The organism is Gordonia sp. NPDC003376, from assembly GCF_053589235.1.
The window spans coordinates 9755-67425 of record NZ_JBSFRM010000017.1 but is presented as its reverse complement, the minus strand read 5'-3'; the positions used below and the strand labels follow the sequence as shown (position 1 = coordinate 67425).

Genomic DNA, 57671 nt, shown 5'->3' with positions numbered 1-57671 from the left:
CCTCGACCTGCTGGTCGACACCATCGGCGGTCCCGGCCTCGGCGACCGAATCCGGTGGATCGCGGCAGGCGGAACACTCGCGTGCCTGGGCTACGCCGCGGGTACCCGCTTCGAGGTCGATCTCCCCGGCTGGTTCTACTCCGATGTCTCCCTCCTGCCGGTCAACCTGTTGCGCCGCACCACTCGTGCCGAGACGATCGCCCGGTCGCTGTTGCCGCGGATCGCCGACGGCGCGCTCGAGGTCGCGATCGAGGAATTCGCACTCGAGAACATCGCCGATGCCCTGCGGGCACTCGAGACCGGATCGCTCACCGGACGTGCCGTGATCCGGTTGACCTGACCGGTTCGTCCAGCGGACTGGGCAGAGGCCGGACTCCCCACACCGGCGTTTGCTGTGACCGGACGCGGCGTGGCGGCACGAATGACGTTCCGCCCCATGGATCGGGGCGAACCCGTCACCAGACAGGTGCGGCCAGAACGAGCCCGCCGCCTCCGCAGTTCCCGATCTTCGGACCACCCTCAGGAGGCAGCGTGCACGTATCCAGCCATCACGATCTTCACTACCGGTCGGTGGACGGCACCGACCTGTATGCCGATGTTCACCGACCCGAGGTCGACGGCCCGGTTCCCGCCGTGGTCTACATCCACGGCGGCGGACTGACCATGGGCGATCGAACGGACTTCCTCGACACCCGACTCCTCCCGATGGCTCGGACCGGAATCGCCGTCGTGGCCATCCAGTATCGGTTCGTCGATGTGGCCCCGTTCCCGGCCCAGCTTCTCGATGCTCGCGCCGCGGTGAGGTGGGTCGAACGGATCGGACCCGAACACGGACTGGCCACCGACCGGATCGGCGCGTGGGGGTCGTCGGCCGGCGGGTTGATCGCCGCGCTGCTGGGACTGGAGTCGGTGGTCGGCGCCGACGGCGGACTGGTCGACCGTCCACTCGCACCGTTTGCCGACGCCGTCGTCACCTGGTCCAGTCCGCTCGACCTCGCCGCCTCGTTCCATCGCTCATGGCTGGAGGCGGCCGAGATGCCCCTACACGGTTCAGAGGTGGCCCGGTATCTGGGGGCCGAGCAGTTCGATCCGGCCGACCGACGCCACCGTTCGGCCAGCCCGCTGCACTCGGTCACCGGCAAGGCATCGCCCTTCCTCCACATCTGGGGCGATCGGGACCACATGGTCGACCAGGGCCCGACGTGGCGCATGCACGACCGGATGACCGTGGACGGCGTCGAGTCGGCGGTCCTGGTGATCGGTGGTGCCGGCCATGAGGACTCGGCGTTGGAGGGGCCCCTGGGCATCGGTGCATCCTCGTCTCACCTGATCAACCACCTGCGGCGTCCGACACCGCCTCAGAGCAGCTGACCGGAGCGGGTGTCCGGGTCCTTCCGGACCCGGACGCCCGCTCTGGTCTCGGTAGTCCGCCTCGTCGGCCCCGGTGTCCGCCACACCCGCGGCACCGCCGCGGTCGTCAGTGGTCGCGCAGGGACATGGCGGCGCTGATCGACGGCGCATCGTCGAGCAGGCGTCGGGTGTAGGGGTCGCGTGGCGCCGTCAGGACTTCGACGGTCGGTCCCTGTTCCACCACGCGTCCCTTGTCCAGAACCAGGACGCGATCCGCGAACTCCCCCACCAACGCCAGATCGTGCGTGACGAACAGCAAGGCGAGATTTTCCTGCCGTTTGAGCTCACCGAGCAGATCGATGACGGTCTCCTGGATGAGGACATCGAGCGAGGCCGTGATCTCGTCGCAGATCAGCACGCTGGGGCCGGTCACCAGTGCCCGGGCGATCGCCGCGCGCTGACGTTCCCCGCCGCTGAGACGGTTGGGCAGCAACCCCAACACCTTCCGGGGGAGCCCGACCTTGTCCATCGCCTCACCGATCGCGACCTCGCGGTCCCGCCGCGAGGCCTGGTTGGTCAGCGTGTGCGCGAATCGCAGGCTGTCACCGACGGTCATTCGGGGGTTCAGGGCGGTGAACGGACTCTGGAACACGTACTGGAGGTCCTTCACCATCCGCTTGGTCCGGGCCGACGCGCTCCGCGGCAGCGATGTGCCCCACCACGACACCTCGCCGGTGTGACCGGGATGCAGTCCGATCAGTGCCCGCGACAGCGTGGTCTTGCCGGAGCCGGACTCCCCGACGATCGCCAGGCATTCCCCTTCGAACAGCTGGAAGGACACATCGTGCAGGACCTGGTGCTTCCGATATCCGGCCGCGAGCCGGGTGACATCCAGGATCGGGGCCGGCCTGCGCCGTGGCCCCCCGTCGCCCGGTGTGGCCACATCGGCCAGATCCGGGGCCGCCGCCAGCAGGCGGCGGGTGTAGTCCGAGGTCGGCTCGGTGAACACCTGCCGAAGCGGGCCGTATTCCTGTACCGATCCGTCCTTCATCACCAGGACCGTGTCGGCCAGATCCGCGACCACCGCGAGGTCGTGCGTGACATACAGGCCGGCGATGCCGTGTTTCGAGCACAGTCCACGCACCAGATCCAGCACTCGACGCTGAGTGGTGACATCGAGCCCGGTCGTCGGTTCGTCGAACACGAGAACCGGGGGTCGTGCCACCGTCGCCATCGCGATCCCGACCCGCTGGAGCTGGCCGCCGGAGAGCTGGTGGGGATACCGATCGAGGAACTCGTCGTCAGAGGGGAGCCCGACCCCCTCGAGTGATTCTCGAATCGAATCCGCCACAGTCGATTTCGTCCTTCGAGGGCCGGGGTCGAGAACCTCGGCGAGCTGCCTGCGGATCGTCAGCGCCGGATTGAGCGAGGCACGCGGATCCTGCGGGACGTAGGCGACGACCTTGCCCCGCAGGGCCCGACGTCCATCCTCGTCGAGGCTGCCGACGTCCGTGCCGCGCACCACGACCTCACCGCCGGTGATACGTGCACCATGGCGGACGTAGCCCAGCAGGGCCATGCCGACCGTCGTCTTGCCGGATCCGCTCTGTCCCACCACGGCGAGGATCTCTCCCCTCCCGATCGAGAAGCTCACATCATCGACGATGGTGCGGGATCCGACGTTCACGGTCAACGACGTCACCTCGACGACCGGCCGGTCGACCGCCATCACTTCACCTCTCCCGGAACCGACACGCTGAATGCTCTCGAGATCCCTTCGGAGAGCACGTTGAACCCGATGGCGAAGGTCGCGATCCCCGCCAAGGGCAACAGCACACCGAGCGGGGCGAACGTCAGACCCGGCTGGTTCTCGTTGATCATGAGCCCCCAGTCCGCGTACGGGGCCTTGATGCCCATACCGAGCACCCCGAGGCTCGCGATGGTGCCCACCGACCACACCACCCGGATGCCGTACTCGACCAGCACAGTGGGTAGGATGTTCGGCAGGATCTGCACGACACAGGTTCGAACCACGCCAGATCCCAATACCTTTGCCGATTCTACGAATTCACGTGTTCCGACGTCCAGTGTCACGCCGCGGACGACGCGGGTGACCTGCGGGATGTGCGCCAGGCCGATGAGCAGCACCAGCAGCCACAGACCCGAGCCCGCCATGGAGACGAACAGGAGCACGAAGACGATCATCGGGAACGCCAGCCACACATCGACCAGTCTCATCGCGACCTCGTCGAACCACCCCCGGGTGTATCCCGCGAGCATCCCCAGAAACGTCCCGGCCACGGTGCCGATGGTCGCCGAGGCGATCGACATCCAGACGACGGTCCAGCCACCACGCAGGAAACGAGACCAGATGTCCTGCCCCTTGACGTCGGTTCCGAGTGGATACCCGTCGCCCGGACTCGAGAACGGCACTCCGACATAGTCATCCGCCGCATGGGGCGCCAACATCGGTCCGAGGATCGCGATCGCCAGGATCAACAGCACCAGTCCACCACCCACGATGAACCGCGGTTCCCGCAGCAGAGCGCGCCACCGACCATGGCCCTGAAGGGATGCCTCTGCCCTGCTGGTCAATTCGGGATCGGTGGGGTCGGCGATGGTCATCGTGTCCTCACTGTGGGGGTGACGAATACGGTCAGGATGTCGGCGATGAGGTTGATCACGACGTACAGGGTTGCCAGCACCAGGACCGACGCCTGCACGATCGGGATGTCGCGATTGGTCACGGCGTTGACCAGGGTCAATCCGATACCCGGATACTGGAAGATGTACTCGATGACGACCGTTCCGCCCAAAAGGTATGCCAGGGACAGTCCGCCCGCCTGGATGGCCGGCTGGAGACCGTTCGGCAGGGCATGCCGATACAACACGGTTCGACGGGACAGTCCCTTCAGTTCGGCCATCACCACGTACTCCGAGCGCAGTGCCTCCACCACCGAGGCACGGACCTGGAGGGTCAGGTACGGGAGCATCACGATCACGAGGGTGATGACCGGGAGCACCAGGAGATCGGGGTGCGACCACGGCGACTCACCAGCGGGGATCAGTGACACCGCGGGCAGGATGGTGAAGACACTGGTCGACAACAGTGCAACGACCAGCAAGGCGACGACGAACTCCGGGACCGCCGAGATCACCACCGCCACCACCGACACGATCCCGTCGAGGATTCCGCCGGGCTTCCGAGCCGCCAGCGTGCCGATCAGACCCGCGAGGGGGAATCCGATCGCCACCGCCACGGCCACCGCCGAGAGCGTGTTCAGCAACGGAGGGAACACCTGGTCGGCCACCGATGTGCCCGAGGTCAGCGAGGTGCCGAAGTCTCCGGTCAGCACACCCCCCAACCACTCCGTGTAACGGTGGAATGCCGACTGATCGAGGCCGAGACTCGCCCGCATCGCCTCGACCGCCTCCGGTGTCGCACCTCGACCCAGCACGATCCGCGCGACATCGCCCGGCAGGATCTGTGTGGCCAGGAAGATCACCACGGTGACGACGAACAGGGTCAACAGACCGAACCCCACCCGCAGGGCGATCCAGCCGATGTCGGGTGACCACCGCAGACCCTTGCGTGAGCTGGGCATCCCACGAGAGACCGCGGGCCCCGATACTGTGCTCATTACCAGCTTCTCTTTTCCGCTAGGCGGTGAAACCGACCTTGTTGAGACCGATCTGGATGCCGAGACCCAGGTGATCGGCCGTCGGCCATCCCGAGGTGTTGCCCGCGTGCGCGGCCACGGTGTTCTTGAACACCGGGATGATGTATCCCCCCTGATCGAAGAGGATCTTCTGCATTCCCTGAATCGGCGCCTTCTGCTCCTCCTGCGTCAGCATGCCGACGGCCTCGTTCCAGTACGCGTCGTATTGCGCGTTGCTGAAGAACGTCCCGTTGTACGTGGCACCCGGGGCATCGTAGATTCCGGCGATGCTGAGAAACGGAAGTGCCGGGCAGCTGTCGGTCGCCGCATACCAGCCCGGAAAGTTCGCGTAATACGATCCGGTGTCTTTCACCTGGACGTTCGCCTTGAGCCCGATGTCATTTGCCGCCTGGGCGACGATCTCGCAGATCGACTGGAACTCACCGGCAATGGTGACGAACGTGACCTCGTCGCCCTCGGCGCCGGCCTTCTTGATCAGCGCCTTCGCGCCGGCGAGGTCACGCGTCCGGACCAGGGACTCGTCGAACGCCGGGTCGTACTTTCCGTAGACGTCGTTGGCGATGACCCCGTGCCCGCCGTACACGACCTCGAGGATCTGGTCACGGTCGACCGCCATCTTGATCGCGGTTCGCACGTTGTTGTCGGCGAACTCACCGCTGTCGGTACGCATCAGAATGAACTGGGACAACCCCGACGGTGCGTCGATCACACCGAATCTCGGGTCCTGGTGGAATCGGTTGAATGACGTCACCGGCAGATTCATACACAGGTCGATCGCGCCGGACGACAACGCATTGACCCGGGCATTCGGGTCGACGATCGGTGTCAGTTGCACCTCGTCGAGATAGGCGACGTCGCCCCAGTAGTTGTCGAACCGGACCAATGTCGTCGTGTCGCCTGAGCGTGACCTGAACTTGAAGGGGCCCGTGCCGATCGGGGCATCCCCCTTCTTCCACCCGGCGGGAGCCAATCCGGTGGTGCCGCGCTGCGACAGCGCGATCGGAAAGTACCCCGAGGGCCCGGTGAGGTCGAATCGGACCGTGTGGTCGTCGAGCTTCTTCATGGATTCGAGAATCTGGAATCCGCTCGAGCTCATGGCGCCGGTGGCCGGGTCCTTGATCACACCGTAGGTGTAGATCATGTCGTCGGCGTCGACGGTCTTCCCGTTGTGGAACTCGATTCCCTTCTTCAGCTTGACGATCCACTGCTGCCCGTTGTTGGCCGGCTCGATGGATTCGCACAGCAGGTCGGTCATCTGGAATGTCTGGTCATCAGGCGAACGGATCGGTTCGAACAGGCTGACACCGATCCACTCGGCGTCCGACGTGTTCGGGCTGTACGGGGTGAACACGCTGGTGGCTCCGCCACTGATGATCCCGACCCGCATCGTCCCGCCCTTCTGCGGTGGTGCAGACGGTCCGGTCGCGCCGCTACCGGACTCCCCCGAGGCGCACGCGGCCAGCAGGCTCGTGCCCGCCACCGCCACCCCACCGAGGCCCATGTACTTCAGCAGGTCCCGCCGATTCATTCGCGGCCCGTTCAGATTGCTCACTTGTGTTCTCCAGGGTTCAGGGAATGGGAGAGATCGACGCCGTCGGCGATTCTCTTGCTCGTCGACTCCCGCGCGACCGGGGACGAATCGACATGGTGCAGGCGCTCACGGCGATCGATCGCTCATCGGCCGGACGCGGGCGCCGCCCCCTCACGTCTGCCCACCGGGCCCGGGTGCGAGCACCGTGGACACGACGTCATGCCGGCCATCGACGGATCCTCGCACCGTCAGGATCGGTGGCAACGCGATCGGCATCGACCAGATGGCCGTCTTTCACAACGGTTTTGGGAACGAGATCGCCCCGTTTGGTGGCGTACTCCAGCTTCGTGCGATATCCGTGTCGGGGTTCGGTCTCCGACGTCGTCCGGCCATCCGGCCGAAAGTGTGGCAGAACCTGTTCGGCGAACAGCCCGGCGGACTTGTTGACCAGCCACGCGGGTATCGCACCGTTGTCGAGCGAAACCAGGAGCCGTCCCGACCCGGTACTGTCGAGCAGCTCGTCGATCCCGGCGATCACCGTGTCAGGCGAACCGGTGATGATCCACCGGTTGTCGAGGACGTCGTCGAATGTCGTCGTCCCGACATCTTCACCCCACCCGCCGCGGCGAATCCCTCGAATCGAGTTGACCGAGGTGTACCCGGGCGGGAACAGGTCGTACTCCTCCATCGCCAGGTAGTTCTGGTACGTCCAGTCGGTGTACGCCTCGATCTCCTTGCGGGCCGATGCATCGGTCTCCGAGACGAAGATGTCGATGCTGAGCTGACTCTGCCGCGGATCCGGATCGTAACCTTCGGCTCTGCACAGCTCGCGGAAACGCTCGAGGATCTTGATGGTCATGCCGCGATCGTTCAGCTGCGACTGGTATCCGAATCGCCGCCTCGCGGCAATCTCCAAGGTCTCCTGCGAACCGCCACTGGGCAGTACGAACTCGATGTCGTGAGCGGGCTTCGGCCACACGTTGACGTATTCGTGGTTGAAGAAGCGTCCCCGCCAGCTGAACGGCTCGGTCTCGTACAACGCCTTGAGGAGGAGTTCTGTGCCCTCGTTGTGGCGCAGTCGTGCCGTCGCCGGATTCAGGCCCAGCCCATGGTAGGAGCTACCCAGACCCATGGGCAGCCCGACGAGCAACCGCCCCTGGCACATGGTGTCGACCGCCGCGATCTCCTCGGCGAGCCGGATCGGTGACCGATAGGCATTGAGCAACGGCCCGAGAACCATGATCTTCACCGACGACGTGCGTGCCGCCAGCCAGGCCGCACCCAACATCGCGTTGGGGATCAGACCGGCAGGCCCGTTGTGCTGCTCGGTGATGGCGACGCCGTCGAATCCCAGCTTCTCGAGACCGACAAGCGTCTCGAGCTGATCCTCGATCTGACGCTGCCCCTGCATCCTGTCGTAATAGCTGCCGGGCATGTCGACGAAGATCGACCGATGCGGGCGGTCAGCGGAGTAGGGGACGTAGGGATATCCGCTTTCCATCAGCCCGAAGAACTCCACCGCACGGCTCATCGCGCACCCGCCCTGACATGGTCGATGATCGACGTGGCGATCACTGCGGGCTGTTCGAGCACCATCCCGTGACCGGACGGTCCTCGGTCGTCTCCCCCGACCACTCGCAACTCTGCACCCGGGATCAGATCCGCAAAACGTTGGGCGGCACCATGATACAGCCGGTCCTCCTCGGGCGCGAGAACGAGCGTCGGCGACTCGATCCGCCGGAGCCGATAGTCGAACTTGATGTCGTAGCGCGGGTTGAAGGTGAGGACGGCCGCCGTGGCGCCCTCGGCGAATCTCCGGATGCCGTCCTCGAACTCGCCCTCCTGGCCGAGTTCGGCGATCAATTCCGCTCCGCGACCGTTGAACAGGGCATCGTGACCGGTGCCGTCGACCGGACGAAACGGATCTGCCCAGTGAACGGTGGGATCCGTCCGCACGCCGTGCGGCGCGATCAGCGTGAGACTGGCGAATCGTCCCGGATAGAAGGCCGCGAGATTCGCCGCCAGCCAGGCCCCCAACGAATTGCCCACCAGGTGCACCGGCTCGGTGCCGAGTGTGCGCAGCAGGGTGTCGTAGTGAAGAATCCAGTCCTCCCACTCATCCCATTCGGCGGGGCGGGGGGTATCACCGAATCCCGGATGCTCGGGCGCGATCAGATCGACATCGTTCGACAGGAACCGGTGCACCGGCAGCCAGGCACGTGTGGCCTCCGCACCATGGAGGTACACGACCACCTCGCCGGCCCCATCGCGGCGATATGCCGTTGGCACGCCGTCGATATCGATGATCGTCGGCTGGGTCCAGTACTTCCAGTCGCGGCTCGGGAAGTCGTCTACACTCATTCCGCGACGAGTTCCCGCACGACGCCACGCACCGCGATGGCCTCGAGTTCCATCAGCATCGCCGGATGCGCGAGGGTCACATTGCCCAGCAGCGCACCCGATGCCGGCGGCGCTTCGCCGAATGCGTCGAGAACCGCCTTCGCCAGGTCGGGCGCAAACGCCATGTCGGTCACGTACGGACGCAGCAGAATAACCTCATCCAGAGTGAAACCCTCACGCTGCAAAAGTGATTCGATGTTCTTGATCGCCTGGACGGACTGTTCGTATGCGGTCTCGGGCATGGTGCCGTCGGGACTCATCCCACTCAGCCCGGACACGATGACGGTGTCATCGCCGGCCAGGGTGAGGCACGCGGGGTGCGGCGTACCCACCGGCCGGTACGCCTTCCATACCGATGTCGTCGATTCGGTCATGAGATGTGCTCCTCGCTGTAGGTATGTCGTCGCTGTAGGTGTGTCGTCCTCGTGGTCGGGAACCCGACGCCGGAATGCAGTCAGTCAATACGACCGACCGCCACCCGGTCCGTCGACGGTCCGTTCACCGAACCGTCGACGGATAATGCCTGGTCACAACCGATCTCGGACGCGGAAGACCCCTGCCGCAGCCCGGCGCACCAACGCCTCGGGAGCGCCCAGAGGCGGCCACGTGGCGTGCCGGTTCCCCCGCAGCAGGTCATAGGCGGCGTAGTCGGGATCTGTTGCCGCTGCGGCGATCCGGCCCGCGTTCCACGATGCGAGGACTCCGTTGCTCGAGGTGGCGACCGCGGTGGGAGAAATCCGCTCCAGCAGCGGCGTCTCCTCCACGGTGGAGGCGATCGCGCCTTCCCAACTGCTCTCGAAGGCCGCATCCCCCAATGCCGGGAACGTATCCCGGAGTTCGGCGCGGATCCGGTCGGCGAGGCCGGGTCCGTCGATGCTGTCGAAGAGGGTACCGATTCCGAAGAGCAGCCGGTTGCCCGGAAGCCGCCGGAAGTACCGGGAGAACACGACGATCTCCGACGTCGCGAGCCAGGACGGGAGCACACTGTCGAGAAGGCGCTCGTCGATCGGCTCGGTCACGGCGATCTGTGAGTACCCGGTCAGCAGAAGCCGACCGATCGAGGGGACCACCCGGCCGGTGCCTGTACCCGCAGCCACCACCAGCCGACGACCATGGACCTCACCGGCCTCGGTCACCACGGTGACACGATCGCGGCGTGCATGGATTCCGGTGGCGGCGCTTCCTTCGGCGATGACCACACCCTGAGCTTCCGCAGACGCGGCAAGGGCCTCGAGCAGCCGGTAGGGGTTGATCGTGATGTTGTCCGGTTCATAGAGGCCGCCGGTGTACCTGTCCGAGGCCACGAACTCCCGGAGTTCACCGGAATCGAGGAACCGGCGAGCGGCTCGCACCGAGTCCGACCCCGCGACAGACGATCTGGCCAACTGCGCGGCCTGCCGACGGGTCGTCGCCAGCCGTATGGTGCCCTGCCGGAGGTCGACGTCCGCGCCGCTCTCGGCGACGAACGCGACCAGTTCGGCAGCGGCGGCGCCCAGCGACTCGTCCACCGTCGCCGAGTCCTCGGCCTCGCCCAGATGTGTTCCCTCACTCAGGAGCAGGATTCCGCCGTTGCGGCCGGACGCACCCGCTCCGGTCCGATCCTTCTCGAGAACGATCACCGACATCCCGGATCGGGCGAACGCCGTCGCTGCCGAGATCCCGGCGTATCCGCCGCCGATGACCACCGCGTCGTAGGACGACGTCCCGCTCAGCGGCGGCCGCTCAGGGGTGCTGATTCCTTGGGTGTAATACGTCTGCTGCGCCATGGCGACAGGCTAGGTTTGGCGCTCCGGACGGCGTCACCACCGGGTCCGCTGAGCGGTCCGCCACGTGGAAACCGCAGCGACACAGAGTCAGTGTTGTCTGGCGAAGGGCCCGTCATCGAGAGAGCCGGGTCGCACCCATCCGGGCGCCATCGCCCCCGGCGAGCGACCCGGCCTTATCTGCACTGGAGGATCTGAACAGTGAAATTCGGGATCATATCCGAGGCCCAGGTGAATCGGGGCATGTCGTACGGCGTGCGCCTGCGCGAGGCCATCAAGGAACTGGTCTTCGCCGAGGAGATGGGTTTCGACTTCATCGGCACGTCCGAACAGCACTTCATGGAGGGACAGTGGTCGATCTCCGCACCGGAGATCATCATGCCGATCCTCGCCGAGCGCACCCACACCATCAAGGTGCGCCAGATGGCGATCACGTCGCTGGGGTTCAATCATCCCCTGCGTGTCGCCGAACGGGTCGCCACGATGGACATCCTCTCCGGCGGCCGATTCGAGTTCGCGACGGCGCGGTCGAACAACGAGAAGTACATGCGCGGCTTCGGCATCGATCCCACCAGGACCCGCGAAGAGTGGCGTGAGCACACCGAGATCGTGATCCGCGCACTGACCGAGGATTCGGTGACCTTCCATGGCGAGTTCTACGACATCGACGACGTCTCGGTCAATCCGCGTCTGGAGAGCCGGGAACTCCCACCGATCTACGTCACCGCGACGAGCCCGGAAAGCCACTACACCGCAGGAACATTGGGCCTGGGCCTGATGACCGCGGACAGCTACCTCGGGTGGGAGTACCAGCAACTGGTGGTCGACGAGTACCGCCGGGGCCTCGCAGAGGCCGCGCCCATCGGTGGTCTGTACCCGATCAACCCGCACGTGACGGGCTTCACCTTCCCCGCCTACTGCGCCGCGTCGAAGGACGAGGCCTTCGCCGATGCCGGGGTCACCATGAAGGCCCTGATCAAGAGTGTCGAAGATCTCGCGGCCGGGCTCGCAGGCACCCAGGCGCCCGGCTACCAGTACTGGCGACAGCTCCACGAGAACATCCAGAAGCACGGTGACGACCTCGAGTACCTCAACGATTCCTCACCGATGCTGATGGTCGGCGACCCCGACTTCTTCATCGAGCGGTGCGAACGGCTCGAGAGCATGGGGATCGACGAGGTGGTACTCAAGATCGACGGATACGGTCACTCCAAGACCCTCAAGACCATCGAGGTGATCGGCAAGTATGTGATCCCGCACTTCAAGACCCGTCGTGGGTCCATCCCCGAGAACGCATTCGTTCGCGCCGGGATCGATGGTGTTGGAAGGTTCGAGCTCTGAGTCGCGTGGGCACCAGCCGCCGTCGCCGCACCGGAGACCTCCCGGTGCGGCGACGGCGTCGTGACCGCGCCTCGTGAATTCGTATGGGAATCCTGTCAATTCGTATGGGAGCCCTGGAGAATCCCCGACGGGTCGTGGGCCGCGCGGATCTCGGTCAACCGGCGCCCGATCGCCGGTTCCCATGCTTCGGCCACCTCGCCCGGTGCGTTCGCCGGACCGATGTAGTTCGGGAGGGTGCCCACGCTCCGAAGACGCCCCACCGCGGCATGGAGCGCACGGATGTGTTCCGGGATCCCCGTGCCGATCAGATCCGGTCGTGTCCCGATCGCGTGGAGGGCGAAGGCCGCTCCACGTCCGGTCACCGCGTTCGACGAGGTGCGTGGGGAGCACAGCGCACCACCGAGCCGCTGCAGGCCGACGGAATCCAGTGGTACCGCGTCACGAGAATGCCGCGGCCCGACCAGATCGAGAATCGCGTCGAGCGCCTCGTCGTCGACCGCGTCGAGGTAGACGCCTCCGTCCGTGACCACCGTCGGCGGCAGCATGTCGTGGTGAACACGTCCGGGCTCGTGGAATATCGGCGTCGCGATCCCGAGCAGCGGCGAGGCCAGCGCCAGTCCCCTGTTCTCCTCGCCGACATGGACATTCGCGATCCCGAGAACCGTCCGTCCCCGGATCGCCGCTGGTGAATCCCGATCGTCGGGCACCCGGAGGATCTGGGCCGAGGTGTTCATCTCGTCCGGCAGATCTGCGCACCAGCGAACCCATGCCCGCAGGACGGGTTCGATATGGCGGTCATCGAAATACCAGGCATTCCCATGGATATCGGCGGTCGGGACGAGGCGGACCGTCATGGCCGTCACGATGCCCAGACCGTGGTTGCCACCACGCAGCGCCCAGAACAGATCCGGATGGTGTTCGTCGTCGACGACGAGCCGCCTGCCAGTGCCGGTGACGACCTCGAAGCACAGAACGGAATCGGCGGCGTATCCGTGGGTCCGTCCGAGCGGCCCCAGGCCACCACCCAGGACATATCCGACGGCGCCCACACCCGGATCCGAGCCGGCCAGCGGAGCCAGTCCCATCGGCCCGGTGAGCGCCGCCACCTCATGCCACGTCGTGCCGGCCCCGATCCGTACCGTCGCTGCACCAGCATCGACATCGACTGATCGTAAACCACTGGTACGCAGAACGATTCCGTCACTGATGCCGCGATGGAAGCCGTGTCCCCCACCCAGCGCGGTGACCGGGACACCCGCACGCACGGCCGACTCGACGACGACTCGGACGTCGGCGACGTCGGCCGGCTCCACCACGACCGGGGGTGTGTGCTCGAACGCGAGGTGGAACCCGGCGACCAAACGCGGGTACTCCGGGTCACCGGGCTCGGCGACCACTCCGCGCATCCGAGATCGCAGGTCCGTCACGACGTCGGCGGACACGGTTCCCGTGGTCACCGCCCACCTCCCGCCGGTTCATCGAACGCGTCGGCGGGATACGCCGTCCGGGTCGGCATGTGTCCTCTCACGATCACTCCTCACGATGGGTGTCTGTTGTCGGCTCCACGGAGGATCACAAGCCCGTCCGGAGCCCCTCAACGCAGCGGTTCGCTGAGCGAACCCTCCCCGGTTGTCCAGATGGACAACTTTTCCGGCCCGTAACAATCCGGGTGCCGATCCGCAACACACGCGACCGACGATGCTGTTGTCCACCTGGAAAACAGGATCATCCGCAACGCGCGTTGGATCAAGACGTGAGGTACGCACCATGGCCGGAACCATCCGACAGACCGACACCGCACCCGCCGATCGCATCGACGACCCCGCCGCTCATGCGGCATCGGTCCTGGGCAAGGCCACTGCGATCTTCGCCGCCTTCACCGACGGCCCGACCACGATGGGCCTCACCGAACTGAGCCGTCGGTCCGGCGTCCCGAAGGCCAGTGCGCATCGCCTCGCCGTCGAATTGTCGACCCTCGGCATGCTCACCCGGACCCCGGACGGCTATCAGCTGGGCTGGCGCATGTTCGAACTCGGCCAGCTGGTCCCGGGGCCGGCGGGACTACGCGCGCTGGCCCGGCCCACACTCACCGATCTCCGTTCCGCCACCCACGGCGTCGTGCATCTCGCGATCCCCCAGGAGGACCGATGCGTGTACCTCGAACGGTTCGCCGGCCGCCGCGACCGGCACGTGCTGGGTTCGGTCGGTCATCGAGTACCTCTGCACGCCACTGCTTCTGGGCACCTGTTCCTGGCCTACTCCGAGACCGACCGGTGTTCCGGGCTGGACTCGTCGGCTCTCGAGCGCCTCGGCGTGCGCGACCGGTCGGCGCTCACCGCGCGATTCGCCGACATCCGCGAACGCCGCCACACCACCGAGAACCAGATGTGCGTGGCGGGCTTCAAGACGACTGCCGTTCCGGTGTTCCATCCCGGGACATCCAGGATCTTCGCGGCGATCTCGGTGACCCGCACATCCGAGCGTCGCGACGACCAGCCCGTTCTGCACGCACTGTGGGCGGCGGCGAACGACATCATGCAGGGTCTTCGGCGAGCGGTGGGTGCATCGACCCACGAGGGAATCCGGCTCGTCAGCTGATCCACCGTTGTCGTCCGTGCTGATCTCGGCACCGGTGCTGATCTCGGCCCGTGCCGAACTCGACCCGGCGATGACTCCGCACCCGGGATTCCGCACCCGAGAGTTACTGTGTACCAAGCGGGTCCACTGTTCGGACCCGCCGGTTCACCTCACCGGCCGCGATGGCGACACTGCGTGTGTGACCCCAGACATCGACACCCCAGACATCGTGACACCGGAGATCGACACCGTGGCCCTGCTCAGACGCCTCGAACGGCTCGAGGCCGAGGCAGACATCCGACGCCTTCAGACCCGGTACATGTTCCTCTGCGACACCCCCAATCCCGAGTTCGGTGTGGCCGACGACACCGAGCGCATCGAACTCATCCTCGAGCTCTACACCGACGACGCCATCTGGGAGGGCGTCGGTGAGTACTACGACAACCAGTTCGGCAAAGCCGTGGGCAAGGACGCGCTCCGGGCACACTTCAACCGGTTCTGGCCGAAGGACCAGGACCCGAAGCTCCTGCTGAACGTGCACTACCTGACCTCCGAGCAGATCCACGTCCACGGCGACGGGCGGCATGCCGACGGCCAGTGGATCCACTTCCAGCCGTGGCTGTTCGGCGACGGTACGGGGTTGATCCGCGGCAGCCGGCTCAACAATCTCTTCCGGAAGGTGGATGGCGCGTGGAAGATCTCCCGTACCCGCACCGAGAACGCCTTCATCGTGCCGTTGCCAGACAACTTTGTCAGCGACTTCCCTTCCGCCTCGGTGCTGTTAAGGCCCTGAGGCCCTGACCGACGAGTGCGAAGCAGGAGGCCGGTACCAACGATGTGGTCCCGGCCTTCTGCTTCTCATGAGCATGGTCACCTCACGATGATTGGCTCAGCCCCTTTCCTCGTCCGCCCACTCGGCGTCGGCCTCCCAGGATTCGATGCCACTCGGGCCACGACTGTGTCGCCACGGAGAGGTCCGTCGGAGCAGCGGCTCCACGGTCGCGGTGACCCGATCCGCAGCCTCGGGCCCGTCGACGGGAACCCCCCAGTGCACCCAGCCGAGCTCATGGCCGGTCGCGCGGTCGTGGACGAACAGGTCGACGTGCTTCCACCCCCACCCGTGGGTGTCGTTGTAGCAGGTCAGGGTCATCCGTGTGGCCGACCCGGCCTGCGGCAAGACAGTCATCGGGCAGCCGTGCCGACGCCACGGAAAGACCGCTGAAAGTAGACCAGTCCGCCCGCTTCCGGTGCGGTCAGAACCATGTCGATCTCGACGAAGGCAACCGTGTGCGAGCCTTGATGTGCGATCGACCCGATCCGCCCGACCAGCGATGCCGCGGCACCGGTCAGCACCGGCACACCGTGGGTCTCGACGTCCCATCGCGGATCGTCGAAGCGACGCTCCCGCGGGATCTCGGTGGCGTTGGCGAACACCAACGCCACGTCCTCGTGCTCGCTGCCGAGGATGTTGATCCCGATCCGCGCGTTCCCGATGAAGGCATCATGACTCGTCGCGGACTTGTTGATGCACACCGCCATCGTCGGCGGGCCGTCGGTCACCGAGCAGACCGCGGTCACCGTGGTGCCCGCGCGACCGAGTTCGCCGTCGGTCGTGACGATGTTGACACCGGCGGGCAGCCCGGCCATGGCCGAACGGAATTCTCGTTGGGTGGGGGTGAGCTCGGTTGTCATCGTGACCACCGTTCCTCCTCGTGATGCGTTGCTCCGGGCATTCCCCGGCCTGCACTGGGAATCTAGGTCGCCGCCCCGCACGGGTGTCAGGGTCAGGTTCGCTCACCGGACCATGTCGTGGCTGCCGGCAGTCCGCTTCGCCGACCATTGCTGCATCGTCGAACCAAGGAGTGCCGAGAACATGACCGAAACCCTGGGGTCCCCAACGGATGTCGAGTGGGATCCCGTTCTGGCCGAGCTCGCCGAGCGCCGCAACGAATTCCATGAACTCCGTCACGTGCCGAAGGACTTCATCGAGAAACTCAAACCTCTCGGGGTCTATCGGTCGGCGACCCCGGCCCGGTTCGGCGGCCGACCGATGCCCCCGGCCGACTTCCTGAGGATCGTGGAGAAGGTGGCGACGGTGGACGGCTCCACCGGATGGGTGGTGGCGTTCGCGTCGGCGCTGACCTATCTCGCCGCCCTGCCCCTCGACACCCAGGCCGAGTTGTACAAGGACGGACCCGACGTCGTCTACGCCGGCGGACTCTTTCCGATGCAGAAGGCGGCGGAGACCGACAAGGGCTACCTCGTCAACGGCCGCTGGCAGTTCGCGAGCGGATGTATGGGTGCCGACTGGATCGGCGTGGGCCTGCTCGACGACGCTGCGGGGGGACGGCCGCGGACAGCGGTGCTGCCCGCCGCACAGGTCGAGATCGTCGACGCGTGGGACGTGAGCGGCATGCGGGCCTCGGGATCGTTCGACACCATCGTGCGTGACGTCGAGGTGCCCCGGGAGTGGACGTTCGTGCGGGGCGGACCATCGCTCATCACCGACGAGCCACTGTTCCGCTATCCGGTGGTCGCCTACCAGGCCCAGATCCACGCCGCGGTCGGGCTCGGCGTGGCCCAGGCCGCCCTGGGGTATGCCGTGGACAACGGCGCCTACACCGGGATCACCGGGGCCACACCGGTGGGTGCCCGCGCCTACTATCGCCTCGACGTGGCAAAGGCCTATGCCGCACTGCATTCGGCTCGATCGTGGTACTTCGACGTCGCCGACGAGGTGTGGCAGACGCTACTGGCCGGCGATGACATCACCGCCGATCAGATCGCCCGGGTCCGATTGTCGGCGGTGAACGTCTCCGACACCTCGTCACAGGTGGTCCACAGCCTCGGTGCGGTGTCGGGGGCGGCGATCATCGCCAACAGCCACCCCTTCAACCGCCTCCGGCTCGATGCCCAGGTCCCACAGCTCCACGCGACCCTCGGCCAGGGTATCTACGACGCCGCGGGGGCCGTGCTGATGGGCCTGGAACCGACGCTTCCCGGATTCCTCTGAGCACCACCATCAATCGACGGGAGATGACCGATGACCACTGAATTCACCGACGACACCATCTACGACCTGCCGCCCGCCGACCTGGTCCGCGGCGATCGTGTGGCCGGCCGGATGTACACCGACCCCGAGATCTTCGACGAAGAGATGAGCAAGATCTTCGAGAAGACCTGGGTCTGGGTTGCCCACGAATCCGAACTGCCCAAGGCCGGCTCCTTCAAGTCGACGTATGTCGGCCGACAGCCGGTCATCGTCACCCGGGATCGCAAGGGCACCATCAACACCCTGCTCAATCGATGCCGCCATCGTGGCGCGAGTGTCTGCGAGCAGCGGACGGGCACCGCCAATGGCTTCACCTGCCCGTACCACGCATGGTCCTATGGTCTCGACGGTCGCCTCCGCGGTATCCCCTACCCCGACGGCTACGAGGGGGTGATGGACAAGGAGGGGATGGGCCTGTGGCAGTTGCGCACCGAGTCCTACGGCGGGATGATCTTCGCGACCTTCGATCCCGATGCCGAGCCGCTCGAAGATCACCTCGGTGATGTCCGGCTGTGGCTCGACCGATTCATGAAGCAGGGCGGCGGCTACCCGATCAAGGTCCTCGGAACACACCGGTTCACGTTCAAGGGCAACTGGAAGATCCAGTTGGAGAACACAACCGATGGCTACCACTTCCCCATCGTGCACCGGTCCTGGATGGCCTCGGTGGATGCGGAGACCGCCGACATGATGAGCTTCATGACCGATCCCGAGTGCACCACCCACGATCTCGGGAACGGACATTCGGTGATGCAGATGGTCCCCGAGCACTCCGATCTGGACGTCGACGACGGCACCGAACCGTTGCAGCCCCGATTCGATTCGCTGGTGGCCGAGCTCACCGAACAAGGGCTCGGTGCCGACGAGGTCCGTCGACTCGTGCGCACGATGCACGGAACGGGCTTCAACCTGAACCTCTTTCCCAATGTGTCGATGTCCATCTCGTTCTTCCGGGTTCTCCGGCCGATCAGCGTCGACGAGACCTACATCGAACACGTCGCGATCGGCCCGGACGGACCCGAGGAGATCGTCGGCCCGATCAACCGGGGGCGGCTCCGTGCGCACGAACACTTCCAGGGGCCCTTCGGATTCGGTACTCCCGACGATGCGGAGGGCTGGGATCGCGTGCAGCGCGGCGCACAGGCGGCACCGGGCATGCCGATCATGGTCAACCGCGGCCTCGAGCGCGAGGTCACCAGTCCCGAGGGCTGGCCGACATCGCACGTCACCGACGAGACCGGCATGCGTGCGGCCTACACCAAATGGAAGGACATGATGACCGATGACTGACCTGATGACCACTGTCACCACATCCACGAATGATCCACGGCTGCAACGCGCCATCGACCTGATCTGGCATGAGGCCGACCTGCTCGACCACGCGGCCTACGAGGAGTGGCAGCGCCTCTACTCCGCCGACGGCCTGTACATCATCCCGATCGACCGCGACGGCAGCGACTTCGAGAACACCCTCAACATGGTCTACGACGATGCGACGATGCGGAAGTCGCGGGTCGCCCGGATGACCGAGGGGTATGCCATCGCCGCGGTCGATGCGGCTCGCACCGTCCGAACGGTGTCACGGTTCGTGCCGGTCGACGTCGCCGACGACGAGGTGACGGTGCGGGCGGCGCAGATCCTGGTGGCCTACAAGCGCCGATCACACGATCTGTGGGCCGCCGAGGTCACCCACACGGTCCGGCTCACCCCCGGTTCCGGCTCCGACCTGATCGTCCGCAAGGTGATCCGCCTGATCGACAGCGACGACGTGGTCCCAGCCGCCGGATTCCTGCTGTGAGTATCCGGGTGAGGGTGGCCGACGTCGTGTCGGAGACCGACAGCATCCGCACCCTGCGACTCGTGCGTCCCGACGGGGCGTCGTTCACCCCGTACGAGGCCGGGGCACATGTCGATGTGACCGGTCCGACCGGTGTGCTACGGCAGTACTCGCTCTGCAGTCCACCGGACGACCCGGCGTCGCTACTGATCGCGGTGAAGCGCGAACCCCACTCCCGTGGCGGCTCGCAGGCACTCCACGAGGTGAACCCCGGTGATGTCCTGACGATCGGCAGACCACGAAACCTGCTCTCGATCGCCGACGATGCCGATCGGCATCTGCTGGTGGCCGGCGGCATCGGGGTCACCCCGTTGTTGAGCATGGCCTACGCGCTGCATTCACGTGCTGCGGAGTTCACCCTGGTGTACTTCGCGCGGTCCGAGGAGGAGATGGCATTCGCCGATCTGCTGCGCACCCGGGCCGAGTTCGTCGACCGAGTTCACCTGGAGGTGGGGATCCCACGAAGCCGGCACAACGGGGTACTCGCCGGCTTCACCGACACCCTGACCCGAGCGAGTCACGTATACACCTGTGGTCCACAGGGATTCATGGACCAGGTGACCGCGGCGTTCGGGCCGGTGGTCGGCGGGGACCACGTGCACACCGAGAACTTCGTGGCCACCGAGATCGACACGAGCGGCGATCGTCCCTTTCAGGTCGAACTCGACGGCGCCGTCTACGACGTCCCCGCCGGCCGATCCATCCTCGAGGTACTCGAGGCCAACGGTATCGAGGTGTTCCGGTCCTGCAAGGAGGGCATCTGCGGATCCTGTGTCTCGGCAGTGCTCGACGGCATCCCGGACCACCGGGATCACTGCCTGTCTGCATCGGACAAGGCCTCGAACTCGGAGATCGCGCTGTGCGTATCACGGGCGCGGTCGGACAGGCTCGTGATCGAGCTCTACTGAGCCCGAACCGGTGTGGTCCGGTCACACCGGTGTCGGCGCTGCGATGGCACGGTCCGCATCGGCCGGGGCCGGTACGACGGCGCGGTGGCATGGGGTGTCGGGGCAGGGACCGGCGGGGGCTACGTCAGACCACACCCGGCCGAAACGACAATCACTGTGCGCCTGCATGAATCTCTGTCAAACAACACAGCGGGCGCACACCGGCCGGAGGGCGGCAAAGTTGTCACTGGTGCGCCTGCATGAATCTCTGTCAAACAACACAGCGGGCGCACACCGGCCGGAGGCCGGAATAGATCTCACAGTGCCCCCGGCAGGATTCGAACCTGCGGCCTTCTGCTCCGGAGTCAGGTTCGGGGTGTCGATCGGTGTTTATTCAGTCCTGAGGATCGACTGTGTAGCAACACTTTTGGACGATCGATGTCTATCTGGTCGCAACCCGTAATCGGGGGTAGTTGTGACAATCTGTGACACCGAACCCCTCAGCAAGACACCCCCTGGTCCAGGCACGACCCGGGGGTGTTCTGCTACCAGCGGGCCATGTCGGGGCGTTATGCCAGACTCAGACAATGACCACGAATCCACGCCCACCCGACAGTTTCGACCTGTACCGAGACGGCACCTGGGGTCGGCCTTTCAGGATCACCCAGCGGTCCACCGGCCAGACCGTCGAGTACGGGGCCAACACTGTATGGCAGGAAGATCAGGACGGCACTCTGCATGTCTACGGTTCGGTGGATCAGGACGAGTACGTACCCGAGGACGAGGGTGAACGGGGCCGGTTCACCGTGTTTCACTTTGACCCCTTCATTGACTACGCGCCCGGCGACTGGGACCGGGAGTTCGTAGTGCCCGAGTAGACGTAAACCTGGTGGTGGATAGCCAGGCAGCTATGACAAACTCGACGGATGGCTGAAGGCGATGTCCCGTTTGACCCTGACCAAATCCGACTCGGTCGCTGGACGCTGGGCCGACCGTTTACTGTCCGGACCACCGATGGCAAGGAAGAGTCCTTCCCCGCGAACGCATGCTGGCGCGAAGAAGAAGACGGTCGGCTTCGGATCGGGGGAACCCTGGACCAGGAACACATGCGCCTGAACCCCGAATTCGATCCGCAGATGATCGCGGAAACAGGGAGCCTGCACTGGATCGGACGCTACGAATACGCCCCCGGAACATGGACGATCGAACTGGCCGTGCCTGAGTGATCGACGGCTGACACCAGGGCCATCAGCCGGTGTTCGCGCTGGAACCGAAGCATGGTGAAGGCTTCGCGCATGGCGGGGTCGCCCAGGGCGCTCAGCGGCATTCCTGGGTCGTCAGGCAACCGGCAGGGGTCAGCGACCACGACGGACCCGGTTATGGCGTCCACGTCGCACTGAGCCAGGACGTACCCGCCCCCGTCTACGGGTTCGATCCCGGCGTGCCGAAGACGGCGGCGTACAGCGCGGGGTGTGGTGCCCAGCATGGCGGCGACTTCGGCAACTGATCGACCCTGTTCGCTCAGCGTCATCGGCGGTTCCTTCTGGGGGGTGTGGGCGTACGTTCATCCGTCCACCCGCTGAAGTAGGACCACACCACCGGGGTGCCAGCCCAGCGGGTTGTACTTCCCTGAGCCGGGGACACCCTGGACTTCGTACGTGGTGTCTGGCTCGTCGGGCAGACGGAAGCGGTCCCGGCTACTGATCTGATCGACCCACGACCGGGGAGTCAACATGATTCGATCCACCACCAGCCGGTTGTGACCTTCGGCCAGCGGCTCCGCGCTGTCGGGGAAGTTGAACCCGTAACACTTTCGGTCGATTGGGTCGCCCCACTCCTCGATGGTGTTCCCGTAGTCGTCTTCGCCGCCATCGCGGAATAGCAAGTGCTGCAATGGGATTCGAGCCTTCATCCGATCGGGTTTCCTATGTAGTCGGCGTTCTCGCCCAGAAGGAACGGGTGAACATTCGTCCGGAAGCACGTCGGGCAGACTTCGCCGTACTCCGGCCCGTTCAGCCCCCGGGTGTCGCCGGTCAGGATCGTGGTCGCCCGTGGTCGTCGCTTGTGCTCGGAACACACGTCCTGAAGGTCGCGGATTTCGCCAGGCTGGAACAGCCCTCCGTTACCGCCCTTCAGCGTTTCCCCGTAGTCACCCGCGTTCCGTTGCGTTACCGCGCCAGCGCCCCGCTCAGCCCATCGGAGGATGGCCCCGCGAAGTACGTCCTTCACGATTTCCTTCTGGACATCGGTCAGGTCGTCGTACGCGGTCCCCAGACAGGGAGCTACGCTGATGGCGCGCGCCCAGGCCGACCGGATCATGGGTTCGGCCTGATCGGCGGTCAGGTCGTCATCGAACGGACTCAGGTCACTGAACTGGATCGGTGGTGTGGGTAGTACTGAAGTCATTGGTGCTCAATGCCTTTCAAAGAGGAAGGCCCACACCCCCGGGAAGAAGTGAGTAAGAACCGGGGGTATGGGCCAGGTCAATCAGCGGCGACGACGCTTGCCCAGCGGGCCGATCTTGCCCCCGGCCAGCTTCGTGTACCGCTTCTTCGTCCAGCGGACACCGAACTCAGCGTTCGCGGTCCGACCCTGGGGCGTGATCTTGCCTTCAAAGTGCGCCATTGGTCACTCCTCGCCAATCGTGAACTTGCCGATCCGGTTGGCACGCGGGACTACGTGGCCCACACGCCAAGTAGCCCGCACTGCGATGCTGTCGCTGGAGAAGTACGCCTGGTCACTGGTACCCAGCATGATTTCGCCGTATGCGCTGATGACCTCGGCGGCATCGACCACCAGACCCGACGACGCTGGGACAGCGGGCGATACCAGCGCGGGGATGCTCAGCAGGAGCTGGGCGGCGTCGTTGGTGCCCGCCCCCAGCAGGGACTGGTTGCTGTTCGCGGCGACTTTCAAAGTCCTCAGGTTTGCCCAGCCGACCGGATCGAGGATCAGGTGCGTAGGGTTCGCGCCGTTGGCCTGCAGCTCGGCCACGAGCCGGATCAGGTTGTCCAGGTTGTCGGCCACGGGGTCACCGGCAACGATTCCCGCGACGTTGACCAGACCGGCCATCGGTGCGACGGCGGGTGCGGTCGGTGCGGCCTGCGCCACGAAGAGTTCGTTCGCCTTCTTGGTCAGAGCGCGGCGAAGGCTGGCGTCGAGTTGGTTGCCCACCCCAGACTGACCGAACTGCTCGCGGGACACCCGGACAAGCTGGGTGATCTTGGACGAGAACACCAGCGACTCCGACAGGTCGGGATTCGCCTCGGGTATCTCGGCCCCTTCCGGACTTACTTGCGCCGCGTCATCCACGATGTAGCAAACCCGGGTGGCCACGTCGTCGCCTTCAACGGTCGCGGCCTTCGTGGACGCCTGCACGATCAGCGCGTCGGGAACGATGTCGGTCGGCGCGAACGCTTGTACGTCCGGGGACCACCCGGCATCGGTGGTCTTGGTTGTGATCGGTGCCATTACTCTTTCTCCATTCAGTAGTTGGTGTGGGGAAACGAAAAGCGACCCCACCGAGCTTCAATCAATCCGGGCAAACCAAGGCCATCGCTTTAGCCTGTAAGGAACGAATTGACGAGCATCAGGTGAAGTCGCGTCTCGCTTCTTCACACCCATCACCGATGGGATAAGCAAACAATATCACATCAGATCTCAACTCAGGAATGCCCGCCCATACCACCCGGGCGAGCAATTCCTTTCTATTCAGTTATGAGATTATCGCAATTCTTTATTGCGAGCCTTTCTGCATTCCGAGCTACAGACTTTCGTCTGATTCCTCACCAGCGGGGCACCACACACCACGCACGGGATCGGGCCGCGTCGGCGGGCGGCGATCCGGCACGCCTGCGAGCAGTACCGGCGACGGTGCGGAATGCTGATGATCTTCCGCCCGCACACTCGGCAGTTGAAGCCCTTGCGCGCTCGCCCGGTACGCGGCCGACGAGGACGAATCACCTTCTGGCTCTGCTCATCTGACATGTTGCAAGTACCCTCCTTCCAAACTCGTGGGGCATGTAAGCGATCCGAGCGCCAGCGCCTACCGGGGGCGCAAAACACCTCGTAAGGGGGTATCCCCCTGGGGTCATCCGTGCTGGTCAGCGCCAAGCATCGCCAGCCAGGCCGCGTCCGGCCCGCCGTCGCCAACACCGTCGTGATTCTGGCCCTGTGTCCGGTCAGGTAGCGGGCGACGCGGACCGTCCACGATCCCGAACCGTTCGCGGGCCACACCGACAGCCGCGCCCACCTTGTCGGCGTCCACTGCCCCGTCATCGTCGAGCAACCCGGCGATACCGTCATCGCCCAGCGCGGCGAACACAGCGTCAGGTTTGACACCTTCCGCCTCGCACAAGCCCGTGATGATTTGCTTCTGTAGTCCCTCGACACGTTGGGTCAAGGCATCGCGTTCGGCTTCGGTCTCTCGCAGTCGCACCCGATAGCGGGCTTCACGTCCGCTCGGCGCTTCTGTGTCTGCACCATCGGTCGTCGCACCTGCGTCCACCACATCTGTTGCGTTAGAGGATGAATCAGCCATTGTTCTTACCTTCTTCCTGTTCGATACGTTCGGTTACATCAACCATGCGGTTACTGGCACGCACCACCACGCGCGATAGCCAGGCCACCTGATCCCGGGCTTTCTGTAGTTGAGCCTTCTTCTGTTCCAGTTGCTGCCGAGCCAGCCGATGCGCCCGCCGTTCGGCCTTCAGTTCTTCCCGGACACGCTGGAGCGCACGCATACCAGCAGGACCCAGCGGTTGCTCGTCGGTCACCATAGGAACCCGAATGCCCAAACCACCCCCGGGGACAGCGCCACGAGAACGGCTACCTGAGTGGCTGCTGCCCTTACCGCCGCCCCGGCATCCACGGCGCGTCACCCCTCGGCCCGAACAACGCCGAGCCACATCGAAAGGTCGCGATCGTTGTCGTGGATGACCTGCCCGCCGTTGAGGGGAAAGCGATCCTTGGCCGCGCCCTGATCGTCATAGGCCATGTCCGGCGGCAGGTTATACCCCTGCATGACCTCACCGACAGTGGCACTGATTGGCCCGCCATCGTCGTGGCTGGCGTCGGACACCACACTCTGGAACTCCGGCAGGTCCTCGAATTGCTGCATCATTTCATCCTCATTTCTCCCCATCGCGGGGACTTGTCCCGGACTCATATCCGGGAAGATTCTTGTAGGGGTGACAGGGGTGACACCCATTTGCATTAATCCCCCACGCGTACACATATAAGAAACTTCTGCAAACGGGTGTCATCGCTGTCATTTCTCCTGGTCACGCACCTTTGACCCGTATTCCTTGGCGCCGCTGACCATGCTTTCCAGGGGTGGTTTTGGCCACCTGGTTGGTTGTGAGATGGTTTGAGAACGATCCCGGGGACAGGTCGGGCCGACCGTTGATCCGCGCCCAGGCGTTGTACCGATCGCGTAGATCAGACACGTACACCACGGCGTGCGGATCGGGTTCGGTCTCGTCTGCGAGCCATTCATGCACCGGGTCGTACTCATGTGTCAGGTCGTAGCTGGCACGCTCGACCGACTCGGGTAGGAACAGTGTCTTGTCGGTCGCGAAATCCGCGAGGCCGCGCACCATCCAGGTGAGCACCACGCCCAGTTCCTTTTCCAGGATGTGATCGACCATCCGCCGAACCTTCGGCTTCTGGGTCTCGCTGATTTCCCGCTCCCAGGGGACGCACACCGTACGCCGTTCGGTGCCCGCATCGCCGCCACGCAGCCGAGGCGGATGGTTGGTGTGCACCGACACCGTGGCCATCGACCGGAAACTGAAATGCCCCTTGTGCTTGAACGCGGCTGTGAGTTCGTCGCCGCCGACGATGGCCTTAAACATCCGCTCGTTCCACGCGCCGTCACTGGGTAGCTCGCCTATCTCCATCCACCGCACCCCGCGAGCGTGCGCCACTGCGAACTCGTTGGTGCGCCCGATGAACAACGACTCAGGGGCGGTCCAGGCGTAGTCACCGAACGCAGACCCCAGGATCAGGTGATAGGCCGACTTACCATTCTCAGCCTTGCCTCCGGCGACGTTGCGGTGAAAGACCGCCCGCTGTTCCAGCACCCGGCCAACAAGCCCGCAACCCGCGTGCTGGGCCATCGTGCGCTGCACATCCCGATCCGGCTGCACGAAGTCAAGGAACCGTTGCCACACAGTGCCGTCGATCGCCGCGTCATCACCCAGGTAGCTGGCACCCGCCCGCTTGGTGATGTACAGCGTGCCGTCGTGCGAGAGCACTGTCGCCGTCTCGCCCGTCTCGTAGGTGCGGCGCAGATCGAGCACACCGTCGGGGGTGTTGAACAAGAACGGATCGGCGTCGAGTTCATCGGCCTGCGGGAACTCAGTGCGTGCCCGCGCTCGGGTGACTTCAGCCAGAACCTCCGCGTAACCCCGGGGTCGGCACAGCTTGTTCAACTCGTCGGCGCGATTCTTGTCACCGGCTTCCACCGCCTCGTTGTACTCGCGCAGTAGCACCCGCCGAATCTGTGATTCTGCGATCTTCTGCCCCTGGCCACCTTCGTACTTACGCCACCGAGTGCCGTCCCAGATCAGCAACCCCAGGGTGTCCACTTCCAGGAACCCCACCGCAGATGCAGGCTCGGATGTGAATAGCCGTGCAAGGGTCGCCAGGAGTGGGAGTTGCACCTTGCTATCCTTCTTAGACATTGTGAAATCTCTTCTCTCGGATGCCCTGGTCAGCCCGCACTGGCCAGGGTGTTCGGCTTCCAGCACGAAATCACTTCGCGCTCAAGGTCATCGAACTTTTCAGCACTGGCCGGATGGTCCATCAGTACCGCCAACGTCTGGCCCTGTGATAGCCCCGACTCCTGGCACAGCCGTACGAGCTTGAACGTCAACCGATGACGACGCGCACCCCCGGCGTTGTTCTCGCGCAACAAGTGCCGAATCTGGCCGCTCAGTCGCCCGTATGGCTGCGGATGCAGGTCACCCGGCCTTCCGACCTGTCGCGGGGTGGTATGGGCACGTACGGTCGCCTTGAGCATGGCCAGCGAACAGCCCTGGCCTTCGTGGAAGACCTTCACCGGGCGCGGCGGGTCGAACTTGTGGTTCAGCGACCCCGGGACACGGAGGAACCCACCGCCGTACTTGCCGCCTTCGGTGACACCCATCGCGTCGTACAGGCCGCGTGCGAGAACCTTCAGTTCGTCGTGGTCCAGGGTCGCGTCGGTGATCGTCAGGTAGACGTGGACATGCTCATCTGATCCGCTGGCCACCAGCGTCGGATCGACACGGCGTAACACCTTGCGTGCAGCGTCCCGGTCGGCCACAGCGTCAACCTCGAACGCGATCTGGTTCGACGGCAGGCAGTTGCCAGCCTCTACGTGGGACGGTTCGATTCGGCGGTAGATGGACCGGTAGATGTCGCGGCCCTCGTTATGCCACTGACGCAACATCTTTCGAGCCTGGTCGATGTCATCGTGGTAGTCACTTGCCCATACCCCCCGGCCATCGTCGGCACGGTCACGCACAGACCCGATGGCGATATAGCCATTCACAGCGAGACGCTTTCGCTGGCGCGTAGGAAGTCATTCAGCGCGGACTGGGTGACGCGGCGGGATCGCCCGATGCGAACCGAACGAAGGTCGCCACTGTCCAGCAGCTTGTAAACCGTTGCGCGAGAGAGTTGTAGGTAGTCGATCAGGTCGGGAACCGTGTAAAGCGGTTCGGGACTTACTGCGGTCATGGGGTCCATCCCTTCGTCGTTGGTAGTTCTAGCTAAACACATTTGGTCTCAATTTGTGTTTGCCATAACCACGGGACCCAAGACTACATCTTGTGCTTTACAAGTCACCATACGGGTGCTATTGTGTTTCCCATGCGCAAGGAACAGACCAGCCAGTGGGCGCTGGACACCTATCAACGGTTCGGTGAAGCCCTACGTCAACAGCGAGACAACAAGGGGATGACTGCTCAGCAATTATCCGACCGCACAACGGAATTGGGGTATCCGATCAGCCGGTCAGCCATCGCAAACGCGGAGAGCGGACGCAAGAAGGCCCTCGACATCACCGAAGTCATCATCTTGGCGAAGGCCCTGGACGTGTCGCCCCTGGAACTGATCTACCCGGGCCTGATCGACGCCGAAGTGGAAGTCACCCCGGGGGTGTATGGGCGGTCATCTGACGCGGCGCTGGGGTTCGCCGGGTACCTGGACGACGAGGCCCCCATGCGGACCGTCTACGCCCTCCACAACGCCCGTCTGGATTTCGACGCCTACGGCAACGACCCCGACGACGCGAGTCGAGACAACGCACGACAGACCGTCAAGATGGCCACTCGGTTGGCCAAGGCAGAAGGATGGATCGTCAACGATGGCTAGACAACAGCCACCCCCACAGATTCGCAAGCGCGAGGTGACAGACCGTCGCACGGGGAAGCCGGTCACGCGGTACGAACTGGTGGCAGACGCCGGGATCGACCAGGCGACCGGCAAACGTCGACAGGTGCGACGTAGGTTCGCCACCGAGCGCGAAGCGCGGGAAGCTCTTACGACTATCGCCCACCAGGCGCACACGGGGCAGTTCGTCGCGAAGCGGACGATCACCGTCGAGCAACTGGCCACAGACTGGATAGCCTCCCTGCACAACGCACGCGCCACGACGGTGAACGCCTACGAGTACGCGCTAGCCCCATTGCGGGAACGTCACGGACACATAGCCGCCCAACAGTTGACCCGACCGCATCTCGACAAGCTCCTAACCGACCTACGCGACGGGGGCACGTTGACGGCCAAGGAACACAAGCGCAAGCCGTGGTCGGCGCGCTCACTGAACAAGTGCATCGACACCTGGCGAACCATGCTGGCCTACGGGGTCGATCGCCGGGAACTACCCCACAACGTCGCCGCGTCGATGAAGAAGGTCTCGCGCGAGCGCAAGGAGATGTCCACCTACACACCCCATGAAATCCGGCAGGTACTCAAGACCGCCGACAAGGATCGCAACGGGCACTTGTGGTACCTCGCGCTGTCGGGTCTACGCCGGGGTGAAATCTGCGGGCTTCGCTGGGATGGGATCGACCTCGACAACGCGACCCTGACGATCGACACCAACCGGGTGCAAGCCGGGGCCGGGAAGGTCGTGGAGAACGCACCCAAGACCCGGGCATCCCGTCGTACCCTGCCGATCGACGCGGGTCTGGTGGCTGTGCTCAAGCGCGCAAAGGCCACTCAGGCGGCGGAACGATTGAAGATCGGGGCCGACTTTGCCGATACCGGCTACGTCGCCGTCAATGAAGCTGGACGCCCATACACCCCCGATACCCTGACCCGGATGTGGCGCAAGATCACCGACCGGGCCGGAGTCCGGGTGATCCGCCTCCACGACGCCCGCCATTCATGTGGAACGGCCATGCACCTTCGCGGTGTCCCCCTGGCTACGATCGCCCGCTGGCTGGGCCATGCCGACGCTAGCGTGACCGCACGCATCTACGCGCACAGCCAAGACGATTCGTTGAAAGCTGCCAGCGTGACGCTGGGCGGTGTTGTGACATCTTGTGACACCGAGCCCCAGACGGGCACCACGTGATACATGCGAATGTTGGCATATGACCAGGTAAATCAGCCATTCATGTGGTGCCCCCGGCAGGATTCGAACCTGCGGCCTTCTGCTCCGGAGGCAGACGCTCTATCCCCTGAGCTACGGGGGCTCATCGGGCGTTTAGAACACTAGCGTACGGAGGGCCGCGATCCCAAGTCGGCTGGTCACGGTGTGCCGCGCCACTCTCGCCGTCCTGCTAGCCCACCGCCGCCGCGGACTCCACCCGGATCGTCGAGCCACTCTCCCCGCGCAGCACGTGCAGCTGCGACGGGATCCGGGCACGGAGTTCGTCGACGTGGCTGACGACGCCGACGACGCGTCCACCGGAGCGCAGTTCGTCGAGCACACCCATCACCTCGTCGAGCGCCTCGGGGTCGAGCGTGCCGAATCCCTCGTCGATGAAGATGGTGTCGAGCACACGCCCACCGGACTCCGCCGACACCACATCGGCCAGGCCGAGTGCCAGCGCGAGTGAGGCATAGAAGGTCTCGCCGCCGGAGAGCGTGGTGGTGGCGCGTATGGCGCCGGTGTACTCGTCACGGACCTCGATGCCGAGCCCGCCCCGCCGACCGCGCGGCCCGACCGCATCAGAGTGGACGAATTCGTAACGGCCCGCAGACATCTGACGCAGCCGAGCCGACGCTGCGACGAGCACCTCCTCGAGGCGTGCGGCGAGCACGTAGGCGTGCAAGGACATCTTGCGCGCGTTGTGCCCCCGCCCGGCGAACAGCTCGGCCAGCCCCGACACCTCGGCATGTTTGGCCCGCAGCGGCGCGATGGCGTCCAGCGCCGCCCAGAAATCGGCGACCACCCCCTCCAGACCGTGGAGTCGCTCGCCGGCGACGGCGTGCCGTCGCGCGGCCTGCTCGTGTCGGGTCTGCGAGTCGGCCAGCCGCGACGAAAGGGTTTCGACGTCAACGGGTTCGGAGTCCATCGCGGCGACGACGGCCGGGTCGGCGAGAGTCTCGCGTGCGGCCGCCCGCATCTGTGCCGCCCGGGTGAGCATCTCCTCCCACGCGGCGATCTGTTTGGGGGCCGCAGATGCGGCGCGCGCCGCGCCGACGTCCGGGAATCCCTGTGCGATACACAGATCACCGAGGTTGGTGCCGATCTCGTCGTGCCGGCGCGTCCACGCCGACGCCTCACGGCGCGCTTCGCGCAGAGCCGTGGCGCGCGTGCACAATTCGGCGAGTTCGGTCCGGCGTGCCGCGATGTCCATCGACCCGCCGGTGGCCTCGGTGACCTCGGCGTCGAGCTCGTCGACGGTCGTCCGGATGGCGGTTCTGCGTTCCATCGTGCCCGACCTCTCGGCGGCGACCCGGCTGTGCTCGGTGCGCCAGGCCTCGACCTCGGCGTCGACGGCCGCCACCGCGCTGTCACGCTGCGGGATCTCGGCGACCAGATGCTCGGCCTCGCCCAGTTCGCCCGCGACCCTCGTGAACTCGGTGACGATCTGATCCCGGGACGCCTCACCGGCGATCGCCAGGACATGGGTCCGCCGTTCGGTGAGGACGGCGAGTTCCGACTCGGCGCGACGCCGATCCTCGGCAGCGCGGTCCTCGGCGGCGGCGGCCGCCTTCTCGGCGGATTCGGCGATCATCGCGTCGCCGGTGCGCGATGCCGGCGCCGGATGTGCCACCGAGCCGCAGACCACACACGGACGGCCGTCGGTCAGTTCGGCGGCGAGTTCGGCCGCCATACCGGTGAGCCGGCGTTCACGGAGCGCCTGGCGGTGATCCCGTGCCGCGGCGTGGGCGTCCCGTGCACGGGCGACCCCGGTGTCGGCTGCGGCGATCTCGGCGACCAGGGCGTCGCGGCTGGTGACCGCCTTCCCGATGGTGGTGAGCCGCTCGTGCTGTTCGCGGAGTCTGGTGACCTCGGATCGGGCGTCGAGCGCGGCGGTCAAGGCCGCGACGGCGGTCTCACGACGTAACGGGGCCGCGGCGAGAGCACCACCGATCTCGTCGAGTCGTCGTCCCGCGGCCTCGATCTCGGCGTCGAGACGTTCGATCTCGGCGATCTGACCGGGACGACGCGCCATCCGCTGCGCCAACGGTTCCCAGCGCGCGGACTCCCCGGTCCAGCGACTGACCGCCGCATCGAGGCGGGCGTCGAGATCGTCTTCCTGCCCCGATCCCCCGGCACCGCACAGCGCGGCGCCCTCCTCGAGGGCCGTGAGCGCCGCCAGGGCATCGGCGCAGGCCGAGTGCGCCGCCGCCGCGGCCTTGTGGGCGCGAAGGTGGTCGTCGGCAACCGGCAGGATCGTCGCGGCGCGGCGAGCGGCGGCCAAAGCCGCCGCGGCCTTGTCGAGTTCGGCCTTGCCCGCGTCGAGTTTGGTGAGCCGGGCCGCGGCGTCGACTCCGCGGCGGCGCAGGTCGACGGTCCGCATCCCGTCCTGGTGGGCGGTGCGCGCGCGTTCGAGGTCGACGGTGGCAGCAGCGGCCGACGCCTGGGCGGCGTCGGCCTGGTCGCGGGCGACCTCCAGACAGTTCTGCGCCCAGTCGAGATCCGGCTCGGCGGGGGTCTCCGCACCGCTGACACCGGTGATCTGGCCGGCGATGCGGTCGAGCGTGCCCGCCTTCTCCTCGAGTCTCGCGGCGCTCCGTCGGGCCCGCTCGCGCAACCACTCCTCGATGTCGCCGAAGCGTTCGGTGTCGAACAGCCTCTCCAGCAACAGTTCCCGCTCGTCGGAGGTCGCGCGCAGGAATCGCGCGAATTCTCCCTGCGGCAGCAACACCACCTGGAAGAACTGGTCGGCGCTCATGCCCAGCAACCGGGTGACGGCCTCACCGATCTCGGGCAGACGGGTGAGGTCGGGACCCGAGCCGTCGACCCAGACGAGGGTGCCGTGCGCCTGAACCTTGGTGGTCCCGGTCCCCCGCTTCTTGGGTCGGTGATATTCGGGCGAGCGGAGTATCCGCAACCGGCGGCCACCGATGGTGGCCTCGAGCTCGACCTCCGGGACCTGTTCTGCCGGAGCATGATCGGAATGCAGTCGCCGGTTGGTGTCCCGGGCCCCGGGGACCCGCCCGAACAGGGCGAACGCCACCGCGTCGAGCACCGTCGTCTTACCCGCCCCGGTCTGCCCGTGCAGCAGGAACAACCCGTCGGTACCCAGGTCGTCGAAGTCGACGACCTGCTCGTCGGCAAAGGGGCCGAACGCCTGCATCCGCAGGCCGTGCAGCCTCACGCCGACTCCGCTGCGGGCAGTTCGATCTCGAACAGCGCACCCTGCTCACCGGAATCGGCGACGGCTACCTCGGGCTCGCCGACCACCGCACGCAACGCCTGTTCGATCAGCGCCCGCTCGGCGCGGGACGGGTCATCGCGGACGTCGGTGATGAAGGACGCGATGATCTCGGCATCGGTGCGCCCCCGCACCCGCGACGAGTAGTCGGTGCGCTCGGTGGTCTCCGGCCGCTCCCAGCGCACGTGGACGGCGTGCGGGAACCGCTCCCGCAGGCGGCGCATCGCGTCGAGTGGACGTACCGCATCGGTCAGTGTGGCCTCCACGTAGTGGTCTTCGGCATCGGCATACGCGGCGTCGGAGAGCAGGTCGTCGAGGGTCCCCGACAACGCGCTCAGGCCGCGCACCTCCGGCAGGTCGTGCCTGCGGGCCTGTGCGAGACCGTCCGCGTCGAGGTCGACGATCCACACCGCCTTGCGATGGGAACGCTCACCGAAGGAGTACGGCAGCGGCGACCCGCTGTAGCGGACCGCCGCGGTGACCTCCTGCGGTGAGTGCAGATGCCCGAGGGCGGTGTAGTCGACGCCGGAGAAGGTCTCGGCGCCAACAGTTTCCACGCCTCCCACGCTGATCGAGCGCTCGGATCCGGTGGCCTCACCACCCACCACGAAGGCGTGCGCGGAGACCACCGAGCGCACCCGACGCCCCGCGAGGTCGGCTCGGATGCGGTCCATCGCCGCATCGAGCACCCCCTGATGACCGCGGGCGTCCTCGGCGCCGAGCTCGCGGCGGGCGGTCTCCGGCTCGAGGTACGGGATGCCGTAGAACGCCACCTCACCGTGCTCGTCGGAGAGCAGCACCGGCCGGTCGATCCCGGCGATGGTGGTGCGCAGATGCAGGCCCCCGGCCGCGGCGAATGCCGAGCCCGCCCCCAACCGGGTGGGTGAATCATGGTTCCCGGAGGTCACGACGAGGGTGGCGCCGGTGGCGGCGATGGCGCCGAGCCCCTCGTCGTAGACGGTCACCGCGTCGGCCGAGGGCACCGACCTGTCGTAGATGTCCCCGGCGACCACCACCACGTCGACCGACTCCGCGGCGACCACCTCGGCGAGGTGGCCGAGCACCCGACGCTGGTCGGCGAGCAACTCGACGCCGTGAAAGGTACGGCCGAGATGCCAGTCGGAGGTGTGCAGGATGCGCATGCCCATAACGGTACGATCTCGGGCCGACAGTTCCGCGGAGGCATCCACGCGGTGTCGCCCACAGCCCCCTGCAGGGCCCGGACGAGCGTATCCGGCGCCGGGCAGACCGCCATGACACCATCTCGCCATGCATCCACCTGCGACGCCGGTCCGGACAGCGAACCGGCCGGTCGATCGGAGCGGTCCCCGGGCCCATGATTTCACGAGCGATCCGAATCCGTCGTCCACGACGCCGACCCCACCCGGGGTGGCAAACACCGACCGGATCGCAGTCACCCGACACCGCGCCACTCGACGACGAGCCGCGCGGTGACCCTGTCCGTCCCCGCCGGGGCAGCAAGCGGCCCGGAAACGCCGCGAGGAGAACGAATTCGATGACAGACAGCACCATACCGACCAGGTCGTCGGCCGACCCCACCGAAGAACCACGGGAAGACGGCCTCAAGGCCGGGACGGTGGGCACCACCCACATCGTGTCGATGGTCGTCGCGGCCGCCGCACCGATCGCGTCGGCGGTCACCCTCATCCCGCTGGGCATGCTGTTGGGCAACGGTATCGGTATGCCCGGCACGATCCTTCTCGTATCGCTGGTCCTGGGACTCTTCTCCGTCGGCTTCGTGAAGATCCTGCCGTTCATCAAGAACACCGGCGCGTTCTACGCCTTCGTCTCGGCCGGACTCGGCAAGCCCGCCGGACTCGCCTCGGCCTATGTCCTCGCCGCCGTCTACACGGCGCTCGGGGCCTCGGTGGTCGGCGCGTTCGGGTACTACGGCGCAGATCTGCTCTCCCGATTCTTCGGCCTCGACGTGCCCTGGCTGCTCGTGGCCCTCGTCGCCGTCGTGCTCGCCACGCTCCTGGCGATCAGTGGGGTCACGATGACCGCACGCCTCCTGCTCGGCATCCTCTCGCTGGAGCTCGCGGCGCTGATCGTCCTCGACATCGCGATCCTGATCCAGCAAGGTCTGCCCTCGTTCAGCCTGGAGGTGTTCGAGCCGTCGAACATCTTCACCGGCGCCATGGGGGTCGCGGCGATCTACGCCTTCTCGATGTTCCTGGGGTTCGAGGGGACCGCCATCTACAGCGAGGAAGCGCGTGACCATCGACGCACCGTTCCGCGCGCGACATTCATCGTGGTCGCACTGGTCGGTGTGTTCTACACGTTCACATCCTGGTCCATGGTCGCCGCCGTCGGCACACATGACCTGGTCGCCACGATCGCCGAGGACCCGGGAGCCTTCTCGTTCGGTCTGTCGGATCGCTTCGTCGGCACCGGGTGGACCGATCTCATCACGGTCCTCAACACGATCAGCCTGTTCGCGGGCATGCTCGCGTTCCAGAATGCCGGTGCCCGCTACCTGTTCGCCCTCGCCCGGGATGGGATGGCGCCTCGCGCGCTCGCCCGTACGCACCGGACGGCCGGTACCCCGGTGACGGGCCTGGTCGCCATCGGCGCCGTGTTCGTGGTCTTGGCGACCGTCTACCGTGTGTCGGGTCTGAGTCCCCTGCTGGACATGAGTACCTCGCTGGTCGGTCTCGGTACGGTCGGCCTGGTCTCGATGCTGGCGGTCGCCTCGGTGTCGATCGCGGTGTTCTTCCTCCGCCGCGGCGAGATCGGTGCCACCACGGTGGTCGCACCGCTCGTCGCCGCGGCACTGCTCGGCTACTGCATCTACGCCGGCATCACCAATTACAGTGCGCTGACCGGGGTGTCGACGTGGTGGGTCAACAATCTGCCCTGGGTACTGGTCCCGATCGCACTGGGTGGCCTCGGGTACGCCTTCTGGGTGCGATCCGCCCGTGCCGACCGGTATTCCGGGATCGGCAAGACCCGCGTGTGAGGTTCGACCCCCGTGGCGACCGCGCCGCACCGGGGGTATCGGGGCACGACACCACAACGGCGTGGTGATCGGACGATGCAGGAACGCCCGGCCGGGATGTACCGGCCGGGCGTTCCTGCATCGCAGAGCGTCGGCGCCGGAGCCGATCCGCATCATCGGTCGACCTCTGATGCCCACTCCCGGTGGCGATCCCGGCGTGGCGCCACCGGACCGGGGGACATCGCCGTGAGGAGCCACCCGAGTGGAACCGGGCCACCGCTCCCGGAAACGACCGATCGCCGCAACCTCGCGAATGGTTGCGGCGATCAGATGGACCGACCGGGACTCGTCACCTGCTTACCGTCCGGGTGCCGTGCCGATCAGGACGGAACCGGTCACCCGACCCGGATGATCATCAGCACGTGCACCGGCCCGGAGGACAATGCGGGCAGCCTCCAGAGGCACAGTGCCCCCCGCTGAGATCGGGCACGTCGAGGGCCGGGTTCTTGTCGAAGAAGTTGTTCGGCAGGAGCATGAAACTCGCGACCTCGGTCGGCATCACCGGCCAGTCCTCCGACCGCGGAATGTGCGTGACCCCGACCGTGTGCCACAGCACGACGTCGGCGTTCTCCACGACACGATTGGCCGAGGTCCATTCCGGCAGTCCGGCTCCCGACCGATCGGCGTTGGGATGATCACCGGCCGAGTGCATCTCGTCGGGTGAATACGGGGTGACCCAGATGTTCCTGGTGGCGAACCCGGCACGCTTGACCATCAGCGAGGGCTCCTGCGCGATCAGGGTGTCCGACGCCCAACCCGGCACGAGCTTGTAGCCCACCGGAACACCCCACCTGTTGGTCCGGTGGGGATTCACCACCGCCCAGGTGCGTGCGGTCTGCGGATTGGTGAGCCCCGCCCCGTCCTGCTCCCGCGCGATCAGCGTCTTGGTCACGGTGATCGCGTTGCCGTAGGGGTTGGCGTCGCCGACCGGGGTGGCGTCGACGTCGTTCTGGTAGACGGTGTTCTGCCAGCCGTCGACCTCCATGTCGAGCCGGAAGGAGAACAGATGCTGGTGGTAGGTGGCCGCAAGATTCTGGGCGACCGGTGTCGCATGCGCGGGCACCTCACCGGGTTCGGTCGAGATGGTCTGGACGATACCGAGGAGCTTGGTGTCGATCTCGATGTGACCGTCCTGGAAGAAGTTCCAGTAGAAGCCATAGTGGTAGTTGCCGACCGTCGCGATGAAGCTGACGACGAGCTTGCGGGACCTGCGGACGTCGACCTTCCCGGTCACCCAGTCGGTGTGCTTCCACAGGATTCCGGCGTCCTCCTCGTGGATGCAGATCGCGTTCTTCACGGTCTTCGGATTCCCGCTGTCGTCGGCCATCACGGCATCGAGGTAGGTGATCTCACCGAGGCAGTCACAGCCCAACAGGAGAGAGTTCGCCATCTTGCCCAGACCGTACTCGCCGGCGTCGAAGGCACTGCGGAAATGGTGGGCGGCCTCGGGAATGCCGTAGGGCACCATCATCTCGGCGAGCGACCCGCGGTGCATCACCGAGCGGTATCGGTCGCCGTCGAGGTACTCCACCCCGGAGAGCACAAGGCCGTCCAACGGATGCATGTTGATGCGGAAACGCCATTTCTGCCACTGCATCTCGGGGCCGTTCAGAGTGAACCCCACACCCTCGGGCTGGGTGATCTCCAGCGGCTTGATGTCGTCGCGCAACGGCTGGTTGTGCTCGGCGGTGTAGTTGTCACACATCGGGTTCATCGGCTTGACGCCATGGTCCTCGATCGCGACCACTTCACGCTTGACGGTGTCGACCAGGGCGATCACGCCTTCGACGACGTGGGCGTAGGCGTTGTCCTCCGGGAAGTGTCGGAAGTAGGTGACGCATGCCCAGATTCGACGTCCGGCCAGGTCGAGGTCGGCACGATTCCCGACGCCGAACGGGTCGAGCTGGATCAGCTCCAGATCGGTGATCCCGCGCAGCGCAACGGCATCGACGAACCGCTGATCACTCTTGACCAGCTCGTCGATGATCCCGATCTCCTCGTCGAGCATCTGCGCACCGCCGTCGGTGAGCCGGTTCGCGGACACGATCGTCTCCTCGTCGAGGTCCACGAGTACGTCGAAGGTGGCCGCGGAGGTGCGATCGAGCACCAACGCCCGCGCCTGGCGGGTGACCCGCTGCCCCGATCGAAGCCGCGCCTTGTCCGGCTCCTGGGTGAAGACCGCACCGAAACCCGGACGGTCGCCTCCGATTCCGTCTTTGCGGACCAAGGTGGAGACGGTCCGGATCTCGTCGGCGGTCAATGCGTCGAAGAGTGCGCTGTGCATGTGGGTTCCTTTTCCGGACGTGCCGTTCGGTGACGACGCCGGCGCCCGGCGGGGTGGCGTCACCGCCTCGGGCGTGGCCGAGTCGATCGATCTGTGGTGCGGTCAGTCGTTCAGATTGATGAAGACGGACTGGGATTCGGTGTACTCGTCGAGCGAGTAGGCACCCATCTCACGGCCCCAGCCGCTCTTGCCGAACCCTCCCCAGGGTGCGCCCGGGTCGATCAGCGGCAGCTGGTTGACCAGGACGGTCCCCGCGTGGATGCGCATGGGCAGCGAGTGCGCGGTCGTGAGGTCGCGGGTCCACACCACGGCGGCCAGGCCGTAGTCGGTGTTGTTGGCCCGGGCGACGGCCTCGTCCAGGTCGTCGTAGGGCATGATCGAGAGCACCGGACCGAAGATCTCCTCGCGAGCGATCGTCATGTCGTCGGTGACTTCTGTGAAAACGGTGGGCCGATAGAAGAATCCGCGCTCGAGCTCACCGGCGACACGTTCACCGCCGGTGACGAGTTCGGCACCCTGGGCCCGTCCGGCCGCGACATACCCGTCGACGCGGGCAAGGTGCTCGGCCGACACCAGCGGCCCCACCACGGTGCCGGGGTCCGCGCCGGGACCGATCGGCAAGGCGTCGGCCGCAGCGGCGATCTTCGTCACGAACTCGTCGGCCCGGGATCGGTGGACGAAGAACCGGGTGAACGCACCGCATGCCTGACCGGTGTTGAACAGTGCGCCGTGCAGGTTGCCGATCACCGCGGCGTCGATGTCGGCATCCGCAGCGATGATGCTCGGCGCCTTGCCGCCGAGTTCGAGTCCGACGCGCTTGAGGGTGTCCGCAGAGGCCCGGACGATCTCCTGACCGACCGCGGTGGAACCGGTGAACGAGATCTTGTCGACACCGCCGTGTGCGACCAGCGCCTTGCCGACCTCCGGACCGCCGGTGAGCAGGTTCACCACCCCGGCGGGAATCCCTGCCTCGAGCACCAGCTCGACGAGCCGCACCGTCGACATCGGAGTCTGCTCTGCGGGTTTGAGCACAGCCGCGTTGCCGGTCGCCAACGCCGGGGCCAGCTTCCAGGCGGCGATGTCGAGCGGGAAGTTCCACGGTGTGATCAACCCGGCGACGCCGAGCGGCCGGCGCACCTGATAGGTGAACTGCCCGGGGATCGATACCGGCGAGACCTTGCCCTCCAGCTTGGTCGACCAGCCCGCGTAGTAACGAAATGTCTGCGCCGCCAACGGAATCGATACACTTCGGCTGACCGAGATGGGCTGTCCCTGATCGGTCGTCTCGATCGTTGCGAGTTCCTCGGCGTTCTCCTCGATGAGTTCGGCGACCCGCCAGAGGATCTTGCCGCGGGCATCGGGGGTCATCGACTGCCAGGCGTCGGACTCGAAGCCGGTCCGCGCCGCCGCCACGGCGGCATCGACATCCGCGGCCCCGGCCTCGGCATAAGTACCGATCGCCTCGCCCGTCGCCGGGTTGATGGTCGTGCCGGTCGCGTCGGTCGATGCGTCGACCCAGTGCTCACCGATGAGTAGTGTGCTGGCGGCCATGGACAGTCTCCTTCAGGTCATGGGGTGGGTAGAACGTCCCACGCCCTCTGCCCGAGGGGCACGTATCCGGTCCGGTCACCGAACCGTCGGAGACTCCTGCCCGCCTGCCTGAACGAGCAACCGGAGCACCAGGCGGATCTTGTCGAGCACGGCCTCGGCCCGCTCGCCGGAGCCGTAGATCGCGTGCTGCAGGATCAGGCCGTCGGTCGCCCCGAGGATCATCGCTGCGATCGATCCGTCGGGATCGTCGATCCCCACGTTTTCCAGCGTGGCCGCGACCTCCCCGATGTAGATGTCGTACACGGCGACGACCCGTTCGATCGGCACGCCGCCACGGACCCCTCGAAGCAGGTAGTCGTACTGCAGCATCGCCCGGTTGCGTTCCCCGGAGACGGTGTTCATGAAGTCGCTGCCGAACTCGTCGATGCTGTCGGCGCGGATCGGCCCCTCCGCGACGTCGAGGTGCGCGGCACGTTCGAGTGCCTGGGTGATCATGGCGTCCCCGGAGCCGAAGTAGAAGCGGACGAGACTGTGGGACAACCCGGCCTGCGCGGCCACCGACCGATACGTCACCTTGTCGAGGCCCCGGGTGCTGGCGATGTGGATCGCCGCATCGAGCAGGCGGATTCGCGTTTCCGGGTCGCCCACCGCCTCCTCGACCGGGCCGTCCGCGGGGCCACCTGCCGCCGTCGCGGAAGCATGCGCCATGTCGTCCTCCCCCACTCACTACTGCTCATCGACATCCGTTCGCCACCCGGCATGCCCGATGGTCACCGGCATGCCCGATGGCCACTACAGTACGGATTCCTGCTCACCCCGGTGGGCGCGGCGGGGCGGTGTGGTGGCGCGACCGTGGCCCGCGGGCATGTCACGACCCGACCTCTCCGGGCGGGATCTGTCTCGGAACCCGGCCTCAGACCCCGACGGAACCGAAGAAGGCGTCCATGGCCGCGACCACCTCGGCCGCCTTCTGCTCCATCACCGGGATCATTCCACCGTCGATCTCGACGACCTCGACCGACTTGGCGTGCGGGTATGCGGCGGCGACCCGGTCTCGGTGCGGATAGGACACCGGATCGTCGGTGCTCGCAAGCACCAGGATCGGTGCCGTCACCAGTCCGACGCGCTCCTCCATGCGATATCGACCGCACGCGAGGTGCCCCTCGGCCGGATCCACGCCGGGGGCGAGCGCATCGCGGATGTACCGGTTGAGGATGTCCGGCCGGCCTTCCGGGTACATGAGGGATCGCTTGGCCCACAACGTGATCAGGTGTGACCCGTCGTCTCGAACCCGGGCGACGTCGACCGGTCCGTCGGGGCCGTGTGGATCTGCGGCGGCCGCGGCACCCGTCATCTCCCGAACGACACCGTCGCGGAACCCGGCGTCGGCGTACTCGGCACCGGAGAGCACCGTGGCGGTGACCCGCTCCGGTGTGGCCGCGGCGACCTCGGAGGCGACGAACATCCCGGTGTGGTGACCGACGACGGCGAACCGGTCCACCCCCAGCGCATCGAGCAGCGCGATCGCCCCGGCGGCGTACTGCTCGATGGTCTGGGGTGTCCCCGCCGGCGGTTTGGCCGACATCCCGAATCCGTACATGTCCATGGCGATCACGCGGCGTCCACGTGCGAGCAGCGGCAGCACCTCCCGGTACTCGTCGCAGGATCGCGGCGTCTGGTGCAGGAGCAGAACCGTGGACCCTTCGCCCGCCTCGGCGTAGTGAAGCAGACCCAACGGTGTGTCGACGTACGCGTATCGGACGGGCGACGCGGCCGGGTCCGGTGCATCGTGACGGTCGGGAACCTCGATCATGGACACTCCTCGACTCGGTGGGCAGATCGCGTCCCATCACATCCCCCGCTTCCACCGTCATCCACATCCGGGTTCGGTGACCGAACCGGACCGGCACATGTCGCGGCGAACGCCACATCCGAACGGGCCCGTGACCGGTCGTGGTCCGGCGCGCCGGCCACACCGTACGCAAACGACCGAGAACGTCGTCGACCGAAAACCGCCCGTGACCGAATCCCCGTCACTACTCTCGTTGTCCAGATGGACAACGTTGCATGCCGTTAACAAGGAGAACGGATGGCGGCAACACGCCGCGTCCAGACTTCCTGCCATCCGCCATGTTTTCCAAATGGACAACGAAAGAGGTCAAGGCAATGACTCTGATCACCGACCAGTCCGGCACCCTGTCGGCGACCGACACTGTCGACCTCACGGCACGGACGGGATACCCCGTCTCCGTACTCGGCAAGGCCCACCTGTTGCTGGCGGCGTTCCACTCCGGTCCGGCCACCATGGGACTCACCGAACTGAGCAGGCGATCGGGGGTACCCAAGGCGTCCGCACATCGCCTGGCCGTCGAACTGGCCACCCTCGGTCTCCTCGACCGGAGCGGCGACGGATACCAGCTCGGCTGGCGCATCTTCGAACTCGGCCAGCTCGTGCCGGGCCCTGCCCAGCTCCGGGCGGTCGCACGCCCGGCGCTCATGGACCTGCGCACCGGCACCCGCGGTGTCGCACACCTGGCCGTGCCGCAGGGCGACGACTGCGTATACCTGGAACGACTGAGCGGCCGACGAGAGATGCGACTGCTCGCCGCGGTCGGTTCACGGGTCCCCAACCATCGGACGGCGTCCGGCCATCTCTTTCTGGCCTACGGAGCCCTCACACACAGGGTCCGGGCCACCGACGAGGTACTCGGCGGATTCGGCGTCCGCACCGAGGACGAGCTCGACCGGCATCTGACACAGATCCGCGACCGGCGTCACGCCGAGGAGGAGCACCGTCTCGTCCCCGGCTTCAAGACGGTCGCCGTCCCGGTCTTCGCCCACGGCACCACCCAGTTGGTGGCGGCGATCTCGATCACCATGTCGGCCGACCGCAAGGACGATCAGCAGGTCCTGCACGCACTGTGGGCGGCGTCTCGCGACATCACCGGTGGGCTCGCCCGAGCCGACCGGGAGTGGGCGGCCGACAACGGCCGCCTGGTCTCGTGACCGAACCGGCCCGAACGCCGGTCCGGTGATCGAACCCCGCGATGGGAAACCCGTGCAGACCGGCGCAGACTGCACACGCCGATGTCCATCCATTCGAGGAGGTACCGATGTCTGCCGCAGCAGCACAACAGCTTTCGGTCGACACCACCGGCCGCGCCCTCCACTCGCCGCATGACGGGTTCTTCATCGCGGTGACCCGCACCCCGGTCGCCTTTCGACCGGACGCGCGGCCACCTGCCCCGGACCGGGAGAGTCCGGTCATCCTGGACTGCGCCGATCTCGCTGCGGCACAGCGCCGTTCCCACCGACTTCCGGCCACGACACCGGACGGGCACCCCGTGGTCCCGGTGCTGCAGGCGCTGGCCGTCACACCCCACCGCAGCCGGTCCGACAGCGGCACCGGCGTCCAGGTCCTGGACGCGGCACGGTCGGTGGCGAGCCTGGCGATCGACCTCCGCCTGATCGGCATCGCCCGCGGTCTGCTCGTCGTCGCCCCTCATATCCCCGACATCGACCGGCTGCGCGAGGAGATCGTCGACGAGCTCCGGCACACCGGTCACCCCACCCGTTGCACCATCGCGGGCTGGGTGTTACCCGAAGGATGACCGACCGCACGAGGCCGGGGTCGCCGGCCTCCCCGCGCACATCCACCACGCAAAGGAGTTGACCCACTTCATGTCACAGCTACGACGCACCCTGATGCGCCGGACCGGTATCGGCCTCGCCGGCGCGGTGGCGGGCGGTATCGCGGGCCTGGCCATCGGATCCCAGGACCGATGGCTGGTGGAATCCGAACTCCCCCGCACCATCTCCGTCGAGACCGACCCGCTCGACCAGATCCCCCAACAGGCCGACGTCGTCGTGATCGGGGCCGGTATCGCGGGGATCACCACCGCCCTCCACCTCAACGAACTGGGTCTGCAGACCGTCGTGTTCGAGAAGGGACAGGTGGGTGCCGAGGCCTCCGGCCGCAACTTCGGATGGGTGTACACCAGTGGCTTCCATCCGGACAAACTCCCGCTCGCCGTCGAGGCGAAACGCCAGTGGTTCGGCTATGCCGACCGATTCGGGTTCGACATCACCGCCCGCCGCAGCGGCAACACCTTGCTGCTCGAGGGCGAGCCGGAGGTCGACGAACTCGGCGGGTGGCTGGCACATGCCACCGAACATTTCCCCGACGACATCGACGCCCGGGTGATCCGGGGCGCCGAACTGGATGCGGTGATCCCCGGTGCGAGCGCACGTTTCGTCGCCGCCCTCCACCACCCCTCCGACGGCACCGCCGAACCGACCCATGCGGTGCCGCTGATCGCGCAGGGCGCCCGCGCGGAGGGCGTGTCGGTGTTCGCACCGGTGGCGGTGCGCGGGATCGAGACGGCAGGCGGTGCCGTGCACAGCGTCGTCACCGAACGCGGTGAGGTGCGTACACCTCGCGTCGTGGTCGCCACGGGTGCATGGACCCGACTGTTCCTCGGCAACCTCGGCGTGGACTATCCGTCGCAGCTGATCGCGTCGCCGCTGGTCCGCCTCGGCGGTGGAGGGACCGCGGGACCGGGTGCCGGAGCCGGCGGCCCGATCGCCTGGCGTGAGCAGCTCGACGGCTCCTACACGATCGGTGTGGCCAAGCACGCGGCCCCGATCGTCGCCGACAGTCTCGCGGTCGCCCGGGCGTTCTTCCCGTCGATGGTGCAGACGGTGCGCGCCCCGGGGCCGAGAATTCTCACCGTGGTCGCCGGCAGCGACCTGCCCGCGTCGCTGCGCCGGCCGCGGCGTTGGCGCAACGACGAGATCAGCCCCTTCGAGACGGGTCGGGTCCTCACCGCACGATCCCTGCGCAAGGAGGTCGATGCGACGATCGCGAATGTGCGGGAGTTCTATCCCGGTCTCCGCTCGGCTCGCGTCGTCGAACGCTGGGGTGGGGTCATCGAGGCCACCCCGGACTCGACCTCGGTGGTGTCGGAGATCCCCGAGATCCCCGGGCTGTTCGTCAACGCCGGGCACACCGCCCAGGGGTTCGCACTCGGACCGGGTGCGGGGAAGCTGGCCGCCGAACTCATCGCGGAGAAGACACCGTCGGTCGACCCCACACCCTTCCGGTTCAGCCGATTCCACGACGGTTCGAAACCGGTCCTCCGCGAATTCATCTGACGGCCGTCAGGCAGCGCCCGCCTCCTCGACCTCTCCCTCCGCGAGCCGGCCGGCCGCGGACCCGGGCGCCGACTGGTGCGCGGGTCGTTTGAGGAACAGGGTGGCGATCGCCCCGACGAACAGCACCAGCGCCGGCAGGTACAGGGACTGTCCCAAGGCCGTCGCGAACGGTTCGCGGATCATCGCCGGCAGCTGCCCGACGGTGTCGGAGTGTTCGGTGGTGTCCACCCCGGGAAGTTCCGCGGCCAGCCTGGTCTGCATGATCGCGCCGACCGCTGCCGCACCGATGACCGAACCGATCATCCGCGTGGTGTTGTACACGCCGGCACCGGCGCCGGCCTGATACCAGGGCAGGTTGCGGGTCGCGGTGGCCGCCAGCGGTGCCCAGATACCGGCCGACGAGACGCCCATCAGGCACAGCGGGATGATCAGCTCCCACACCGGTGTGTCGGGCCGGGTGATGAGTCCGAGCCAGCCCACCGAGATCGCCTGCAGCAGGAGGGCACTCGCGATGATCGCGCTCGGATGCGTGCGGTCGAGGACCCGACCGACGATCGGCGCCAGAATGCCGGTGAGCAGGGCCTGCGGCACCATCATCAACGCCGAGCGGGTCGGCGACATCCCGCCGACGAGCTGCAGGAAGAACATGGTGGGGATCATCAGTCCGGAGATCGCGAAGCCCATCGAGGCGATGCCGAGGTTGGACAGGGTGAAGTTGCGATCCCGGAAGAGCGACAGGGGCACCAGCGGTTCGTTGCGCATCCTGGCCTGCCAGTAGACGAACAGGATCATCACGGCCGCACCGCCGACGATCAGCGCCCAGATCCAGCCGGACCAGTTGTAGGTCTCGCCCTCCTGGATGCCGAACACGATGGCGAACAGGCCGACCGCCGACAGCACCACACCGATCCAGTCGAAGTGGTGGTCATGGGTCTCGACGTCGGGCACCAGGGTGGCGGCCAGGACCAGGCCGATGATGCCGACCGGCAGGTTCACGAAGAAGATCCACTCCCAACCCAGGGAGTCGGTGAGCACCCCGCCGAGCAGCGGGCCGACCAGAGTCGCCACGCCGGCGACGGTCCCCCACACACCCATCGCCGCGCCGCGCTTCTCCGGCGGGAAGATGCGCGTGATCAGCGCCATCGTCTGCGGGGTGATCAAGGCCGCACCGACGCCCTGGACGGCGCGGGCGGCGATGAGTTCGCCGATGCTCGTGGAGAATCCGCACCACACACTCGCCGCGGTGAAGACCAGCAGGCCCACCTGGTAGACGCGCTTGGGTCCGAATTTGTCACCGAGTCGACCGGTGATCAGCAGGGGGACGGCGTAGGTCAGCAGATAGGCGCTGGTGACCCAGACGACGCCGTTGACATCGGTGTGCAGGGCCACCTGGATCTGGGGCTGCGCGACGGCGACGATGGTCACGTCGACGAGGATCATGAAGAATCCGACGCACAACGCCATGAGCGACAACCAGGGCCGGTTGGTCACCGGCGCGAAGGTGGGCAAGGTCATGGGTTCAGGCTTTCTGGTTCGCGGGCCGTTCGGCCTCGGAAGGCGAATGTGGTTGGGAATAGGGAGAACCGGGGTCGTCGAGCCACTCGATGGTGCCCTCACGCAGTCGGGTGAGCAGGTCCTCCACCCACTCGACCTGCGCACGCAGGGTGGCGATCCGGCAGCCGCCGTCGAGGACGAACATCTCGGGCTTCCCCTGCGCCCGCACCTGTTCGATGGAGTCGACCGCATCGCCGAGGTCGGCACGCATGGCGTCCACCCGGAGCGCGAGGAGTTCGATGACGCGCTCACGCGGCAACGCATGCGCCTCGGCCAGGGCGAGATACAACTCGGGGTACTCGACGGGGTGTCGTCCCAGGACGAGTTCCAGGCCCTCGGCGAGGGCCGTGATGCCCGCCTGGGTGATCGCATAGACGGTGCGTTCGGGCCGGTTGCCCTCACGCCGGATCTCGTGGACCTCGATCAGTCCGTCGGCGGCGAGCCGGTCGACGGCGTGATACAGCGTCCCGGGGCGGAACCGCGCGAGCCGGTCCTCCTTGCGTTCGAGGGCGGTCTGGACCATCTCGTACGGATGCATCGGACGCTCGCCCACGAGCCCGAGGACCAGGATCGCCATCGGCGCCAGCGGTCGCCTGCTCACACGACACCCCCTTGCTCCAAACGAAATATTCCATGTGGAATATACCGCTCCGAAGAAGCTGCGCCAAGTGGCCCCACGGATCCGGCCATGTGTCGGATTCCTTCACTACTGTGGAACGCATGGCCCATGACACCAACACCCGCGACGAGACACCCACCGGCCAGGGCGTCTATGTCACCGGTGGCCAGGAGTTCGTCCGCGACACGCAGTACATCACCACGCGGATCACCCGCGACGGCCGCGACGGGTACCCCGTCGAGGCGGGCCGCTACCGGCTCGTGGCCGCCCGCGCCTGCCCATGGGCCAACCGCACGCTGATCGTCCGTCGCCTCCTCGGTCTCGAGGACGCCATCTCGCTGGGCCTGTGCGGCCCCACCCACGACGCCGACTCGTGGACATTCGATCTCGACCCGGGCGGCGTCGACCCGGTGCTGGGCATCCCCCGACTGAAGGACGCCTACGAGAAGCGATTCCCCGGCTACCCCAAGGGCATCACCGTCCCGGCCGTTGTCGAGGTCGCGACCGGGGAGGTGGTCACCAACGACTTTCCGCAGATCACCATCGACTTCGAGCTGGAGTGGACCGAGTTCCACCGGCCCGGCGCCCCCGAGCTCTACCCCGAACACCTGCGCGCCGAGATCGACGAGGTCGCCCAGGGCGTCTACACCGAGGTCAACAACGGGGTCTACCGCTGCGGATTCGCCGGCAGCCAGGAGGCCTACGACAAGGCCTACGTGCGGCTGTTCACCAAGCTCGACGAACTCTCCGAACGCCTGTCGACCCGGCGGTACCTGGTGGGCGACACGATCACCGAGGCCGACATCCGGCTGTTCACCACCCTGGCCCGCTTCGACGCGGTCTATCACGGCCATTTCAAGTGCAACCGCACGAAGCTGTCGGAGATGCCTGTCCTGTGGGCCTATGCGCGTGACCTGTTCCAGACCCCGGGCTTCGGCGACACCACCGACTTCGCCCAGATCAAGCAGCACTATTACATCGTCCACCGCGACATCAACCCGACCGGCGTCGTCCCGCTGGGCCCCGACCTGCGCAACTGGCTGACCCCGCATCACCGTCAGGAACTCGGCGGTTCTCCGTTCGGAGACGGCACACCCCCACCCCCGCCACGACCCGTCGAGATCGTGCCCGCACAGAACTGGGTCCCCACCGCATGAGCGCTCAGGAATCGTCTGCCCCGTCGTCCAAGACGGTCCAGGTCACCGGCAACCTGCTCGACAAGGCGCAGCGCCTGCAGGCACCCGCCGTCGCGAAGTACGTGCGCGCACTGCGCGACAAGTACCCCGACGAGTCCCCCGCGCAGATCATCACCCGACTCGAGAAGCGCTACCTCACCACGGTCACCGGATCGGGCAGCGCCGTCGGTGCCACCGCGGCCATCCCCGGGGTGGGAACGCTCACCGCCCTCGGCGCGGTGACCGGCGAGACCGCCCTGTTCCTGGAGGCGTCGGCGCTGCTCGCATTGGCCGTCGCCGAGGTGCACGGCATCGGTGTGCACGAGGTGGAACGTCGCAAGACTCTGGTGCTGACCGTGGCCCTCGGCGAGGAAGGTCTGGCCCGGCTCGGCAAGGTGGTCGGTACGCAGGGCGGTGCGCTGCGCCGGCTCGGTGGGGCGGCGGTCCCCGGCGGATCGTTCACCTCACTGAACCGGACACTCGTCAACCGGGTCGCCAAGAAGTACGCGTTCAAACGTGCACCCGTGCTGATCGGGCGGGTACTGCCGGCCGGTATCGGTGCGGTGATCGGCGGCGCCGGGAATCGAGCGCTCGGCAAACGCGTGATCGCCAACGCCCGTGAGGCATTCGGCCCGGCTCCGGCGCACTGGACGATCGACGGCTCCGTGATCACCGAACCGGGGCTGCCGACCGGGAAGAAGTGACCCGGTCCCTTCCGGACACCCGGACCACCGAGGTCCGAGTCGCCCGCGACCCCGACGGCGACACCGCACCACCGACCACCGGCTGGCTGCGCCGGCTCGCCGCAGACTGCCGGCACCACCGACGGCTGGTGGCGATCACCCTGACCGTCACCCTGATCGCGGTGGCCGTCGACCTGGTGGCACCGCTGCTGTCCAAGGCCGCCCTCGACCGCGCCACCCACCCGGATGTGGCGAGTACCGGACTGACCATCTCGGCGATCGTCACGCTGCTGATCGGACTCGCGCTGGTGCGCTATGCCTGCCAGTTCGGGCGGCGCCTGACCGCGGGCCGGTTGTCGGTGGAGGTCCAGAACTCGCTGCGGCTGCGGCTGTTGCACACGATCCTTCATCTCGACGGAGCCGGCCAGGGACAGATCCGCACCGGTCAGATCGTGTCCCGCTCGATCTCGGACCTGCAGATCGTGCAGGGCCTGCTCGCGATGGTCCCGTTGTCGGCGGGCGCCGCGGTGCAGGTGGTGATCGCGCTGGGCATCATGGCCTACCTGTCACCCCTGCTCACCCTGATCGCCCTGGCCATCCTGCCGCTGGTCGCCTTGTCGGTGGTGCGCAACCGTCGTCGGCTCTTCGCCGCGACCTGGTCGGCGCAGCAGGCGGCCGCCGACGTCGCCCAGCACGTCGAGGAGACCGTCACCGGTGTCCGCGTGGTCAAGGGGTTCGGCCAGGAGTCCCGCGCGGTCGACGAGCTCGTCGGGCTCGGGCGCGACCTGTTCGGAAAGCGGCTGCGCGCCGGGAAGATCAATGCCCGTTTCGCACCCACCATGGCCGCCATCCCGCAACTCGGGATGGTCGCGGTGATCGCCGTCGGCGGATACCTGACGCTGCACGGCACCATCACCGCGGGCACCTTCCTGGCCTTCGCCACCTATGTCACGTCGATGACCGCCCTCGCCCGGCTCCTGACCAACCTCGTGGTCAGCGGTCAGCTGGCCCGGGCCGCCGTCGAACGTGTCTACGACGTCATCGACGCACCGACCGACCCCGACGAGACCGCCACCGGCACACTCCCCGACGGGCCGCTCGGGGTGGACCTCACCGACGTCGGCCTCGCCCACGACGGACGCACCGTCCTCGACGGCATAGACCTGCAGATCGCGCCGGGTGAATGCGTGGCCGTGGTCGGGCCGCCCGGGTCGGGGAAGTCGACGCTGGCCGACCTGGTGGCCCGGTATCGGCGCCCGGATGCCGGGCAGATCGCCCTCATCGAACCCGCAACCGGTGCAACCGGCTCGCCGCGGGCACATCCCCTCCGCGACCTCTCGCCCGCCGCACTGCGTGGCGCGGTGAGCGTGGTGTTCGACGAGCCGTTCCTCTACTCCGACACCATCGCGATCAACATCGCACTCGGCGAACCCCGCGAACCGGGTACCGCCGCCGCCGACCCCCGGTTGCGGGCCGCCGCGGAGGCCGCCGACGCCCTGGAGTTCATCGAAGCGCTGCCCGACGGCTTCGACACCGTCGTCGGCGAACGCGGTCTCACCCTGTCCGGCGGGCAACGCCAGCGGATCGCGCTGGCCCGCGCGCTCTACGCGCGGCCCCGCGTCCTGATCCTCGACGACGCCACGTCGGCCGTCGACGCCGCCACCGAGGGCCGCATCCTGCGCGGGCTGCGCAACACCGGCCCGGCCGCCTCGCCGACGACCGGTGTGAACGGGGTCCATGCAACCACCACAACAACCAGGCCGACCATGCTGGTGCTCGCGCATCGCCGGTCGACGCTGATGCTCGCCGACCGCGTGGCCGTCCTCGACGAGGGGCGGCTGGTCGACATCGGGACCGTCGCCGAACTCGACGCCCGCTGCCCGCAGTTCCGGACCCTCCTCTCGCCGGGCCGCCCCGAGCAGCCGCAGGTGCCGGTCACCCTGGAACCCACCGCCGAACTGGAACGGGCACTGTGGCCCGACGAGGTTCCCGACGCCCCCGAGCGGATCTCCCGCGCCACTCCGACACCGGCGGGTGGTGCGGGTGGTGGACGCGGTGGACGCGGAGGCGGGGTGTCCGGTGCGCTCGGTTCGATGCCGGCCACACCCCGGGTACTCGCCGCGGTCGAGGCCCTGCCCCCCGCCGACGAGGACCCGCAGGTCGACGTCGCGGCCATGCGCGCCGACAACCCACGGTTCTCGCTGTGGGCGCTGCTGCTCCCGGTACGTCTGCTGATGGCGGTCGCGATCGTGGCCATCACCGTGGACACCCTCACCGGACTGGTGTTCCCAGGACTGGCCCGCACGGTGATCGACGCCGCCACCCGCTCCGACGAACGCACACTGCTCATCGCGACCGGCATCGGCCTGGTGACCGTGGCGATCGGCTGGGTCGCCACCGCGGCGATGACGCTGTACTCGACCCGTGCGGGTGAACGGGTGTTGTTCGGCCTGCGAATCCGCAGCTACGCGCATCTCCAACGGCTCGGCCTCGACTTCTACGAGCGCGAACTGTCCGGCCGCATCATGACCCGGATGACCACCGACGTCGACGCGCTCTCGACGTTCCTGCAGACCGGGTTGTCGACCGCGATCGTCGCCGTGCTCACCCTGGTCGGCGTCACCGCAGCACTGTTGGTGACCAGCTTCGACCTCGGGATGCTCGTCCTGCCGGTGTTTCCGATCATGATCGCCGCGACCGTGATCTTCCGGCGGATCGCCGCGCGCGCCTACACCCGATCCCGCGAACTCATCAGCACCGTGAACGCCGACTTCCAGGAGAACATCGCCGGACTCAAGACCACCCAGGCCTACGACAACACCGACGTCGCCCTGTACCGGTTCACCGCACGCACCCGCGACTGGGTGGCGGCCCGGATGACCTCCCAGCGCGCGATCTCGATCTACTTCCCGTTCATCACACTGATGAGTGACCTCGCGGCCGCGGTCGCGATCGCGATCGGCGCCCACCAGATCGCGACGAGCTCGTTGTCGGCGGGCACGCTGATCGCCTTCCTGTTGTATCTGTCGCTGCTGTTCGGTCCGGTCCAGCAGCTGTCGCAGGTGTTCGACGGCTACCAGCAGGCCGCGGTCGGCCTGCGCCGGATCGGGGATCTGCTGCGGACCGAGACCACCGTCGCGGTGCGCCCCGACGCCCGCGATCCCGGTGCCACCCGATTCCTCGGCGACGCCGAACTCGACGGCGTCGGCTTCCGCTACTCCGGCGCGGCACGAGACGCGCTGTCGGGGGTGGATCTGCACATCCCGCCCGGTTCATCGCTGGCCCTGGTCGGCCGGACCGGCGCGGGCAAGTCGACCATCGTCAAACTCCTCGCCCGCTTCTACGACCCGACCACCGGTTCGGTGCGGATGGACGGCACCGACATCCGCGAGCTGACCCTCGAGGGATACCGCCGGCACATCGGCCTGGTCCCGCAGGAACCACATCTGTTCACCGGTACTGTCGCCGACAACATCGCCTACGGCAGGCCCGACGCGGATCGGGACGCGATCACGGCGGCGGCGGCGTCGGTCGGGGCCACCTCGATGATCGCCGGACTCGACGGCGGCATGCGTCATCCCGTCGGCGAACGCGGGCAGGGCCTGTCCTCGGGGCAGCGGCAGCTGATCGCCCTGGCGCGCGCCGAACTGGTCGAACCCGATCTGCTGTTGCTCGACGAGGCGACCGCCACCCTCGATCAGGCGACCGAGGCGACGGTGCTGGCCGCGGGGGCCGCGGTGACCCGCCGGCGCACCTCGGTGATCGTCGCGCACCGGCTGGCGACAGCGGCCCGCGCCGATCGGATCATGGTGGTCGACGACGGCCGGATCGTCGAGTCGGGAACACACGACGAGCTGATCACGTTGGGTGGAAGGTACCGCGCGTTCTGGGATGCAGGTGTCGATCCCGGCACGGGCGGTCGGTCGTGGGCCGAGGACCCCACCCGATGAGGTGGTCGACGGCCTCGGCACCCGCGCGGACGGCGCGGCGCGCAGTGATCTCCATCGCAGTGGACGGCTGGGAGGACTGCCCGCCGCGGACCAGACGTCGGACGCGTACCATCTTCAGGTGGTTCACGACTTGTCTTCACAAGAGACTTTCGGCGTGAGTTGGCGACCCGGCACCAGAGGGAATTGAGGCGAGAAACCGCTGTGAGCAGTTCGACATCCGAAACCGACTTCGGGCAAAACGAATGGCTGGTCGAGGAAATGTACCAGCAGTATTTGAAGGATCCGAACTCGGTGGATCCGAGTTGGCATGACCTCCTGAAGACTTACAAGCCCGGCGGCAGCGGCGCCACCGCACCGGGTTCCACCCCCGCCCCCGCGGCAAGCACCAACGGCACCAAGCCGTCCACCACTCCGTCCGCCCCCGCCGAGCCGAAGAAGTCTCGCCCGGTCACCCTCGACCAGGGTCCCGCCCCGCACACCGCCACCCGCAAGGCCCCGGCCCGGGAGTCGTCGGCCACCAAGGCCGCCTCCGGCCAGAGCGTCGCCAGCCGCGACGGCTCGGCCCGTTCACAGACCGCCAAGGCCAAGGCCCCGACCACCACCCCGGGCGTGACCGAGGACACCACTGCGGTGCTCCGCGGACCGGCCGCCGCCATCGCCAAGAACATGGCGGCGTCGCTGCAGATCCCGACCGCGACCAGCGTGCGCGCGGTGCCGGCGAAGCTGATGATCGACAACCGCATCGTGGTGAACAACCACCTGTCGCGAACCCGTGGCGGCAAGATCAGCTTCACCCACATCCTCGGATTCGCGATCGTCCAGGCGATCAAGTCGTTCCCGAACATGAACCGTCACTTCGCCGAGGTCGACGGTAAGCCCAATGTGGTGACCCCCGCCCACACCAACCTCGGTCTGGCCATCGACCTGGTCGGCAAGGACGGCAACCGCACGCTCGTCGTCGCCGCCATCAAGAGCTGCGAGTCGATGGGCTTCGCGGAGTTCTACACCGCATACCAGGACATCGTCCGCCGTGCCCGTGACGGCAAGCTCACCGCCGAGGACTTCGCCGGTGTCACCGTCTCGCTGACCAACCCGGGCACCATCGGCACCGTGCACTCGGTGCCACGCCTGATGAAGGGCCAGGGCGCGATCATCGGCGCCGGCGCGATGGAGTACCCGGCCGAGTTCCAGGGCGCCAGCGACGAGCAGCTCGCCGAGCTGGGCGTGGGCAAGCTGATGACCCTCACCTCGACCTACGATCACCGGATCATCCAGGGCGCGGAGTCGGGCGACTTCTTGCGCACCATCCACCACCTCCTGCTCGACGACGCGTTCTACGACGAGATCTTCACCGCCTTCCACGTCCCCTACGAGCCGGTCCGCTGGCGCCGGGACGTCCCCGCCGGACTGGTCGACAAGTCGACCCGCGTGCTCGAGTTGATCGCCGCATACCGCAGCCGCGGTCACCTGATGGCCGACATCGATCCGCTGATGATGGACAGCGATGCGCGCAAGAGCCATCCCGACCTCGACGTCCTCACCTACGGCCTGACCCTGTGGGACCTCGACCGCACTTTCAACGTCGGCGGCTTCCACGGCCAGGACAAGATGAAGCTGCGCGACGTCCTGTCGATCCTCCGCGACGCCTACTGCCGCCACGTCGGTGTGGAGTACACCCACATCCTCGAGCCGGAGCAGCAGAAGTGGCTGCAGGAGCGGGTCGAGATCAAGCACGTCAAGCCGCCGGTGGCCGAGCAGAAGTACATCCTGAGCAAGCTGAACGCGGCCGAGGCGTTCGAGACCTTCCTGCAGACCAAGTACGTCGGCCAGAAGCGCTTCTCGCTCGAAGGCGCCGAGTCGGTGATCCCGATGATGGACGCCGTGATCGACCAGGGCGCCGAGCACAAGCTGCACGAGGTCGTCATCGGCATGCCGCACCGCGGGCGCCTCAATGTTCTCGCCAATATCGTCGGCAAGCCGTACTCGAAGATCTTCACCGAGTTCGAGGGCAATCTGAACCCGTCGCAGGCGCACGGTTCGGGTGATGTGAAGTACCACCTCGGCGCCGAGGGCAAGTACTACCAGATGTTCGGCGACAACGAGATCAACGTGTCGCTGACCGCCAACCCGAGCCACCTCGAGGCCGTCGACCCGGTGCTCGAGGGTCTGGTCCGCGCCAAGCAGGACCTGCTCGACGAGGAGGATCAGTTCAAGATCCTCGCGCTGATGCTGCACGGCGACGCCGCATTCGCCGGCCAGGGTGTCGTGGCCGAGACCCTGAACATGGCGATGCTGCCCGGCTACCGCACCGGCGGCACCGTGCACATCGTGGTGAACAACCAGGTCGGGTTCACCACCGCACCTGAGCACTCGCGCTCCACCGAGTACTGCACCGACGTCGCGAAGATGATCGGCGCGCCGATCTTCCACGTCAACGGCGACGACCCGGAGGCCTGCGTCTGGGCCGCCAAGCTCGCCGTCGACTACCGCGAGGCCTTCCGCAAGGACGTCGTGATCGACCTCGTCTGCTTCCGCCGCCGCGGACACAACGAGGGCGACGATCCGTCGATGACCCAGCCGGCGATGTACGACGTGATCGACACCAAGCGCGGTGTCCGTAAGTCCTACACCGAAGCCCTGATCGGTCGTGGTGACATCTCCACCAAGGAGGCCGAGGACGCCCTGCGCGACTACCAGGGCCAGCTCGAGCGGGTGTTCAACGAGGTCAAGGAACTCGAGAAGTACCATCCGGAGCCCAGTGAGTCGGTCGAGGCCGACCAGGCGCTGCCGACCAAGCTGGTCACCGCCGTCGACAAGACGGTGCTGGAGACGATCGGCAACGCCTTCGGCAACACCCCGGAGGGATTCACCCCGCACCCGCGTGTCAAGCCGGTCCTCAAGCGCCGTCTGGAGATGTCGCGGGAGGGTGGCGTCGACTGGGCGTTCGCCGAACTGCTCGCCTTCGGTTCGCTGGTCCTCGAAGGCCGCACCGTGCGCCTGTCCGGTCAGGACTCGCGTCGCGGCACCTTCACCCAGCGCCACTCGGTCCTGATCGATCGGGACAGCGGGTCGGAGTACACCCCGCTCAACCACCTGCAGCCGATCGACGGCGACGAGGAGTCGATGGGCCTGTTCCGCGTGTACGACTCGCCGCTGAGCGAGTACGCGGTGGTCGGCTTCGAGTACGGCTACTCGGTGGGCAACCCGGACGCGCTGGTGTTGTGGGAAGGCCAGTTCGGTGACTTCGTCAACGGCGCACAGTCGGTGATCGACGAGTTCATCAGCTCCGGCGAGGCCAAGTGGGGTCAGCTCTCCGACGTGGTGCTGCTGCTGCCGCACGGCCACGAGGGCCAGGGCCCCGACCACACCTCGGGCCGCATCGAGCGGTTCCTGCAGCTGTGTGCCGAGGGATCGATGACCGTGGCGCTGCCGTCCACCCCGGCCAGCTATTTCCACCTGCTGCGTCGGCATGTGCTCGACGGCATCAGCCGCCCGCTGATCGTCTTCACCCCGAAGTCGATGCTGCGCAACAAGGCCGCCGTCAGCCCGCTGTCGGACTTCACCGACGACAAGTTCCGGTCGGTCATCGACGACCCGAGCTTCGAGAAGGGCACCGCCGACCGCGACAAGGTCAAGCGTGTGCTCCTGGTGAGCGGCAAGCTGTACTACGAGCTCGATGCCCGCCGTGAGAAGGAGGGCCGCGAGGACATCGCGATCGTCCGCGTCGAGCAGCTGTACCCGGTGCCGCACCGACGCCTACGCGCCACTCTCGAGCAGTACCCGAACGCGACCGATTACGTGTGGGTCCAGGAGGAGCCGGCCAACCAGGGTCCGTGGCCGTTCTTGGGTCTGTGGCTGCCCGAGCTGCTGCCGGACCTGCTCAAGGGACTGCGTCGCCTGTCGCGCCGCCCGATGTCGGCACCGTCGTCGGGCTCCAGCAAGGTGCACGCCGTCGAGCAGCAGGAGATCATCGACGGGGCCTTCGCGCCGACGGACATCTGAGACGTTCACTGACGAGAACGGGCGGGGCAGGCGATTCGCTTGCCCCGCCCGTTCTGCCGTCGGATTCAAGGGGGTTCAGCCCTACGCTCCTCGACAGTTCACTCACCGAAGGTGTGGCGCCACCTCCGAGGTGCTCACCATCCGACGTCGGCCGGCGGAGGTTTCGACACGCCTCGTCGCTCCGCTCCTCATCGGCTCAACCATCAACCCGTACTTGCGGAGGTTTCCACACGCCTCGTCGCTCCGCTCCTCATCGGCTCAACCACCAACCCGCACTTGATGATTGAGCCGGGACCGAGCATCGCGAGGACCCGAGTCAACGCCCGCAACCCGACCGACAGAGGTTTCCACACGCCTCGTCGCTCCGCTCCTCATCGGCTCAACCACCAACCCGCACTTGATGATTGAGCCGGGACCGAGCATCGCGAGGACCCG

Annotated in this window: 50 protein-coding genes and 1 tRNA gene (1 of these 51 cut by a window edge); 21 read left to right on the top strand and 30 right to left on the bottom strand. The window is 66.7% G+C overall.

What is annotated here, in order from left to right; all coding sequences use genetic code 11:
* Window positions 1-340 carry the final stretch of a quinone oxidoreductase family protein gene (locus tag ACWDUA_RS17145; protein ID WP_449752202.1) on the top strand. Its footprint begins 569 nt before the window's first position, so 340 of the gene's 909 nt are visible here — the last part of the coding sequence; its start codon lies off the left edge, out of view; the stop codon is at window positions 338-340.
* A gap of 191 nt (window positions 341-531) precedes the next feature.
* Entirely contained in the window at window positions 532-1371 is an 840-nt protein-coding gene (locus tag ACWDUA_RS17140) for an alpha/beta hydrolase fold domain-containing protein (protein WP_449752201.1), read from the top strand.
* A 106-nt stretch (window positions 1372-1477) separates the two neighbouring features.
* Here ACWDUA_RS17140 and ACWDUA_RS17135 read toward each other — a convergent pair whose 3' ends face one another.
* The 8 genes from ACWDUA_RS17135 to ACWDUA_RS17100 form a co-directional block, all read right to left on the bottom strand.
* The gene (locus ACWDUA_RS17135) at window positions 1478-3079 is read right to left on the bottom strand and encodes an ABC transporter ATP-binding protein (protein ID WP_449752200.1); all 1602 of its coding nucleotides are present in this window, start codon (window positions 3077-3079) and stop codon (window positions 1478-1480) included.
* Window positions 3079-3975, bottom strand: a complete 897-nt coding sequence (locus tag ACWDUA_RS17130; protein ID WP_449752199.1) for an ABC transporter permease — start codon at window positions 3973-3975, stop codon at window positions 3079-3081. The genes ACWDUA_RS17135 and ACWDUA_RS17130 overlap by 1 nt, the downstream gene beginning before the upstream one ends.
* Window positions 3972-4991 (bottom strand): ABC transporter permease, encoded by a 1020-nt coding sequence (locus tag ACWDUA_RS17125; RefSeq protein ID WP_449752198.1) that lies wholly within the window; start codon window positions 4989-4991, stop codon window positions 3972-3974. Before ACWDUA_RS17125 ends, ACWDUA_RS17130 begins: the two co-directional genes overlap by 4 nt.
* Before the next feature lie 19 nt (window positions 4992-5010).
* A complete protein-coding gene (locus tag ACWDUA_RS17120; RefSeq protein WP_449752197.1) occupies window positions 5011-6582 on the bottom strand; it encodes an ABC transporter substrate-binding protein in 1572 nt (523 codons plus the stop codon).
* A gap of 196 nt (window positions 6583-6778) precedes the next feature.
* Window positions 6779-8092 carry an LLM class flavin-dependent oxidoreductase gene (locus ACWDUA_RS17115; protein ID WP_449752196.1) on the bottom strand — a complete coding sequence of 438 codons (1314 nt, stop codon included), beginning with the start codon at window positions 8090-8092 and terminating at the stop codon, window positions 6779-6781.
* Window positions 8089-8922, bottom strand: coding sequence for an alpha/beta fold hydrolase (locus tag ACWDUA_RS17110; RefSeq protein WP_449752195.1), 834 nt, complete (start codon window positions 8920-8922; stop codon window positions 8089-8091). Before ACWDUA_RS17110 ends, ACWDUA_RS17115 begins: the two co-directional genes overlap by 4 nt.
* A complete protein-coding gene (locus tag ACWDUA_RS17105) occupies window positions 8919-9335 on the bottom strand; it encodes a Rid family hydrolase (RefSeq protein ID WP_449752194.1) in 417 nt (138 codons plus the stop codon). The genes ACWDUA_RS17110 and ACWDUA_RS17105 overlap by 4 nt, the downstream gene beginning before the upstream one ends.
* A 153-nt stretch (window positions 9336-9488) precedes the next feature.
* Window positions 9489-10727, bottom strand: a complete 1239-nt coding sequence (locus tag ACWDUA_RS17100) for an NAD(P)/FAD-dependent oxidoreductase (protein WP_449752193.1) — start codon at window positions 10725-10727, stop codon at window positions 9489-9491.
* Between the two features lie 198 nt (window positions 10728-10925).
* Here ACWDUA_RS17100 and ACWDUA_RS17095 point away from each other — a divergent pair, with 198 nt between their 5' ends.
* Window positions 10926-12065 carry an LLM class flavin-dependent oxidoreductase gene (locus ACWDUA_RS17095; RefSeq protein ID WP_449752192.1) on the top strand — a complete coding sequence of 380 codons (1140 nt, stop codon included), beginning with the start codon at window positions 10926-10928 and terminating at the stop codon, window positions 12063-12065.
* A 95-nt stretch (window positions 12066-12160) separates the two neighbouring features.
* On the opposite strand, the gene ACWDUA_RS17090 is transcribed toward ACWDUA_RS17095, so the two are convergent.
* A complete protein-coding gene (locus ACWDUA_RS17090; protein ID WP_449752191.1) occupies window positions 12161-13522 on the bottom strand; it encodes an FAD-binding oxidoreductase in 1362 nt (453 codons plus the stop codon).
* Between the two features lie 310 nt (window positions 13523-13832).
* Here ACWDUA_RS17090 and ACWDUA_RS17085 point away from each other — a divergent pair, with 310 nt between their 5' ends.
* Window positions 13833-14663, top strand: a complete 831-nt coding sequence (locus ACWDUA_RS17085) for an IclR family transcriptional regulator (protein WP_449752190.1) — start codon at window positions 13833-13835, stop codon at window positions 14661-14663.
* A 220-nt stretch (window positions 14664-14883) separates the two neighbouring features.
* Window positions 14884-15435, top strand: a complete 552-nt coding sequence (locus tag ACWDUA_RS17080; RefSeq protein ID WP_449752249.1) for a nuclear transport factor 2 family protein — start codon at window positions 14884-14886, stop codon at window positions 15433-15435.
* Window positions 15436-15531: 96 nt separating this feature from the next.
* Here the strand turns inward: ACWDUA_RS17080 and ACWDUA_RS17075 are convergent, their stop codons facing one another.
* Complete coding sequence (locus ACWDUA_RS17075; protein ID WP_449752189.1) at window positions 15532-15828, bottom strand: hypothetical protein; 297 nt, start codon at window positions 15826-15828, stop codon at window positions 15532-15534.
* Window positions 15825-16334, bottom strand: a complete 510-nt coding sequence (locus ACWDUA_RS17070; RefSeq protein ID WP_449752248.1) for a flavin reductase — start codon at window positions 16332-16334, stop codon at window positions 15825-15827. The genes ACWDUA_RS17075 and ACWDUA_RS17070 overlap by 4 nt, the downstream gene beginning before the upstream one ends.
* 181 nt (window positions 16335-16515) lie before the next feature.
* Here ACWDUA_RS17070 and ACWDUA_RS17065 point away from each other — a divergent pair, with 181 nt between their 5' ends.
* From ACWDUA_RS17065 to ACWDUA_RS17040, 6 genes are all read left to right on the top strand, one after another.
* Window positions 16516-17655, top strand: a complete 1140-nt coding sequence (locus ACWDUA_RS17065; RefSeq protein ID WP_449752188.1) for an acyl-CoA dehydrogenase family protein — start codon at window positions 16516-16518, stop codon at window positions 17653-17655.
* A 30-nt stretch (window positions 17656-17685) separates the two neighbouring features.
* Entirely contained in the window at window positions 17686-18984 is a 1299-nt protein-coding gene (locus ACWDUA_RS17060) for an aromatic ring-hydroxylating oxygenase subunit alpha (RefSeq protein ID WP_449752187.1), read from the top strand.
* Between the two features lie 4 nt (window positions 18985-18988).
* On the top strand, window positions 18989-19492 hold the full coding sequence (locus ACWDUA_RS17055) for an aromatic-ring-hydroxylating dioxygenase subunit beta (RefSeq protein ID WP_449752186.1): 504 nt from the start codon (window positions 18989-18991) through the stop codon (window positions 19490-19492).
* Between the two features lie 8 nt (window positions 19493-19500).
* Entirely contained in the window at window positions 19501-20439 is a 939-nt protein-coding gene (locus tag ACWDUA_RS17050) for a PDR/VanB family oxidoreductase (protein ID WP_449752247.1), read from the top strand.
* A gap of 566 nt (window positions 20440-21005) precedes the next feature.
* Window positions 21006-21296: a hypothetical protein gene (locus ACWDUA_RS17045; RefSeq protein WP_449752185.1), complete on the top strand. Its 291-nt coding sequence runs from the start codon at window positions 21006-21008 to the stop codon at window positions 21294-21296.
* Between the two features lie 48 nt (window positions 21297-21344).
* The gene (locus tag ACWDUA_RS17040) at window positions 21345-21644 is read left to right on the top strand and encodes a hypothetical protein (protein WP_449752184.1); all 300 of its coding nucleotides are present in this window, start codon (window positions 21345-21347) and stop codon (window positions 21642-21644) included.
* A 338-nt stretch (window positions 21645-21982) separates the two neighbouring features.
* On the opposite strand, the gene ACWDUA_RS17035 is transcribed toward ACWDUA_RS17040, so the two are convergent.
* From ACWDUA_RS17035 to ACWDUA_RS16990, 10 genes are all read right to left on the bottom strand, one after another.
* On the bottom strand, window positions 21983-22330 hold the full coding sequence (locus tag ACWDUA_RS17035) for a hypothetical protein (RefSeq protein WP_449752183.1): 348 nt from the start codon (window positions 22328-22330) through the stop codon (window positions 21983-21985).
* Window positions 22327-22824 carry a hypothetical protein gene (locus tag ACWDUA_RS17030; protein WP_449752182.1) on the bottom strand — a complete coding sequence of 166 codons (498 nt, stop codon included), beginning with the start codon at window positions 22822-22824 and terminating at the stop codon, window positions 22327-22329. The genes ACWDUA_RS17035 and ACWDUA_RS17030 overlap by 4 nt, the downstream gene beginning before the upstream one ends.
* An 81-nt stretch (window positions 22825-22905) precedes the next feature.
* A complete protein-coding gene (locus ACWDUA_RS17025; RefSeq protein WP_449752181.1) occupies window positions 22906-23043 on the bottom strand; it encodes a hypothetical protein in 138 nt (45 codons plus the stop codon).
* Window positions 23044-23046: 3 nt separating this feature from the next.
* Window positions 23047-23889: a phage major capsid protein gene (locus ACWDUA_RS17020; protein ID WP_449752180.1), complete on the bottom strand. Its 843-nt coding sequence runs from the start codon at window positions 23887-23889 to the stop codon at window positions 23047-23049.
* A gap of 619 nt (window positions 23890-24508) precedes the next feature.
* Entirely contained in the window at window positions 24509-24958 is a 450-nt protein-coding gene (locus ACWDUA_RS17015; RefSeq protein WP_449752179.1) for a hypothetical protein, read from the bottom strand.
* Window positions 24951-25193: a hypothetical protein gene (locus tag ACWDUA_RS17010; protein WP_449752178.1), complete on the bottom strand. Its 243-nt coding sequence runs from the start codon at window positions 25191-25193 to the stop codon at window positions 24951-24953. Before ACWDUA_RS17010 ends, ACWDUA_RS17015 begins: the two co-directional genes overlap by 8 nt.
* 101 nt (window positions 25194-25294) lie before the next feature.
* Window positions 25295-25537: a hypothetical protein gene (locus tag ACWDUA_RS17005; RefSeq protein ID WP_449752177.1), complete on the bottom strand. Its 243-nt coding sequence runs from the start codon at window positions 25535-25537 to the stop codon at window positions 25295-25297.
* A gap of 163 nt (window positions 25538-25700) precedes the next feature.
* Window positions 25701-27023 (bottom strand): DNA primase family protein, encoded by a 1323-nt coding sequence (locus ACWDUA_RS17000; protein WP_449752176.1) that lies wholly within the window; start codon window positions 27021-27023, stop codon window positions 25701-25703.
* A 110-nt stretch (window positions 27024-27133) separates the two neighbouring features.
* Window positions 27134-27955, bottom strand: a complete 822-nt coding sequence (locus ACWDUA_RS16995; protein ID WP_449752175.1) for a hypothetical protein — start codon at window positions 27953-27955, stop codon at window positions 27134-27136.
* Window positions 27952-28143, bottom strand: a complete 192-nt coding sequence (locus ACWDUA_RS16990; RefSeq protein WP_449752174.1) for a helix-turn-helix domain-containing protein — start codon at window positions 28141-28143, stop codon at window positions 27952-27954. Before ACWDUA_RS16990 ends, ACWDUA_RS16995 begins: the two co-directional genes overlap by 4 nt.
* Before the next feature lie 132 nt (window positions 28144-28275).
* Here ACWDUA_RS16990 and ACWDUA_RS16985 point away from each other — a divergent pair, with 132 nt between their 5' ends.
* Together ACWDUA_RS16985 and ACWDUA_RS16980 are read left to right on the top strand one after the other, a co-directional pair.
* Window positions 28276-28779 (top strand): helix-turn-helix domain-containing protein, encoded by a 504-nt coding sequence (locus ACWDUA_RS16985; RefSeq protein WP_449752173.1) that lies wholly within the window; start codon window positions 28276-28278, stop codon window positions 28777-28779.
* 79 nt (window positions 28780-28858) lie between these two features.
* Entirely contained in the window at window positions 28859-29986 is a 1128-nt protein-coding gene (locus ACWDUA_RS16980) for a tyrosine-type recombinase/integrase (protein ID WP_449752172.1), read from the top strand.
* A gap of 45 nt (window positions 29987-30031) precedes the next feature.
* On the opposite strand, the gene ACWDUA_RS16975 is transcribed toward ACWDUA_RS16980, so the two are convergent.
* From ACWDUA_RS16975 to ACWDUA_RS16965, 3 genes are all read right to left on the bottom strand, one after another.
* Window positions 30032-30107, bottom strand: a tRNA-Arg gene (locus tag ACWDUA_RS16975).
* An 87-nt stretch (window positions 30108-30194) separates the two neighbouring features.
* The gene (locus ACWDUA_RS16970) at window positions 30195-33188 is read right to left on the bottom strand and encodes an AAA family ATPase (RefSeq protein WP_449752171.1); all 2994 of its coding nucleotides are present in this window, start codon (window positions 33186-33188) and stop codon (window positions 30195-30197) included.
* A complete protein-coding gene (locus ACWDUA_RS16965) occupies window positions 33185-34387 on the bottom strand; it encodes an exonuclease SbcCD subunit D (RefSeq protein WP_449752170.1) in 1203 nt (400 codons plus the stop codon). The genes ACWDUA_RS16970 and ACWDUA_RS16965 overlap by 4 nt, the downstream gene beginning before the upstream one ends.
* 374 nt (window positions 34388-34761) lie before the next feature.
* Between ACWDUA_RS16965 and ACWDUA_RS16960 the strand changes: the two genes are divergently transcribed.
* Window positions 34762-36225: an APC family permease gene (locus tag ACWDUA_RS16960; protein WP_449752169.1), complete on the top strand. Its 1464-nt coding sequence runs from the start codon at window positions 34762-34764 to the stop codon at window positions 36223-36225.
* A 394-nt stretch (window positions 36226-36619) separates the two neighbouring features.
* Here the strand turns inward: ACWDUA_RS16960 and ACWDUA_RS16955 are convergent, their stop codons facing one another.
* From ACWDUA_RS16955 to ACWDUA_RS16940, 4 genes are all read right to left on the bottom strand, one after another.
* Complete coding sequence (locus tag ACWDUA_RS16955; protein ID WP_449752168.1) at window positions 36620-38548, bottom strand: primary-amine oxidase; 1929 nt, start codon at window positions 38546-38548, stop codon at window positions 36620-36622.
* 102 nt (window positions 38549-38650) lie between these two features.
* On the bottom strand, window positions 38651-40099 hold the full coding sequence (locus tag ACWDUA_RS16950) for an aldehyde dehydrogenase family protein (protein ID WP_449752167.1): 1449 nt from the start codon (window positions 40097-40099) through the stop codon (window positions 38651-38653).
* Window positions 40100-40174: 75 nt separating this feature from the next.
* Window positions 40175-40807 (bottom strand): TetR/AcrR family transcriptional regulator, encoded by a 633-nt coding sequence (locus ACWDUA_RS16945; protein WP_449752166.1) that lies wholly within the window; start codon window positions 40805-40807, stop codon window positions 40175-40177.
* 205 nt (window positions 40808-41012) lie between these two features.
* Window positions 41013-41912 carry an alpha/beta fold hydrolase gene (locus ACWDUA_RS16940; protein WP_449752165.1) on the bottom strand — a complete coding sequence of 300 codons (900 nt, stop codon included), beginning with the start codon at window positions 41910-41912 and terminating at the stop codon, window positions 41013-41015.
* Between the two features lie 353 nt (window positions 41913-42265).
* Here ACWDUA_RS16940 and ACWDUA_RS16935 point away from each other — a divergent pair, with 353 nt between their 5' ends.
* The 3 genes from ACWDUA_RS16935 (at window position 42266) to ACWDUA_RS16925 (ending at window position 45253) form a co-directional block, all read left to right on the top strand.
* A complete protein-coding gene (locus ACWDUA_RS16935) occupies window positions 42266-43105 on the top strand; it encodes an IclR family transcriptional regulator (RefSeq protein WP_449752164.1) in 840 nt (279 codons plus the stop codon).
* 107 nt (window positions 43106-43212) lie between these two features.
* Window positions 43213-43710 (top strand): hypothetical protein, encoded by a 498-nt coding sequence (locus tag ACWDUA_RS16930; protein ID WP_449752163.1) that lies wholly within the window; start codon window positions 43213-43215, stop codon window positions 43708-43710.
* A gap of 70 nt (window positions 43711-43780) precedes the next feature.
* Complete coding sequence (locus ACWDUA_RS16925) at window positions 43781-45253, top strand: NAD(P)/FAD-dependent oxidoreductase (RefSeq protein WP_449752162.1); 1473 nt, start codon at window positions 43781-43783, stop codon at window positions 45251-45253.
* A gap of 6 nt (window positions 45254-45259) precedes the next feature.
* Here ACWDUA_RS16925 and ACWDUA_RS16920 read toward each other — a convergent pair whose 3' ends face one another.
* Window positions 45260-46768 carry an MFS transporter gene (locus ACWDUA_RS16920; protein ID WP_449752161.1) on the bottom strand — a complete coding sequence of 503 codons (1509 nt, stop codon included), beginning with the start codon at window positions 46766-46768 and terminating at the stop codon, window positions 45260-45262.
* 4 nt (window positions 46769-46772) lie between these two features.
* Window positions 46773-47384 (bottom strand): helix-turn-helix transcriptional regulator, encoded by a 612-nt coding sequence (locus tag ACWDUA_RS16915; RefSeq protein ID WP_449752246.1) that lies wholly within the window; start codon window positions 47382-47384, stop codon window positions 46773-46775.
* Window positions 47385-47527: 143 nt separating this feature from the next.
* Between ACWDUA_RS16915 and ACWDUA_RS16910 the strand changes: the two genes are divergently transcribed.
* From ACWDUA_RS16910 to ACWDUA_RS16895, 4 genes are all read left to right on the top strand, one after another.
* Window positions 47528-48583 carry a glutathione S-transferase family protein gene (locus ACWDUA_RS16910; protein WP_449752160.1) on the top strand — a complete coding sequence of 352 codons (1056 nt, stop codon included), beginning with the start codon at window positions 47528-47530 and terminating at the stop codon, window positions 48581-48583.
* Complete coding sequence (locus ACWDUA_RS16905; protein ID WP_449752159.1) at window positions 48580-49305, top strand: hypothetical protein; 726 nt, start codon at window positions 48580-48582, stop codon at window positions 49303-49305. Before ACWDUA_RS16910 ends, ACWDUA_RS16905 begins: the two co-directional genes overlap by 4 nt.
* The gene (locus tag ACWDUA_RS16900) at window positions 49302-53234 is read left to right on the top strand and encodes an ABC transporter ATP-binding protein (protein ID WP_449752158.1); all 3933 of its coding nucleotides are present in this window, start codon (window positions 49302-49304) and stop codon (window positions 53232-53234) included. The genes ACWDUA_RS16905 and ACWDUA_RS16900 overlap by 4 nt, the downstream gene beginning before the upstream one ends.
* Window positions 53235-53492: 258 nt before the next feature.
* A complete protein-coding gene (locus ACWDUA_RS16895) occupies window positions 53493-57236 on the top strand; it encodes a multifunctional oxoglutarate decarboxylase/oxoglutarate dehydrogenase thiamine pyrophosphate-binding subunit/dihydrolipoyllysine-residue succinyltransferase subunit (RefSeq protein WP_449752245.1) in 3744 nt (1247 codons plus the stop codon).
* The last annotated feature ends 435 nt before the right edge of the window (window positions 57237-57671 follow it).

Bases quoted from the DNA above. Each gene is read 5' to 3' on its own strand.
- ACWDUA_RS16905 (WP_449752159.1), top strand. From the start codon at position 48,580: ATGAGCGCTCAGGAATCGTCTGCCCCGTCGTCCAAGACGGTCCAGGTC.
- ACWDUA_RS17060 (WP_449752187.1), top strand. From the start codon at position 17,686: ATGACCACTGAATTCACCGACGACACCATCTACGACCTGCCGCCCGCC.
- ACWDUA_RS16990 (WP_449752174.1), bottom strand. From the start codon at position 28,143: ATGACCGCAGTAAGTCCCGAACCGCTTTACACGGTTCCCGACCTGATC.
- ACWDUA_RS16960 (WP_449752169.1), top strand. From the start codon at position 34,762: ATGACAGACAGCACCATACCGACCAGGTCGTCGGCCGACCCCACCGAA.
- ACWDUA_RS16950 (WP_449752167.1), bottom strand. From the start codon at position 40,099: ATGGCCGCCAGCACACTACTCATCGGTGAGCACTGGGTCGACGCATCG.
- ACWDUA_RS16945 (WP_449752166.1), bottom strand. From the start codon at position 40,807: ATGGCGCATGCTTCCGCGACGGCGGCAGGTGGCCCCGCGGACGGCCCG.
- ACWDUA_RS16920 (WP_449752161.1), bottom strand. From the start codon at position 46,768: ATGACCTTGCCCACCTTCGCGCCGGTGACCAACCGGCCCTGGTTGTCG.
- ACWDUA_RS17005 (WP_449752177.1), bottom strand. From the start codon at position 25,537: ATGCAGCAATTCGAGGACCTGCCGGAGTTCCAGAGTGTGGTGTCCGAC.
- ACWDUA_RS17115 (WP_449752196.1), bottom strand. From the start codon at position 8,092: ATGAGCCGTGCGGTGGAGTTCTTCGGGCTGATGGAAAGCGGATATCCC.
- ACWDUA_RS17065 (WP_449752188.1), top strand. From the start codon at position 16,516: ATGACCGAAACCCTGGGGTCCCCAACGGATGTCGAGTGGGATCCCGTT.
- ACWDUA_RS17075 (WP_449752189.1), bottom strand. From the start codon at position 15,828: ATGACTGTCTTGCCGCAGGCCGGGTCGGCCACACGGATGACCCTGACC.
- ACWDUA_RS17035 (WP_449752183.1), bottom strand. From the start codon at position 22,330: ATGAAGGCTCGAATCCCATTGCAGCACTTGCTATTCCGCGATGGCGGC.
- ACWDUA_RS16925 (WP_449752162.1), top strand. From the start codon at position 43,781: ATGTCACAGCTACGACGCACCCTGATGCGCCGGACCGGTATCGGCCTC.
- ACWDUA_RS17045 (WP_449752185.1), top strand. From the start codon at position 21,006: ATGACCACGAATCCACGCCCACCCGACAGTTTCGACCTGTACCGAGAC.
- ACWDUA_RS17025 (WP_449752181.1), bottom strand. From the start codon at position 23,043: ATGGCGCACTTTGAAGGCAAGATCACGCCCCAGGGTCGGACCGCGAAC.
- ACWDUA_RS17135 (WP_449752200.1), bottom strand. From the start codon at position 3,079: ATGGCGGTCGACCGGCCGGTCGTCGAGGTGACGTCGTTGACCGTGAAC.
- ACWDUA_RS16985 (WP_449752173.1), top strand. From the start codon at position 28,276: ATGCGCAAGGAACAGACCAGCCAGTGGGCGCTGGACACCTATCAACGG.
- ACWDUA_RS17110 (WP_449752195.1), bottom strand. From the start codon at position 8,922: ATGAGTGTAGACGACTTCCCGAGCCGCGACTGGAAGTACTGGACCCAG.
- ACWDUA_RS16895 (WP_449752245.1), top strand. From the start codon at position 53,493: ATGTACCAGCAGTATTTGAAGGATCCGAACTCGGTGGATCCGAGTTGG.
- ACWDUA_RS16955 (WP_449752168.1), bottom strand. From the start codon at position 38,548: ATGCACAGCGCACTCTTCGACGCATTGACCGCCGACGAGATCCGGACC.
- ACWDUA_RS16940 (WP_449752165.1), bottom strand. From the start codon at position 41,912: ATGATCGAGGTTCCCGACCGTCACGATGCACCGGACCCGGCCGCGTCG.
- ACWDUA_RS17055 (WP_449752186.1), top strand. From the start codon at position 18,989: ATGACCACTGTCACCACATCCACGAATGATCCACGGCTGCAACGCGCC.
- ACWDUA_RS16965 (WP_449752170.1), bottom strand. From the start codon at position 34,387: ATGCGCATCCTGCACACCTCCGACTGGCATCTCGGCCGTACCTTTCAC.
- ACWDUA_RS17100 (WP_449752193.1), bottom strand. From the start codon at position 10,727: ATGGCGCAGCAGACGTATTACACCCAAGGAATCAGCACCCCTGAGCGG.
- ACWDUA_RS17085 (WP_449752190.1), top strand. From the start codon at position 13,833: ATGGCCGGAACCATCCGACAGACCGACACCGCACCCGCCGATCGCATC.
- ACWDUA_RS16910 (WP_449752160.1), top strand. From the start codon at position 47,528: ATGGCCCATGACACCAACACCCGCGACGAGACACCCACCGGCCAGGGC.
- ACWDUA_RS17125 (WP_449752198.1), bottom strand. From the start codon at position 4,991: ATGAGCACAGTATCGGGGCCCGCGGTCTCTCGTGGGATGCCCAGCTCA.
- ACWDUA_RS17105 (WP_449752194.1), bottom strand. From the start codon at position 9,335: ATGACCGAATCGACGACATCGGTATGGAAGGCGTACCGGCCGGTGGGT.
- ACWDUA_RS16915 (WP_449752246.1), bottom strand. From the start codon at position 47,384: ATGGCGATCCTGGTCCTCGGGCTCGTGGGCGAGCGTCCGATGCATCCG.
- ACWDUA_RS17020 (WP_449752180.1), bottom strand. From the start codon at position 23,889: ATGGCACCGATCACAACCAAGACCACCGATGCCGGGTGGTCCCCGGAC.
- ACWDUA_RS16935 (WP_449752164.1), top strand. From the start codon at position 42,266: ATGACTCTGATCACCGACCAGTCCGGCACCCTGTCGGCGACCGACACT.
- ACWDUA_RS17040 (WP_449752184.1), top strand. From the start codon at position 21,345: ATGGCTGAAGGCGATGTCCCGTTTGACCCTGACCAAATCCGACTCGGT.
- ACWDUA_RS17030 (WP_449752182.1), bottom strand. From the start codon at position 22,824: ATGACTTCAGTACTACCCACACCACCGATCCAGTTCAGTGACCTGAGT.
- ACWDUA_RS17130 (WP_449752199.1), bottom strand. From the start codon at position 3,975: ATGACCATCGCCGACCCCACCGATCCCGAATTGACCAGCAGGGCAGAG.
- ACWDUA_RS17070 (WP_449752248.1), bottom strand. From the start codon at position 16,334: ATGACAACCGAGCTCACCCCCACCCAACGAGAATTCCGTTCGGCCATG.
- ACWDUA_RS17015 (WP_449752179.1), bottom strand. From the start codon at position 24,958: ATGGCTGATTCATCCTCTAACGCAACAGATGTGGTGGACGCAGGTGCG.
- ACWDUA_RS16930 (WP_449752163.1), top strand. From the start codon at position 43,213: ATGTCTGCCGCAGCAGCACAACAGCTTTCGGTCGACACCACCGGCCGC.